Raw genomic sequence first — 56218 nt, 5'->3', positions numbered from 1 at the left:
CCTTAAGATTAAGTCTAGCAATATCACTAGACGCATCAAAGTCATCGTTAAAAGCAAATATCTCATTGTTGTCATTTTTATAATATTTCATTCTCTATCCTTATTTTAGTTCTAGCCATTGTGGACCCACAATGGCTGTTTTGTAAAAATATCCTGCTGGGATTATTATTTCGCATTCTCCTGCTGTTGATGCTGCTGGATGAGATACCCAGTTAATACCATCCTGAGATGTTTGGATAGGAACTGTATTAATATAACAGCTTATTTGTATTGAGCGACCAGTTTCGTTTTTATACGTAACGTTGTTTTGTCTATTAGGTTTTTCATTTATCCATCTCTGCCCTACACCTAGCTCTTTGCTGCTTGGATATATGTTTTCAAAATTAACTGATGTAATACTTTTTGATGTAACTATCACAGAATAAGGTAAGTAAGTTTGTGGCTGCAACCTTACGCCAGTTTTATCATACCAAGAGCCATCAAGGTAGTATTCAGCTGTTGTTGATTTGTGATGAAACTCTGGACGTATATCAACTAGCTCTAGTGAATTATCTTGCTTAACCTTTATGAAGTAAGTACCATTGGCTTTTTGTTGGGCTTTAGGTAATTGAGCTTCTATAGCCTTAGTAGTATTTAAATATCTACCTGGCACCGATGATTTGTCTGATAGATATACTGTGCCTTGTAATGCAAGTGTTGTACTTCCAGCACTGCTTGCTTCATTTTTTACGTTAAAGATTTCTCTGTCACTTAATGCTTTATTAAAAATACGGACTTGGTCAATGCCACCTTTGAAAGGCTGTGCACCTAAGCCTAATTCTATTGCATTAGTTGCTAATGAGCCGTCAGTTGTAAAATTGTCTATTTCGTCTATTTTTTCATCATTCATAAAGAACTCGACTTTAGCACCAGTCCTTTTTATAACTGCAAAGTTCCAATCATCTGTTTTATATTTTGCAAAGGTTGTAAAAGGTTTTTCAGCTCTAGCTACTGTCCACCTACCATTGTTACCTACTCCACAACCTATACCATTTACTATACTAGATATTGATAAGTCTATAAAGAACTGAATACTAAAAATCCTATGGTCTTTATGTACAGCAGCATTTGCTGTGTTATCATAATTAAACCAAAGTGTTACTGTAAAATCATTCTTAAATGCTATCTTATCTGAGTCTTTTAATTTTACAGTTTCACCAGCTACTTGATTAAATCTCAATGCTCTTGTACCAAACTTGGCTTGATTTGAATATTCAGCTTTAGTTAATACAGCTCCCTCTGAGTCATTTTCAAAGGTATATAAAGATACACAGCTATTGTCACCTAGTATATTCTTAGTATTCACAGTGCTACCTATACCTATAAAATCAAACACATCGACTTCAACCTTATTGTAAGGCTCAAATGAAAATGCATTGTTAGCAACTGCTTTTTCAGTTACCACCACATCACTTCTACTGCCAGTTATCTCATTAGTAACTTTAAAGATGCCAGCGCTATCTTCGGTGGCGATGTCTGTCTTTGCTACAAATTTATCATCACTTTCTTGCTTGGTGTATGCGTCGATCTTGTCTTTTAACTTAAGAAACATCTTTTCGCACCATTTTCTGGTTGCTAACACTATATTGTTATCAACCTTTAAAATGATGCTCTCGCTCGCATTTGCGATTTGGAGTTTAAAATTTAATGTGATGTCTTTACTTGACCCCTCATTTAAAAGCGGCTTATAAGTATCTGCTAACCTTGCTATCGCAAAGAGTGAGCCATCATCGCAGTATATGCCAGCCGTTTTTATATAAAATCCGCCAACTTCAGGCGGTATTATGGCATCGACGTCGAGAATGTTATTATCGTTTTCGTCTATCGTTACGGCGTTTATTGCGCCCCTATACTTTTCATTTGGTATTGATGTGGTCTGCTCGCTTAGTTCTCCTTCGTAATCGCTTACTACAACTTCTTTTAATGCGATCTTTGATCCATCGCTAGCGGTTTTTAAAAGCTTATTTATGCCATTAGCTGTTAAAAGTGTGTATTGCTTCATTTATCCGTCCTTTATCTTGTTAAAACTTTTATTGCATCGATTGGTATGCTTATGATCTCGTTTATCTGCGTAGTAGCTCCTACTTTAAAGCTTGCTCTTTGGCTTATATTTGATATTACGTAAGGATCTACGCTTATGTTTTCACCACTAAATGTGTAAGAGTAGGCTTTTAAATTTATGCTAGCTATCGCTTTTATGCTTGCTCCATCATATACGCTACGCACGTTTTTGTAGGTGTTTATGATCTCATCAGATCTCTTTAGCGTCTGTGGGCTTACTCCATTTTTACTTGCATCAAGCTCTAGTTTAAAGTGATAAGGTAGTCCTGCATAATCAAACCACTCTTTAACCTTGGCATCTGCATAAAGTGCGCTTAACGCCTTATTCAGACTGTAAAAAGTGCCTGAGTAGTAATGTATCTCAAAAGCATTTTTTATGAGCTCTCTGGCTTCATTCTCGTTTAGTCCATCAATATCTACATCAAAGCTGGCTGCAAGTACTGGCAGTAAATTTTTTGGAGCTTTGCTTGCAAGAGTATTTATGACGCCAATGTCTAAATCCTCAAACCTTACGCCAAAAAGCAAGTCAAATTTCTTATCAAATTTACTTTTGTGATTAGGTAGTAAGCTCATAATTCAGCCTTTTTGTAGCTTATCTCATAGCTTAAATTTACAAATTCTTTTACGCTTATCTTTTTATCATTAAGTGGTTCTTTAAGGCTTGCTCTATAAACGCCATTAATGTGCAAGTTTTTATAGATGTAGCTTAAATTTAGATCTTCTCCAAGGCTAAGGCTAGTTGGCAGAGCTGATATAGCTTTAGCAATTTCATCTTGAAAGAGCATATCTGTTAGCTCAAGAGTAGCTACTACCTTTATGTCTATTTTTGTGGCATTTAACACGCTTAGATTATCGGTTAGCGGACGCACCTTTTCGGCACTTAAAAAGCTCTCCACATCAGCTCTAGTCTCTTCACTCATGTCGGTAGTTTTTAGATAAATTTGAACTACTCCAGCACCGCCATTTAGCACACTACACTCCAGCACCTTTGCATTTGCGCTAAGTGTTTGATAAGTATATGCTTTAGCACTGCCTGCAGTTGAGAAACGCTCTAGGCTTAAAACTGCACGCTCTCTTAGCCTATCATCGCTTTCACGCTCAGTTCCGCCTTCAAACTCACTTAGCTGTTTTGCTTTTAATACGAAAGGAAGTGGTGTTTGGATATATTCGCACTTTGCTTTGCTGGTTTTTGTAAACTCATCCAAGATGATCACTCCAACAGCTTTTAGCTCGTTTGCTCTTATTACAACTTCACTTTTTAAACTAGCTATTTCACCATTTTCGCTGCGTAAAATTAGCCCTTTTGGCAAATATGTATCGCTGCTTCTTGGCATAGAGAGCGTAAATTCACTCTGCGCAGTTGGCTTCTCTCCTTTTAGTCTCTCTATGCCATAAATCGCTACTATGTTATCAAGGTCGTTTCCAGTAGAAAATGGCAGCAGCATCGCCTTAACGCTATCATTTATCCTGGCTCGCAAGAGCAACTCTCTATACGCTAGTGTTTCAAGTAAAGCCGAGTAGTTGTCGCTTTCAAGTAGTGAAATTTCATCATCAGTTAAATGTTCTTTAAAAAGGTTTTTAACATTATTTAAAATTTCATCATATTTAAGCACCTCAATAACGTTTGGATATGGAAGTTGTTTTAAATTCATGCTCTTACCTCTATCTCATCACCACTCATAAGCACTACTTTAAAGCTAAGCTTATGATCTTTTAAACCTATAAGACGAACTTCATCGATCTTGACTCTCTTTTCCCATTTTTCAACCGCCTCTATCACAAAGCACGCCAGATCAGCACGAAATTCATCATCCACCTTGCGATCTATTAGCTCATAAATTCTGCTGCCATACTCAGGCAGCATCACTCTACTGCCAAGCGGAGTTAGGAGTATGTCTTTGATAGAATTTTCTATATCAATTAGATATTTCATCACTAATCCCTCGCAAGTCCGTTATTTTTATGATCTGTTAGGCTGCCACGCGCATCACTTACGCTGCCGCCAAAGTTTGCATTACCACCTGTTGTGATTGAGCCAGTGATTTTTACATCTCCGTTTATCTCAAAACTACCGCTATCACCATCAACTCCAGCTGTATTTATCGCCCCTTGTATCAAAGTGTTGCCAAGTAGCTTGATGCTTGGACTTTTTATAGTGGTATCGCTAGCTTCTACCATCACATTTTTAGCCTTTACATTTGCGTTATCACAAGTTATGTTTATAAGCTTTGGAGATGAAATTTCAAGGCAAGAGCTAGAGCTGTCATAGCTCATCTTTATGCCATCTTCAAAACTTACATGCACCTTTTTATCAGTAGCGTCTGCCTTGTGAGAACTTTGATAAAGCCCACGAAGCACCACGCCTGAGTTTAACTCATCATGCACAGGTAGCACTAGCACTTGCTCTCCTACACGTATTGGTGAAAAGCTCACTGCATAAGAATTGGCATGTGCTTGAAATACCGGCAAAAAATCAGTTACCATCGAACCAATGGCAACTTTTGCACGGTCTGCTCTTACTTCACTGATAATTCCAACTTCAATCATTTATATGCTCGCTAAATTTTTTATTTCTTGGCATTCTTGTGTACTTTACGCTATGCTTGATCTCTTTTACATCATCATGTATTTCATTGAGCTTCTCTTTATTTATGGCAAAATTTGCTGCTAAAATATCGCTTAGTTTTTCAGTGGCGCTACTTTGTTTATTTATCGCTTCACTATTTTTATTCACCACATCGATCATCAAATCAGTGTTTTTGCTCGTGTATCTGCTAAGCAGCCAAAAGATCACCACGAAGCCTATAAAACCAAAAATCGCCATAAAAACGATAAATTCATTTAACCCCCATGATCCAGCTAAATTTATTAGTCCTGCTGTCTCTCTTATCTCGTCACTAAAATTTAAGCTACTATTTTCCATCCGCTATCCCTATGCATTGTTTTAATAGATCCTCGCACTTTAAAAAATAAATCATCTTCGCCTTGTGTGCTTCAAAGCTACCATCATTATTTGGCTTGTCTGGCATTACAGCATTGCAGCGCACTGGTGTTAGTTTTTCTTTGTAGATGATGGTTGGCTCTTTAAAAGCACAACCACAAAGAAGCACACCTAATGGCAATAAGCCTAATCGCATCAATTTCATCTCTCGCCCTCAAAAAATAACTCTTGGTAAGCCTTTAGCTTGGCCTCACAACTTTCATCTTTTAAGTAAATTTTTTCTACTCTCTTAACCTCTTTGATAGGCTTTTGCTCTACCTTTACACTCATCTTTGAAATAGCTTCATTTTGACTTTCAATGACGCTATTTGCAGCTTTTAAGTTTTGCTTTGACGTGTTAAGATCAAGAGCAATGCTTTTTATCTCAAGATTCTTTTTGTCGATGCTTGCATTTAAAAAATGTATTTTTAGCGCCAAACTACCAATACATAGCAAAAAAACGGCACTAAAAATGATGCAAATTTTGGTATTAAGCAAGTAACCCACTTAGCACCTTCTTTGCACGGTTTGGCGTTTGTTTTGCCCAAAGGCTATTTAGCCCATTTTTATAGGCTGCCTCATATTCGCCAGACTTTATAAAATTAAGAGTGGTAACAAATTTTTTAACTTTTGGCACTCCCATTTGATAGCACATTTCTATTACCACGTCTTGGACATTTTTTGGCTTGTCTTCTAGCCAAGGAAATGCCTCACAAACGCTAGAGGTAAGCTTAATTAGCTTCATCTCTAAAATCTGATCTGCTACCGCTTTACTCATAGGCTCAACCTTGCCACCATTTAAAAATAGTTCGTCTTTACTAAGAGATGAAACCTCAAAGCCATATCCGACAGTAGGATACCCACGAGTATCCTGATATATGTAGCTTTTAAAGCCTTCGTTCTCTTTTATGTTTTCTTTTAAGCTCATAAATCTTCGTTCCCCTCATCTCTATATATATCAACTTCTACTACAAAGCTATACTTAAAAAGGCTATCTTCAAAGCCATCAAATTTCATCTCACTTATGGCATCTTCACCAAAGATAGCAGACTTTGCAATAAATCTTTGCCTTAACTCATCAAGCCTAGATAGAGCGCTAAAATTATCATCAACTAGCGAATGCGATGCAAAAATGATCCTAAAACTTGCGCGATCCTTTTTCCACGCCACACTTTTTATGCCATCAAAAAGTAGATAAACTCCGCCCTGAGGGCTTGCCTTTGATATGCAAATAGCTTCAGGTGCTATCTGTTTTAAAGACTTGTAAATTTGGACTAGATCATTCATACGCACTCCAGCCTAATGAAACTGTTAAATGTTGGCTTGCTTTCAAGTGGGCTTGCTTTTATCTCGCTTATAGCTTTACTTAAAAGCAAACTATCCTCTTCGCTTAGAGCGATTTTTAGATACAGTTTTAAGCGGATGAGAGCAAAGTCCATCATCGCCCAGCTCTTTACTACTCGTCCATTGCACTCTTCGTAGGTCTCAAGAGTAGCTACATCAAGAGCCTCATCTGTGATCTCTTCTGGGTTGAAAAGTACCGATTTAGCTCTTTTTGAAAAAGCCTCTCTAAATTCAGCTTGCGCGATCATTTCTGTTTATTTTTCTTGTCTGGCTTTACAGATGAACCAAGCTCATCTTTGGAATCAGCTCCGTCAGTTGGATCCTGTACTAAAGACGTGTCTGACTTCGTAGACGATAGCTCAGGTTCTGCAGATGGCTCAGGCTTGTTTAGTGGCTCTATCATTAGAGCTTTTTCATAAGCCTCTGCTTTTTCTTGCTCTAAAGTTACGATCTCGCCAGTCCTTACAAAGCTGCCATCTATCGCACTATCTTTTAAAACTATAAATTCCATTAATTTTCCTTTTAAAGAGTTGCTATGCTGACCCATTTTTTGATTATGATCTCATAGTCCACACTTGCATCAAAGATGTATTTTAGTGCTCTCTCTTCTGGGTCATACCAACGGTTGCGATTTATATCAAGGCATACGCCAAGAACTAAATTTTTAAGCGGAGTAGCCATGTAAACGCCTTTTGGCATTAAAGGACTAACTTCAAGCTTTACACCAAGCACACGATCAGCATTGCCATTTATTAGGTAGGTTGGTGCATTTAATGCTGAAATTTCTTTGTTGTACTCCTGCATGTCAGCTGTACTTATTAAGATTACGCTATCGACTAAGGCGTCTGGGTTGATTGATTGGGCAAGTGCTGTTAAGCGTTTGCTTACACTATCATTTGCAACATAAGTAACTTTTGTGACGTCGTTACTATCTTTTGCTGTTTGGATCCAGCCTTTATGTAGCGTCTCAAAGCTATTTGCATAAGTATCACTTGTACCACTAAAGCCAAGGAGTGCAAGATCATTACCAAAAATTTTTCCAAAAGAGTTAAATGTTTCACTCTCAAAATTTGGATTATTTTGGTTGTCTGCTAGTGTATCTTGAAGTACCCTTGCAAAAAGTTGTACGCTTTTTGCTTCTAGCTTTACACCTGCTTTTTTAAGCTGCGTTCTTTGTGTATCGCTTGGTTTTTCGCCACTTGCTACACGTACCAAAACGCCCCTCATAGCATCCCAGCCATCAATCTCTTTAGTTAAGCGGCTCATCTTTTCAACATGAATTTTTTGCAAAAATTCACTATTGTCTTTAATCACATTTATAAGACTAGTTGCTTGCTCTGGAGTTAAGCTACCACTCAGTGTTGCACTAGTAGCATTCATGCTGCCTTTTGCAATATCTTTTAAACCAAGTCCCTCTAACATTAAAGTATTCCTCCTACTATTTTGTCATCTGTTTTCTCTATATTTTTGCTTTGTTTGCTATCTTTTGCGATATCCTCAAGCTCGCTTATACGCTTCTCAAAGCCAAGGAGCTTCTTGTTAAGCTCATCCATACCTTCAACAAGCGTCTTTTTTATCTCTTCTGCTTGTGAAATTTCTTTTGTCTCTTTTTCCACTTTGTCCTCTCCTTTTTTAGTTTTTTCAAATTTCTTTAGTAGCTCGTTAAAACCATTTGCTATGGCAGCAGCTATTGAAGTATCGTTTTTTTGTACCTCTTCACGCTTCGCAAATCCTGCCATTGAAAGCCCTGCGATCTCACCACTTTTTATAAGTTCTTTTAGCTCGTCGCTTTCTATCTTGATACCAACTGCCCAGCTTCCTACCTTCTCGCTCTTAAAGAGAGCATCGTTTTCTCTTACTATCCAGCTCTCAGCCACGTATGCTTTGCCGTCTGGCTTAAAGTCATGCTCCTTGTCTATGTTTTGGCCTTTTAGATCCTTCATAAAAGCATAGGCAGCCTTTTCAATCTCGGCCGCGTCCGTAAAATCCCCCTGAGTATCTACTTCATCTGGTGAATACACAATCCCATATACAACGCCTTTTTCTTCGTCAAATTTGGCGATGCTCACATCTTTTTCAAAGCTTGGCTCACTTGCGTCACTTTTATAAATGATGCTCTTTTTGTTTGCACCAGCTTTTACAAGAGATATGTGCGTGATACTTAGGTTAGTTAGTTTATTTGCCATCTTTTTACCTCTTTCATTTTTAAGCCAAAAGGCTCTTTGCTAGTGGGCATTTTATAAGAAAGGCTATTTTTAGAAATGCTAAATAATGGTCATTTGCTAATGTTTTAAAAAATTTTTCAGATAAATTTACCCCTAGCGTAGATTAAAGATTTATGGTCTTAGTCTTTGCTCAAATTTAGGTAATAAGAAGGAGTGAGTGTGGAGAACAAATTTATTTTTAAGTCAGATGCTCCGAGCTTACAGCTCTCGTCTGATGTGCAAAACGGTGATTATATAGAGCCTTTTATAAGTTTTAGTGATCTTTTAGAGCTTCACTATGCAAACGTATATCACCGCCGTGCCATAAAAATAAAAGCCAATATGCTCTCTCAGATAGAAATAGACGAGAGCGATCTAGCAAAGTTTTTACCTCAAAATGTAAGTGAAAAAGAGTTTTTATTTGAGTTTTGCTATAACCTAGAGCTTTTTGGCAATGCTCCTATTGAAAAAGCTGGAGCTAAGACAAACTATAAACTCTACAATATACCAGCTCATGAGTGGCGAACCAATAAAGACAAGCAAATGTTTCAGGTAGACAAATTTGGCAAAAAGATAAAACTTGATGGATACTATCTTAAATTTTATTCTCCAAGCTCAAGATACTACGGCGAGCCAGACTACCTTGCAGCTATGTGTCAGATTTTGACAAATAGGCAAGCAGACATGTATAACTACTCATTTTTCCAAAATGGAGCAAGACCTGATCTTGCTATCATTCATGAAAACTCAGAGCCTAGCGAAGAACAAATAGCAGCTTACAAAAAATTTTTTAGTGAAAACTATAAAGGAAGTGCCAACGCACACAAAACACTCCTTTGCTATACAAACTCGATTGGTGAAAAGGATGCAAAAATTCGTTTTGAAAAGCTATCAGAAGTACAAGACCTGAGCTTTAAAGCACTAAAGGAAGTAAGCCGTGATGAGATAGCAGTAGCTCATGGTATTCCGCCACGTCTGCTTGGTATTATTCAAAGTGCCCAGCTTGGCGGAAGTGGAGAGCTTATAGGCCAACTTCACCAGTTTAACGAGCTTGAGATAAAACCAAAAATAGAGCTAATAGAAGGCTTTTTTAGAAGCATCGGTATAAAAGTGGTATTAAGTGCTGTTGATGTAACGAATTTTAAAGATGATGGCGAGATAGTTACCCAGCTTGTTGAAAGAGGGATCATCTCAATTTCTGAGGCCAGAAGTATACTTGGCTGGCAAAAGAATATTGAGTAGGATAAAAATAGTGTTTAAAAACGTTTAAACCCCCTTTAAAAACGTTTAAATAATAAAAGGCAATACAAATGTATTCTAATAATATAAAAAGGCTTTAAATGGCTTATAAAGAAGAGTTCAAAAAAGAGTGTATAAATTTATTAAAAAGTGGCGTGAGCTCAGTGCTCGTTTCAAAGCAAATGAACGTATCTCGCCCAACATTACAAAAGTGGTTAGAGCAAGCAAATGATGAATTTAGTCTTGATGATGGCGTAAAGGCACTAAAAAAGCAGGTTGAGTGTTTAAGCAAAAAGAAAAAATTAGTCCCTGATGAGACAGCCCAGCTTGCTGATCTTATAGTGGCGCTAAATAAGATTGAGAGCAAAAACAAAGCAGCCAAAGAGCAAAAAGCCTATGTTTTGCCACCAGTAAGCTTAGACAAAAGTGCCAAAATTTTAAGAGATGAGATACTAAAAAATGGCGAACTTTTTGCTTATCAAAAAGAATTTTTGCAGAGCGATGCTCAGTTTCGTATCGTACTAAAATCGCGCCAGATAGGCTTTAGCTACGTGGCAGCTGCTGACGCACTTATAGGAGCAGTTGGCGGTAGGAACCAGCTATTTTTATCCGCTTCAGAAGAACAAGCGTTAATCCTAATGAGATATTTAAAACTATGGTCTGATAGGTTTGGAGTGGCTTTGGCAAAAGATAGTGAGACTGAGATAAAGCTAGAAAATGGCGCTATTATAAAAGCTCTCGCTCATAACTTTCGTACAGTTCAAGGTTTTACTGGCGATATTTGGATGGATGAGTTTGCATGGTACCCAAATCCTAAGAAAATTTGGCACGCTTTTGTGCCAAGTATCGGTGCTGTTAAAGGTCGCTTAACAATACTTTCAACACCATTTGAAGAAAAGAGCCTTTTTCATGAGCTATACTTTGACGAGCAAAAATATAAGATGTTTAAACGCTTTCATGTTGATATTTATAGAGCTATGGAAGATGGGCTAGAGTTTGACCTTGAGACCATGAAGGCACTCTTTGATGCTGATACATGGGCTAGTGCTTATGAATGCGTCTTTATAGATGATGAGAGCAGCCTACTGTCTATTACGCTTATCAAAAGCTGCATAGATGAAAAGCTAAGCTATTTTAGTCCAAGCTCAAACACTCCGCTTCTTTGTGGGTATGATATAGGAAGAGTTAGCGACCGTTCAACACTTGCAAGTGTGATCAATAGCGATGATACATATACTCTTGCTATGCTTAACGTGCTTGCAAAAGCTAGCTTTAAAGAGCAAGAAGACGTCTTAAGCTCTCACCTGCGCTCATATCCACTAGCAACCCTTGATATGGATAAAACCGGCATCGGTCTAAATTTAACAGAAACTATGCATGCTAAATTTAAAAGTAGGGTAAATGGAGTGTATTTTACAGCCGGCACAAAGGAGCAAATGGCTCTAAATTTAAAGAAACTCTTTGAGGACAAAAAGATAAGCATACCAAACGATCCACTTTTAATCAGTGATCTTCACGCCATAAAACGTACAGCAGGAACAAAAAGCTTTAAGTATGATGCTAAAAGAAACGAGTATGGTCACGCAGATAGGTTTTGGGCATTAGCTTTAGCTTGTCGTAAAATAGAGGCTGTTGTAAAAAGAAAAGGCGGCGGAGCGGTGATATTAAGATAAATTCTCTAATCGAATTTTTGACCAAATAGCCAAGTATTTTGATCTTCGCTAATTTGGAGTATTACTTTTGATTCTATGAATTTTTTATCTTCATTATTTAATATACCTGTATCGTCATTTAATATCTCATTAAATGAAGTATCTCCTATATTTACAAAATACTGCAAATTGTTATCTCTAACCTCGTCTAATATGATCTTGAATATGGTGGCTTTTTGCCTTTTGTCCATTTCTGAAAATAGCTCGCCATCATGTGCTAAAAAACCTAAGATATTAGTATTTAATGTATAAAGCAACATGTCATAGCAAAAGGTCTTCACATTTCCGATAGAAAAAGAACCGTCTTTGGGGATTTCCACATCTATATTAAACAAATTTTTTGCATTTTGAGCCATTGTGATTTTAAGAGAACCTCCGTTGTTGTTATAAAATTTTTTAACGATATCTCTAAATTTGTTTTCTATAGCATCAAGTTTGAGCTTATTGTCCTCTATATATTTAATTGTGTCCTTTTTGATCTCTGCTATTTTATAGTCGATATCGGTCTTATCTTTTTGAAAATTCTCCAAAGTTACGCTATAAATTTCTAAGTCTTTTTTTTCTTTTTCTAGCGTCAATATCCTATCTTTTAATGTATCTCGTTCCTCTAATGCACCACTATTTTTCAGGTCTTTTAAAAGCCCATCTCTTTGGCTTCCTATCAAATCTCTTTCATCTTCTAGTTCTTTGAGTTTTTGGCGTATCTCATCTATTTCTGCCGAGATTCTATCTTTTCTACTTTTAGCTAATTGATTGTGAAAGTTCTGAGCCTCATTAAGTCTTTTTAATACTTTATCCTCAAAAAATACTTTAGCCTCGTCATAGATATTTTTTATCTCTTCTAGGTCTATACTTATATTTTCGGATGTGAGTAAATTTTTTTCTTTTAGTGCTATATTTGTTTGGAGTTTATAAATTTCATTTCTAATATTATTTAAATTTTCAGTCAAAGAATTTGCACGCTCTTTTAATTCATTATAGTTTTTAGCCACAATAAAAAGGTTTAAATTTTCTTGTGTGCTTCGTATCTCATCCTCTATATCTTTAATATTCTTCTTTGGTACTTGTTTTTCATATTTTTCTAGCTCTTTTTTGGCTGTTTTTAGACTATCTAATGCCTCTTTTAGTTTATGGTTTTCCTCTTGTAGCTTTGTATCTATACCCAACAAAAAAAGATTAACAAGTCTTTGATTGTAATCATTTATATCCATGCCTTGCTGTCTTAACGTATCATAATATCCGCTTCTTCTAGCAAAGCAATTAAATACCTGTCTAAAAGAAATTTTATCAGAATTTATTGTGTTGCTAAAAATATTATTTAGTTCAGTTGCATAAGTTGCTTGATTGTATTCATTGTCATTTATAACCCACTTAGTCTCTTTGAATTTTTTTTCTACCGTATAACTTTTGTTATCATGTATAAAACTTAAACTAAATTTTCCGTAGTCTTTTAAAAAATCTTTCATTTTTTGCGGAATTTTTGCATTTAGCATATAGTGAAGCATTTCCAATGACAAGCTTTTGCCTATGCCATTTACTGTGTCTTTTTGGTCATGGTTTAGTTGTTTTCCTACTACTATATTTAGACCTTTATTAAATTTTAAAGCTTTAAATTTTGGGTTATCGCAAATTAAGCTCAATAATGTCATTATCACTCCTTATTTTGCCGATTATAAATAAAAAATCTAAACATAAAAGCATTTTCTCAATAGTAATTTCTTTAAAATAAACCGTATTTAGCTCTCTAAGTAAACTGTCTGTATTAATACTGCCATTTCTTAAAATTTTAAGTATATATGCCGATATGCTAATTATCGAATCAGCTGGTTTGATTATTTTAGTCGGCATTATCATTTTTTGCACCTATATCACAAATTTCAAAGAAATAACTAATAATTATCCAAGTTATGTTTGCTTCGTTAAAATCTTTTATATCAAAGTAACTTGTAATCTCATCATATAACTCGGAAAATATTTCGTTAAAGTCCAAAGATCTATAAAAATTGTAGTGTAGCTCATCAATGCTTTTTGTTTTTATGTCACTAATATCAGCATTTATCTCTTTGATATGTTTTAACAATATCTCTCTATATATTTTACGTACTATAAAATCCTGTAAATTAGACATTGTCGTATCGTCATTAAGCTCTTCTATGCTATCTCTATAATCTAACCCGCGCTTAATTTCAATACTTGTTCTTTCAATGAGGCTATTTATTTTTAGTTTTTCATCAACTTCTTTTGTATTATTAAAATCATCTAAATAATTAATTTTTATTTTTCTATATTGTCTTAAAATATGCTTGATTACTAAATTTAAAACCATCTCTGTTGTATAGGTTTTTAAAATTTTGATATCAAAAAAACTATAAATTTCTCCCAGTTTTGTTTGCTCTAAATTATTGATATCTTTTAATAGGTCTTTTGTATCTATTAGACATTTTTCAACATCTATGCTATATTTGTTTCTCCATTCGTCAAAACTACTATCACGCGGACTAGGCTTGTCTAACAAATATAAGATTTTGATTTTAAAATTCGGTTTTGTTTCTAAAATTTTAAGAGTATTATCTATTTTTGCTTTTGTTTTTGTCGAAGTGACTTGGATAAAAATTTTATTTTTATCATCTACTAGGTCAATATACTCTGCATTTTTATTGTCGGCATTGGCATTTTCAAGATCATATCCATATATAACGTTTAGCATATCTCTGTAGAGATTCTCTGAATATATATTTAAAGAATAGTCACTAAGACTTTGCTTGTGCTCTATCTCATATTTAAGTATAGCTATACTTTTAGTTATACTATCTATAATTTCTTTTCTACTCACACGATACTCCTAGTATATAGGATTATACATCATTTTATATAATTATGTGCTAAAAACATTACCCTTATATCTCTTACCACTTCCTCGCTCATATCGCTAGCTAATTGCTCTTTTGCCTTTACAAAACTAGCACTAGCTACATACTCGCTAAAAGCTTTCTCAAGATATGGGTTTGCCTTTGTGCCAGGGTGGTTTACGCTTTTGCCAAAAATTTGGCCGCTCTTTTTGTTTGCAAGAGCCTTCATCTTTTTTGGTTTTATAACATGTGGCTTTGTGCCAAAATATACAAATTTAGCATAAGGTGCAAGTTTTGTATTTCCCACACTTATGCTAAAACTATCTATTCTCTCATCAAAAACTTGTATGTCTTTTTTAAGGTTGCCAGTTTTATATGGTGCTACTTGCTTCGCTCTATATCTTACCCCTGATCCTATGCGAAATAAAAACCTTTTTAAAGCACTATTAAAATTCATTAAAACCTACTAAGTTCTCTTTTTGGCTACATACTCTAAGCACGAGCACAAATCTCCGCTAAATTTTTCACCATTATCAAAGAAAAAATCATGCTCGCTTCCATCATCTATTGCAGTCTTTACATACTCTATAAAGCTGGTAAGGTCGCCTACACATGAACATACATCAGCACTTTTATCCTTTAGGCTTTTATCGCTTGTTATAATAAGTTCTATGCCACTATCAAAAACAAAATATTTCATATCTGCCACCATCTCTTTATGACTTCGATTTTATCCTTTTTGGCATAATTTTCAAAGTATTTTTTTAATGCTTGATTGTCTTTTGTAGGAAATATAGTGTCTATTTTATCGCCATCAAAAATTATAATATAGCCATTTTGTGTTTTTGCTATTGATTTTTGCTCAACATTCGCATGTGGAGCTATATGTGTGATAGAGTTAAGCGCTGAAACTATCTTTGCTGCCGATGTACGTTGCAACAAATTTGCACTATGCTTTTTATCATTTGCGTTTGTAAAAGTCAGCACCCTCTCCACGCCCATTTTATCTATATGCCTTATGATCTCGTCTTTGCCCGGTGCTTCGCTGGCTCTCATTGTTACGCCATCATTTTCATATTCATCAACCCATGCTGGCACGATCTCAGTCCTACACCTAAAATGATATGGTGGCATGCCAAAGTTACTATCCATCTTATCGCTTCTGCCATTATATGGTGCTTTTGCCCATGTAGCTGCTGCCTTTTTGCTGGCCATATCCTTTGCATTCATGATATTATCGCACTGTCTTTCTATGTGCTCTGCTGGTATGAGCCTACCATTCATCGATCTACATATAGCGCTCGTTCTACTATCCATCACAGCTACTACTTTATAGTATTTTACACCGTATTTCCTAGCCTGATTTACTGTTGATATGTTTTGATTTTGGCTGATGATATGATCACTCACTCCCTCAAAGTATCTCACGCTTTGCTTTAGCTCACTTGCAAATTCGTCTTTTAGTCTCTGTGCTAGTTCGCTTCTTGCTACCTCGCCACGAAAAGCACTCTCAATGATATCTTTTAGCCTATCGCTAAAACCTTTGTTAAACTCTTTGCCAACCCAATAGAAGTTATTTCTCATAGCGTTTATAGCCCTTATGTCTATCTCATCAAAGACTACATTTACAGCTATATTTTTACCTGCAAGCACGGCGTAAATTTCTTCAAGATTATTTGGATTTATACTTAGCCCCATTGATGAAATTTTAGAATTTACAAGCTCTTTTAACACCTTTTTATCAATGTTATAATTCTCATTTATAAATATAAGTAAATTTGCAAGCTGTGCCTCTAGCTCCTTTTTAGCTAGCTTCGCATTTTGCTTTATAAACTCATCTACTAGCTCGCTAACGCTCTTGTTTTTGTCAAATTTAGCCTTTAAAAGTGTGCTTAGAAGTAGCTCGTTATTCATTTTTTATACCCTTAAGATCGCCAAGCTCTTTAGTAGCCTTAGCATACTCTTGCCAGTACGGATCACAAAAAAGTGCTTCGATACTCACAAAGCTTCTTTTACACTTATCACAAACCCTATAACGCTTGTTTTGCAAGCCTTTCATGGTATTTAAAACCTTTGTCTTTTCAAAACCGCAGTAAGGACAAAACATAAAAATCCTTTTTATATATTTTTAAAAAATATTAGCTTTTTTTGGGATTTTTTTCACATTTTATAACGGCACTTAGCCCAGTAATGATCTTTGTAGCTTGGCTTGAGTTTAGTAAGGCTATGTTTGTCACAAGTGCTCCGATCTGGCGGTAGTAAAATCTCCTAGCACTATTGTCATCCCAACCAAGAACATCTAGCAAAACCTCTATCTTTTTAAGCTGTTTTTGTGTGATAGCATCTTTTTTTAAAATGCGCCTACCTTTAATGTCTGGCTCAAAGCCTAACCTATCATCTACTCTCTCTTGCAATATATCAAGGGCCAAATTTAGCTCGCTTATGCTAAGCTCCTTGCTGCTCTCTACACCAAAGCGAAGCATTAGCCACTCTTGCCAAGCTCCATTTTCTACGATCTGCTTGTAAAGTGGGTTTATATGGATGAGTGTTAAAAGTTTCTTTCTATACTCACTTTGGTTCATATTAGCCCCCTTATATCAAGCTCACGTCTTGCAAATTTTTCGCTCACTCCAGCACATCTTGCAAGCTTAGCTACATTTAGTCTGCCATTTTTAAATTTATAAAAATCCTCATCGTAACCAAGTGCATTTTTCAGCCTAAAAAGTGCATTTTCGTGTCTTTTAATAGCTAAATTTCTTAGGTGTTCTCTTTGCTTAAAGCTCATCTCTTGCCCTTATTGCTTCTCTTAATTGGTCAAAGAGGTTGGCTAGATCTTTATCTATCTGCTTTTTAGGCTCCTTTTGTGCCAGCTTTGCGATTACATCGGTGAAGTAAATTCCACTTTGCTTTATCTCTTTGGCGTGTATCTTCCAAAACTCACGCAAATTTGCCTTTATAGGCTCTAAATTGTTGTTAAAATACGCTTGATCATTTGGTGAAACAAAGTAAAAGATCAATGTTTGATACTCTATGCTTGCCCCTTTTAGTGAGTATTTTAGGCAGCTATCTTTTAAAGCATATTCACTCATATCTTTTAAAAGTTCCATTTAATACCCCTTTGTATTTTAGGCTCTCTCATTTAGCTCAAAGCCTTTTAAAATTTGCAAAGCTAGTAGCTCTTTGCCTGCAAATTTCTCTTTTATTTCTGGCTCAAGCATACTAAGCCAATATGCATCGAGCTTTTGGTTAAACTCGGCTATCACTTCATCTCTAGGACGCAAGCATCTAAATTCTTTTGTCTGTGCCTCTTTGTTAGCTGTGTGAAAATTAGCTACCGCTTCTTCAAAAGTCAAAATAGTTCCTTTTTGTTTTTAAACCTTAATCAAGCCCTAAATTTTAGGGCTTTGTTAAAGCTTAGAGCACACTAACGGCTGGTGCTTTCTCCTTTATCTCTAAACACTCTTTTAAGCCATCATCATTTAGTGCAAGCTCCTTTAATTTCTTTTCAGGCTTATAGACGCACTCAGTTTTTACAAGTAGATCAAATTTGTCTGCAAGCAAATTTCTAAGCATCTCTTCATCACTCACTTTTACATCCCAGCCAAAACTAACTTTTACGCCGTTTTCTTCGCCTACAAAGCTTATGGTGGTAGCTTCATTCTCGCGTAGTGCATCCCTAGCAAAACAAACAATAACATCTTTATGCTCCTTTAGCTTCTCGTTAAGAGCATCTATTTGCATCTTTATCTCGCAAAAATCCTCTACTGCGCGAGTTAGTTTTTTGTCGCTTATCTCGTTCTCGCTTTTGCCTATTTTTACTCTCATTTTTTCTCTCCTTTCTTAGATTTTTTAGCCTTTTTAGGCTTTTGTGCTAGTTTTTTGTCTAAACTCGCCATCTTTTCTCCTTTAAATTTCTAACTCACTTATACCAAGCTCTCTTGCATATTCTCTTTCTGTATCCATACCTTTTGAAAACTCACTAGCTGGATGCTTTGAAAAATATACATAAGAGCAGTGGCTAAGCATTTCAAGTCCAGCCTTTAGCACCTCATCTCTTTGCTCCTCACTAAACACACCACTAAATGCAAGCACGGGGCTAAGCGGTATATATCCAGCTTCTTTTACCTTTCTGCACTCATCTCTAGCGACCATGCAAGCCATAAAATCAGCATTTACCTTACCGCTTTTAAAGGCAGCATAAGGGCTAGCAACATATACAAGTCTCATTGTCTCTTTCAAGCTCTTCTCCTTTCTTTTTGCCTGCTTGTCTGGCTTTGCATAGCTTCGTTGTGATTTCGCTTGCCGCACTGCGCCGGACAAAGCGTCCGTCTCATTTGCAAACTTATCACGCCTCGCTCTGCTTTGCCATACTTTGCGATAACATTTTTAGTCAAATTTTGACTTAAAAAAGCCCTCTATTAAGGGCTTTGTAAAATCAAATACTTAAAGTATCAACTACAAAATCACTATCTTTTACATAGATATATAAGCCTCTTACTTCGTAAAATTTCTTTGAGTAAGATGCAAACATTCCCTTTATCATGGCTCTCTCCTTATGCTTTTATGCCTTGATATATCTCATCGCTATCGCTTTTTGCCTTATGCTCTTCAAGCAAAGCCATAAGCTCTCTTATCTCTTGCCATTTTTTAAAATTTCTTGGGTGAGATAGCTTTAAAAGTGCGCCTTTTTCTATTCTGCGCACTTGCTCTACACTTAGATTTAGCACCAAAGCTATCTCTTTTAGTGTCATTTTCTATCCCAAGATAACCATATCAAGTGCCCTAGCAACGACACTCTCATCAACAAGGCATCCATTTAGCTCAGCTAGCCTCAAAGCCTTTTTATATAGCTTTGCACTGCTTCTAAAGTTACCTTTGCAGTAGGGAAATATCTCTTTTATATAGATCTTTTCACTCTCATCTTTGCTAAGTCCTTGCATGCACCATTTGCCACAAATTCTGCTAAAAAGCTGCCTTAGCTCCTTGTTTTTACCCATTAGATTTTTTAGTAGTATCTCTGTGCCGCAAAGTATCAGCGGAGTGCGTGAGAAGTCATAAATTCTTCTTAGATCTTCAAGCGCCTTTAGCGGTAGATGCTCCGCCTCATCTACCATTATCACCTTATCGCTACTCTTTAAAAACCTAGCCACCGCCTTTAGCTTTGTGCTTAGCCCACCAGTAGCATCTATCTTTAAAGCCTCGCATAGATCTTCAAGCAAAACCTTAGCGCTCGTGTGACAAGTCGCCTCTATCAAAACCACATTTGGATTAGTCCTAGCAAACTCTTTTAGAGCTGTTGTCTTGCCACTTCCAGCAAAGCCATATATTAGCCCTATCTCTTTTTCAGCTATCGCCTCACTTATGATGAAATTTGCCATCTTTACATCGCTAGTTACGTAAAACTCATTTTCTTTTGCGTTTGCGTGAAAATTCTTAGCTTTTTTGTTAAAATTATCGATGTAAGCATTGATTTTTGCATTTACTGCATCGCTATCACCATTGTATCTTCCAGCACGAAGTTGGCTTATTAGCGATGCGCTCACTCCTATTGCACGTGCAAGTGCTGATGCGGTTATGTTGTTGCTAGATAAAAATTCATCTAGCTTTTTTATACTTTCACTCATTACTACTCCTTTTAGTTAGTTTCATTGACTATTTCTTGCCAACTTTTTATCTTTTTCTCTTTTTTTACATCACTGCCAGCCACAGCCAAAAGCTCATCATCAAGAGCTCTATTTTTAGTCAGTGATCGGCTGCTTTTTTTGGCTGCTTCGATCTCTTTGCTCTCATTATTTGCGCCTTTTAGCTCAGGCTTTAGCGCTCTTTTGGCTTCAAGGCCAATAACCATTTGTTTAAACTCTTCTTGGCTCTTATCTCTTGCCTCGCTAGCATCAGCTTTTATATCACGCAAGCGTTTGCTAAAGAGCTTTCTAGCTGCTTTTGCTTCCTCAACACTTACGCCCTCATCCATATCAAGAACATTTGCCACGCCTATAAAATTCTTATCATCTTCATCCCAAACAAAGCACTCATTTATATTGTCTATGTTTTCTCGGATGGTAACTCGCTCATATCCAAACATCTGAGCGTTATAAAAATTCACGCCACCCACGCTTACACCCTTTTTATTCACATGCTTTAGCTCTTTTTTACTAAGTCTTGCACTAAGACTTATTGCATCCATAGCCACAGCGTCAGCGATCTTTTCGTTATATGCTTCGTTGCATGTTTTACCAAGGCGCTCTAGGTAGCGTGCGTTTAAGAATTTTTCAGCGTAAATATCCATAAGGTTTTGTACTTCGCTTAGCTCTTTTAGTTTTGCTATATTAGTTTTTACGCCCTTTTTAAGGCGTCTCTCTTTTTTAGAGTAGAAAAACTCTATCGCTTGTCTTTCAGTTATGTTATGTCCGATATATCCAGCTAAATTTTCACTAAAGCTATGTTGAAGCGCTCTAAAATTTCTCTCTACATAAGGTTTTAGCCAGCCACTATATGCTCTAACAGCCTCATAGCGTATCTCAAGCGAACCAAGAACCGAGCTCATATATTCACTCTTAAAGGCCTTGCCATTGTCGCCTTTTATCATTTTTGGTTTGCCATACCTTATTATGTATTTAGCCACAGCTCTTGCTATTGCTAGGCTATTTTCGCTATCGCTTATATGAAAGCTTGCCACCCTTGAGTAGGTGTCGATTAGTGCTATGATCGTATAGCGTTTTTGCCACTGCCTTACGTAGCTCTCAAACTCCTCTTTGCTTGAAAAGATATTATTTACAGCCTCATATCCTATTCTTTCGCATATATCACTAGCATTACATATCATGTCAAGTGGGCTAGCATCTATCTCAACGACTTCATTTATCGTTCTTGCTGCCCAGTTGCTCACTCCAAGTGCTGGCATTTGTCTGCCTATAACACCATCTTCGCCGTAAAGTATTAGATTTTTAAGAAATTTGTTTTTCTTTAGGTAGTTATTTACATACCTATTTACCACCTCATAGCTCACACACTCATCTTTTTTGGCTAAAAATTCATCAAAGCTTAGCTCACCGATCTGCGAAGCTACCAAAGCTTTTTGATCGCTCTTAGCGATCTTAGTCTTTAGTGCGGGATCCAACCGATGGGGTTGGTCGTAAGCATGAGCTTGGCTCATCTGCGAAGTTATATAATAGTAGTTAAGCATCTTATGGATGTTTGTTATATTTATCCTACCTTTGCCTACACTTGATTTTATTAGCTCGTCGCACTTGTCACTAAGCCCAAGCTCTTCTAGCTTTAAGCTCTTATTATTACTCCTACTATCCACAAGTGCATCTAGACCACCCCTTTTAAATTTTCTTTGCCAGTCATAGAGCTTATTTGAGCTTACTTTTATAGGGTATTTATTGCTTGTGTTTAAATACTCTATAAAACTACTCTCATCTATCTTCCCTTTTACCTTATCCCACTCCAAAACTATTGCATACTTACATAGCGCATTAGCTCTTTTTTTATCGCCACAAGTTGCTATTAGCGGCAAATTTGCTAAAGAGTTGCCGCTATTATTAGTGCTGCTACCATACATGGTTCTAGTAGCAGCGCAGCCATTGCCATCATCTATCTTCTCCAATACACCATTACCACAAGGCTCAACAAGTAAGCCATCATTGCTATCATTACCACATTGCTCATCTCTTTTTACCTCCTCTTGTATCCATATATTCCGTGTTTTGTTACTCTTATCACAAAGCCCATCTCTTGCATATTCATCACAAATTCTTCCAGCGCTCTCTTTGCTTTTATCTCTTGCATCCTCGCTCTCTCCTGCCTCTTTTGCTCCATTGCTTGCTCTTCTATCGCCCTTTGCATTAGCTCCATCTCTTCCGCCCAGCTCGTCTGCTCCCTCATCATACGCACCAGACCCTTTGCCTGACTTCGCTCCATTTGCTGCATCGTAAGGCACGTCATAGCTCTCTCCTTCTCTTGTTTTACTGATCCTCTCCACGATCTCTGGATAAATTCTCTCGTCTATATCTATTCGAAGGGTTTTGCCACTTGCTCCACCACGATTACCACCTATATAATCAAAGAGTAATATATTACTCTTTATAGAGCAAAATTTTTTGCCTGCTTTTTTGGCACGGCATGCTGCCTTTTCTACGCTTTTATTATTTATGCCAAAAAATTCAGCTGCAACCCTTGAATTTACCCACATTTAGGCTACCTTTATTCCATCTTTCTCTAGTATTTTTTTAGCCTTTTGGCTCACAAAACCTTTATAAAGGCTACTAAGACTAAGTCCTCTCATCTCACAATAGTCCTTGAGGTCGTGCTTTAGCTTCTGTTTTACCTCTCTTGTCACTTGCTTGACCCTATATGCTCTCATTTTTCACTCCTCAAATTTATTCAAAAAAGTTACAATCAAAAATCTTACTTGAAAGGAGGTGTTTACTATGACAAATGAAGACAAAGAAGCTCTTTATCGTATTCTCTACGCCAAAATACTTGAATTTAGCGTAGAGATAGAAGCTATAAAATCCGTGCTTACAGACAAACAAAAAGCAGAGATTGCAGCTAAAAAGAACGACTTGACCAATCAAATTCGCAATAACGGATCACTGGATTTGATACTTGATTATTTGAGATAAATCCTCTCAAATCTTCTGCGGGGATAAAAATTTTTATATTTAAATCCCCACCAAGGATAGGACAAGTTGGGAATACTTCGCACCCAAGTGGTATCCTAATCTCTCTAGTTTTGGTATCAAAGTATGCTTTTTTGATCTCATGCCCTAGCATATACACTCCTTAACAATAAAATTTTAAAAGAACCTTTTTAGAAACTTTTTACTTTTTTTAAAGTAATATGCTTCCAAACACATTTTGAATTATAGCGTAATATATTACACTTTGTCAAGCGTATTTGGTATCTTTAAAGGAGAATTATATGGACTTATCAACTAGGCTAAAAGAACTCAGGCTAGAAAAGCAATGGACGCAAGCGGATTTAGCAAAATTTTCAGGTGTTTCTATTCATAGTATAAAAGGATATGAGGCAGGAAAGACTAAAAATATTACAATAGAAAATTTAAACAAAATTGCTTTAGCCTTTAACTTAACGCCAACAAATTTTTACACAGGTAATATGTCTCCCAATATGTCTCCCAATATGTCTCCCAATATGTCTCCCAAAAACAATAATTCTGTCTCCCAATATGTCTCCCAAACTCAAAATTTGTCTTCTAATTTGTCCATAAGTCCTACAAACCTTAAAAACTCACAAATACAGCAGTTAAAAGAAGATCAGATCCTTATATGTGAGCTAAGCTCTAAAGTCGGAGCAGGCGAAAGTGTCGATATAAACGGCATTGAAGTCTATGACACAACCAAGCTCGTCCCATTTTCTCAGATGCTCTTTAAAACTCGCCTAAAAAACACAAACAACCTACGCTGCATGCAAGTAGAAGGCTACTCTATGGTTCCTATGCTATACCCTGATAGCTGGGTCATTGCTGACGTTACAGCCAGATTTGAAGGCGATGGACTATACATTATAAATTTTTGCGGAAATTTCATGGTTAAATTGCTCCAAAAAAGCCCTGACGGCGTGCTTCATATCATAAGCATCAACAAAGACTATCAAAGCTACGAGATAGATGAAGATAGTAACGTTGAGGTCTATATAGTAGGTAAAGTATTAAGATGTGTGATTTAAAGCCCTTTTAAACGGCTTTTAAAATAGTTTGTAAAAAGATGTAAAGCTTTTGTAAAGTGATGTAAAGAAATTTTTGCCACTTTGATTTTGACCAAAACTCACTCTAACTACGAATTAATCGCACTTTCCTATGCCTTTTTATAACTTTGATATCTAACATAACTTTACAGATGGATTTTAGCAGCACTCGCGGAATATTTTGTATCTCGTCTATGATGATGACGCTATCTCGCAGAGTTTCAAGCTTGAGATTGTCTCTATTGTGGTTTGAAAAAAAAGTAAAAAATAGCTGGTTAAAAGTCGTGACTATAAAATTTTCATGCCAGATGTCGATTAAAAATACCTTTTGCATAAACTGCTCTTGCTCATCGTCGTTTTTGCTTTTATAGCTTGTTAGGTGGTGATACTTTAAAACATCTTGGTCCGCTATGATCTTTTGATATTCGGCGTGTGTTTGATCTATGATAGAGGTAAAAGGTATAGCCGTTATGATACGCCTTTTATTGCCGTTTCTAGCTATTTCTAAGGCTCAATTTAATGCCAAAAACGTTTTGCCGATACCTGTTGGCGCTTTTATGAGAAATGTTTTCTTGTCTTTGTTGGCGTTAAAATTTTTAAATATAATCTCTCTTGCTTTGTCTTTATAATCATCTTGCTTTTTGGTGGCTATTAAGCTCTTTATTTGGTCTATGTAAAGATCTATCTTTTTGGCATTTAAAACGGCTAAATTTTGATAGCTTTCTGAAAAAATAGCTTCAAATTTATCAGCCAAAATGAGCCTTGAGTATCTTTTTTTTAAAATAAAAAAGCTCTCCAAACCATAATATTTTGATAGTTCATTTTCTAAGTCTAAAAAATAATCTACAAAATCGTAGAGATCTATATCTATATCCAAATTTGCTCTTTTGGCTACCTCATCTATCTTTTTGAGCTTGTCTGCTACTTTTGCTTTTGTTAATCCTGCATTTGAGAGAAAATAGTCTATGTCGGGCAAATCAGAGTGGTGCTTTAAGATGGTAAAGAAATTTGCTATGAAATTTATATCTTTGTTGGCTCTAGTAAAAAAATATATAAAAGCACTTTCTAGGGTATGCGTAGTTTTTAGTTTTTGCCGTGCCTTTTCAAATTCATCTGCCGAGCTAAAATTTTTAGGATCTAAATTTATATAGTCTTGAAATTTTTGTGAAATTTTGGCTAGATCATGAAAAGACGCGGCCTCTATATGCTCATCGTCATCGAAACTAACAGCTATATTTTTGACGTGCGAGTTGTATGATTTTTGCGGATGGGAGCTAAAAGTGTCGGAAATTTGCATCATACAAATATGCAGCGAAAAGTTTTTTGGGCGCAAATCACCTCATAAACCTCTATGTTTTTTGCTCTTATCTGATCGCTTGAAAATATCAAATTTATATGCGTTTTTGGAGATCTGCCGCTGTCTAGGCTTCCCGCAAAGCAGATGGGCGAGTATAAAACATTTTTGTCAAAGCATATATTTTGTGTCTTGTCTTGTGGCACAAACGAGTCAATACCTATCTCATCAAAATTTTTGTTTGCAAAATTCATTATTTCTACAAATTCAAAATTTCCAGCAAATTCGCTATTGCCAAGATAAAAAGGGAATTTAGAAATTCTATTTTTTAAACTATCTATCGCTTCGTTTTCAAATTTAAATTCATCGATAAAGATAGTATATTTTGGATCGATTAATAGTTCTCTGTTTATAGGTTTTTGCGGCGCAGATTTGTCTCTTAAGCCATTTGAGATCTTTTGCATATCTAAATTTTTAAGGCTATTTAGATGAGTTTTTGTCTTTTTTGTGTAGTCGTTTATGTAGTTTTGCGAAAAGGTTTTCTTTGAAATGGCACCGTCCAAAACGACGCTATATCTAAAATCCATAAAATCATCATCACTCAAATAATCATCCACGCCAAGCAGCGCGGCCAACATACCGCCTACGGCTGTTTTTGGTGGTAGTGGTAAAGTGATATTTTGGCTTATAGAAAGTGGATCTTTGAAACAAGCAAATTTACCCCAAATTTTAAATGCAAACATTATAGCTCTTTTGCCTCTATTTCTAGTCCTAGCTCTTTAAACTGATCTGTATATTCTCTAAGAGAGTCATCGTAAAAGATCACAACCTTTTCTATTTTTTGGCTCATGTTTTTTAGTGATCTAGCAAGGGCAGTAAAATTTAACTCGCACTCGTCGATGCCTCTAATCTGATCGGAGTCTTTGTTATCTAGCTTCACAAGCTCATCAAGTAGTCCTATCATATAAGTGTCTTTGTAGATCACTCTAATGAGCATTCTTGGCTTTTGACCGACCTTGCTTCTTGTGTTTAGTAGCTTTGTACCTTGCCACATCGAGTCAAGCATTTGTGCGACATCTTCTTCGCTAGTGTTTGATTTGGTGGCATTTAGTGAATTTATAGTGCCATACATGGCAAATAAGCCATACGGTATGTAGTTGTCGGTTCTAAATGTTTTATTGCCGCTGCCGTCTTTGCCAAACGCACCGGTTCCTTGAGACATTATAGTTTCTGTCTCGTTTAGTGATTTAGCCCAAGAAAATTGCACTGCGCCTATGATTTGGATATTGCTTTTTGGCGCCACGCCTCCAAAAAGTCTATTATCTATGCAGCTTAAAAATGCCTTTTTGTCGTCTGCTTCACCTAAAATTTTCTTTACCTCGGCAAATCTAGTTTCTGCTGACTGCACCTGTTCGGCGTTATTTACAAAGATTGTTTGAGACTTTCTGTATTGCAGATCATCCCTAATGGTTCGCTTTACTCTTACGTCACTCACGATAGCTTTTCTATCGCTCTCATCGTATCTTGGCGCATTGTCGTTTAGCATATCTCCGTTAGGATTTGTCATCTTTGCGTCCCATAAAAACAAAATTTCACTATGTTTTGCTATCTCACTCATTATTTTCTCCTGATTGTTGATTATCTTTTTTAAATTTAATGTAGTCGTTCATGCCTCGTATAAATGCAAATGAAATTTCATAGCGAGAAATGCTCTTGCTTTTTTCATTGCAAAAATGCGTAGTTATCAGCTGCGACAGATCGCTATTTGTTGCGCTGCCTAGCTTCAGTTTTCTTTCAAACTCATTTGCTTTATTAAAAATTTTCTTTAAATTTGGCGCTATTATTTTTTGATTTGAAAGCCACTTTTCAAATGTCTTATTTTCTTTAGAAACGTCTGAGGCAAAAGAGCTATTTATAATACTCTTTGAATAAGCACCTATCAAATAAGCACCTTTGATTAGATCATCTTTAAAATAATCTGACTGCTTTTCTAACAGCTCCTTAAAATAATCAGAAAAAAGCTTCATAATCACATCCTTATCGCGTTTATCTCTTGTAAAAACTCTAAAATTTTATTTTCATTTTTGACGATATTTTCAGGAAAGGCTATCCAGTCTTTGACGCCGTCCTTTATCTTTTTCTTGTTTTTGGCATCAAATTCTCTAAAATGTTCAAATCGTTTCAAAAGCTCGATATATTTTACCTTTGCATATCCAAGTAACAACTTTGCTAGAAAAATTTTCTCCTGCATGATTTTATTATCAAGTCCTTTGACTTTTGTAGCGGCAGCATATTTTTCAATAACTCCAAAATAATCTTTGAGATAGGCAAATTTGATATCATCATCTGTATCTTGAATTTGCTTTGAAGAGTCGGTGATATGCTGCTTTTGCATTAAATTTACGACCTTTGCTATCCTGCTTGGCAAAACGTCTTCAAGTGTAGAAAATATCTTAACGGATAAATTTGTCTGATCAACCTCGGTGAATAAAATATCAAGCGTAAAGCTATTTATTTGGTCGTAATTTTCGATTTGCTTTCGTAATCTTCTCATAAAGCTCTCTTCTCTTTCGGATTCTTCTTGCATATTTTTTGCATTTTTAAGAAAGCTTATTAATCCTTTGAAAATTTCAGCATCGAAATTTGCCATAGAAGGGATGATTATGTACTCTAAGCCTTTGTAGTAAAATTTTAAGTTATTTATCGCAAACATCCAGCCCTTTTTTATTGCCTTTGCGCTTTCTAGCGACATAGGTAATTTGTTTATCTGCTGTATGCCGTAGCTATCATCATAGTTATCCATGGTGAAAAATTTAATATCAGGATTGTATCCGCAGGCAATTTTTTCTTTTGTGACGACATCTGCTAGTTCTTTTAGAATTGGTTCGTTTTTGCTGTTTTTAATATGAGGGCGGACAAATTCATTAAGATAGTTTTGCAAAACTTCTGGCATAAGCTCATGAAAACTCTTGCCATTTACAAGCAAAACCAAAAAATAATCATCCTGTTTAAAATTTTTTAGCTCAAGCTCGTCATTTTCATAATTTTTAATATATTCAAATACCAAGGCAGCAATACACTTATTGTCGTCGTTTGCATAGACCATAACCGAATTTTGTAGTGTATGTGAGATGGCTTTAAATTTCTTATATATATCTTTTTCGCCTTGATACTCAAAATTTGGATATAGATAGTATGAATTGCTCGTGCCGCCTATCTTTTTGGTAAAAAGCGTCTTTATATTATCTAGCGAGGCTCTGGATATTTTTGGCTTATCGACAAGTTTTAAATTTTCTATTTTAAAATCAATAGTTAAAACAATATGTTCGCTATCTTTAAAATTTGAATTTTTTATCATAGCGATAGTGTCGTCATCGCTTATTAAATTTCCGATCACATGTAACTTATGAGTAAGTCCCATTTTAAATTGACCTTAAAAATTTTTATTAATGCTAAGACAATATACCTTAAATATTTATAAAATTTATTTATCTTCTACTACTTCTAAAAATCCGAGTCCGCAGTTCATACATCCACTACCAACTCCAACATCAAGGATCAAATTTATAAGCTCTGGCTTTGCTTTGATGTGCCATTTTGCAGGCCAAGCTTTGACTGGCATATTGTTGTTGCCGTAGTAAAAATATAATGGCTTTTGTAAATTTTGCCAAAGCAAATTTAGCTCAAACTCACCCTCATATTTATACCCCATAAGTGTTTCAAATCTTTGCAGCGCGTTTGTTTTCATCATTTCAAGATGCCTGGAGTCTTGCGGCTCAAGATGCACCTTGTATCCCAAAAGTCCAACGACCGAACACGCAACACATCCCTGAAAAGTAGCCTCATTTTGTGAAATCCTATGCTCTTTAACTGACACAGACGTATCAAGCAAACAAATATTGCCAAGCTTTAATCCGTCTTTTAGCACAGCAAAAGCGATCGTCTTTTCAAATTCTGGTACAAACGAGCTAAATCTTATCTCTAAACTTAAGCCATTTAATCTAAAATCAAAATTTGATCTTTTAAAATTTTTACCGCTCTCTTTATGTGTATATCCGTCATGTTCAGCCTTTGGCAAATAGCTATAAATATAGCCTTGTATGAGCTTGGATAAAGACTTTGCTATTTTTAAATTTTGAGTTGGAAGGCGTGAATTTATAATAACCATTCTTGCTCCTTATTGTTGATAAAATGGATTATAACTCAAAATTTTGTAAAAAATAGACAATTATATAAAATAAATTTTTTAGAATTTATTTTTTATTTTAAAATAATGTAGCTAAATAAAATCAAAGACTTATTTTAAAATTTAAATGATCTTTTCTTGACATATAATAATGTTTTTTGTATAATCTCAATTCTTTTTTAAATAATCATGTCTTGCTAGCTCAGTCGGTAGAGCATCTCACTTTTAATGAGGGGGCCGTTGGTTCGAATCCAACGCAGGACACCATTTTTTGGGTTTATGACCCTTTCGTCTAGTGGCTCAGGACTCTACTTTCTCTGTGTAGGAACAGAGGTTCAAATCCTCTAAGGGTCGCCAGATATTTTAAAATTTAGGTCGCTTAGCTCAGTTGGTAGAGCGCCACCCTTACAAGGTGGATGTCATAAGTTCGAGTCTTATAGCGACCACCATTACTTTTAGGTGCAGCGGTAGTTCAGTTGGTTAGAATGCCGCCCTGTCACGGCGGAGGTCGCGGGTTCGAGCCCCGTCCGCTGCGCCATCTACTTTTAAATTTTTCATTTTTTATTTTTGTCTTTATTTTTTAAGTTTAATGCATTTTTTTTATAAAATATTTTGTTAAATAATATGTAAAATAATACATAAAATATTGCCCTTAGAAAATTTAAAATATTTTTTCCTTTATTAAAAATTTTTAGTTTTTATAGCAAAAATAACTATGAAAGCCCAATTTTCACTCGATTTTCTAAACAAAGAATATTTAAATTTTAAAACTAAATTTAATATAAAATTTTAATTATCTTTATAGTGCTATTAACAAACCTAAAATAACAATTTATTGTTGCCTAAAGTTTAAGGCATGTTTTAAAATTTAAAGTCAAAATTTGTTTTATTGCGCAAATATACATATAAATTTTTATGCCTATATGGAATAAATTTATCCTGCCAAATGGCTAATATCAACCTCAAAAGCTTAAATTTTGGCGTAAATTCTATTTTTTTTCAAAAGTGATTACCGACAAAGAAAAAATATTATTTTTATCTCTTAGTTATCAAAATATCAATATAATCGTAAAAATTTATAAAAGGACAATTATGGCACTTGAAAATGTATTAAGAGCGATTGAGGATATAAAAAATGGCAAAATGGTCGTCATGGTCGATGACGAAGACCGCGAAAATGAGGGTGATCTAGTCTTTTCAGCAGATAGTAGCGACATGCAAAAGGTAAATTTTGCTATCACTCATGCAAAGGGCGTGCTCTGTCTTGCGATGGATGAGGCAAATGCAAAAAGGCTTGATCTACCGCTAATGGTAGCCAAAAATACATCTAGCCACGAGACAGCTTTTACGGTTACGATCGACGCAAAGGACGCAACAACGGGCGTTAGCGCATATGAGCGCGATATGACGATCAGACTTGCGGCTGATGCTAGCTCAAAGCCTGAAGACTTCGTGCGTCCAGGACACATTTTTCCGCTCATCGCCAAAAATGGCGGCGTACTTGTTCGCACAGGCCACACCGAAGGCTCAGTCGATCTTTGCAAACTTGCAGGTGTTGCTCCGATGGCTTCGATATGCGAGATCGTAAAAGAAGATGGCACCATGGCAAGACGCGATTATTTAGAGGAGTTTTGTAAGAAATTTGGGCTAAATATGATCAGCGTTTCTGACCTAGTCGAGTATAGGCTAAGCCATGAAAGCCTCATAAGAGTTGGCGAAAAAAGTGACGTCAAGATCGTAGACTGTGCTGCAGCAAGATACGATATCACAGATCACAAAGGCAAAATCCACTCAGCTTATCTTTTTGGTGAGCCAAAGAGCAAGGCAAATGTCAAATTTCAAAAGATCCTTGCCGATCACGAGCTTTTGAGCAGTCCAAAATACGAAGAGCTTTTAAAAACTATCAAATTTCTAAGCCAAAATGGTGGAATTTTGATCTTTTTAGATAGTGACAACTCAAACACAAGCAAAGACTACGGCATCGGAGCGCAAATTTTAAATCACTTTGGCATAAAAGATATCGAGCTTCTAAGCTCAAATAAAAATAAAGAATTTGTAAGCTTAGCTGGTTTTGGGCTAAATATAGTCGGTTATAAAGAAATTTAAATATCACCAAATTTAGCCAGTTCAGCTTGGCTCTGGCTAAATTTAATAATATTTTTTAGATCAAATTTTAGTAGGTCACTCACGAATTTAAACTCTCATTACATGTAAAATTTAAGAAGTTTCTCTTTTGTTTAAGTTTGGATAGCATTAATTTAGTTTATAAACCAGTTTTTATACTAAAAATTAACGATTTTACTTCAAATATATTTTATAAAATAAATCAAATTTAATTAAAAAATTTCTAATATATTGCTAATTTACGTTATTTTTATAGATTTAATCACTATTTAATATAAAATATTATTTAAAATAAAAGATTAAATTTATATTTTAAATTTTATAATTCTACTAATATTTCACAAGGAGGATGAAATGAGATCTATATCAAACAAGATCGCATTGACGCTTATTGTTCTTTTGAGTGTATGCTTTGCTGCGATGTCGGCTGTTAGCTATTTTAACGCAAAAGAGGAGGTGGTGAAGCTGATCAGCCAAAACCAAGATCAAATTCTATCTGACATAAAGTCTGTGACGCAAAGTTTTATTGATGACTACATGGAGGACTCGCAAAAGCTTGCAAACAAGCTAGCAGGTAGCATTGGTAGAGAAGATGAAATTCTTGCTCGTTTAAAATCTACAAAAGAAAATTTAAAATCAATAGTCATAGGTGCTTATTTTGCAGCAGAGAGCAATGGCTATACTTATGGCTCAAATAGTAAAACCTTAACCCCAGAAAAAGATAAATACGAACCAAGGGGTAGGGGCTGGTATATCGCCGCAAAGAGTAGTGGAAAAACTATCTTTACAAAGCCATATATAGACATGGTCGCTCCAGAGCACGACCTATGTATGACCTTTTCTACCCCGATAGTGGAGGGTGGCAAGCTCATGGGAGCTACATTTACTGATGTTAATATCAGGCTTTTAAGTAAAAAGCTTCTAAAGATGGGTAAAACTGAGTTTGGCTATGTCTATTTTATGGACAAAGATGGCGTTATTTTGCTACATGATGATGAAAGTCTTATAAATCAAGCCACAAACGCGACAAAGACGCTGGCTGCGAAATTTGCTAGCAAGGACTTTGACGAAAATGGTTTGATCTCATACCAAAACTCAAAAGGCGTAAATGTTTCGGCTAAAATTTTGCCACTAAATGATGATGGCTGGCTCGCAGTTGCTGCGATAAATGCCGATACTTTTAGCAGCCAGACTTTGCCCCTCCTAAAGATCCAGCTAATCCTAGCAGTGCTATTTATCGTTATCCTCTCAGCATTTGTCTATTTCTTACTTAAAAAGTCTCTTAACCCTATAAAAACCATCCAGTCTAAGCTTGATGATGTGTTTAAATTTGTAACTTACGAAGCAAAAGCACCAAGCAAGCTAGAGGTAAGATCAAATGACGAATTTGGCGAGATGAGTAAAGCGATAAATGAGAACATCGATAAAGTCGTAGCTGGCATCAAAAAAGATAGCACTATGATAGATGAGCTAAATAAGGTAGCAAATTTAATGATCAAAGGAAACCTTGGAGCAAAGATAAGCTCAACTCCAAACAACCCATCGCTAAATGAGCTAAAAGAGCTACTAAATAAATTCTTTACATCTATCTCGGCAAATTTAAAGGGCATAACAAATGTTCTTAGCTCATATACTAAAAATGACTTTACAGCAAAGGTTGAGATAAATGAAGAGCTAGAGGCTGACCTAAAGGCTATGATACTTGGAGTATCAAATATGGGTGAAGTAATTTGCACTATGCTAAACTCAAATTTAAATGATGCCAAGATGCTTGAAGAAAAAGCTACAACTTTGGCTTTGGCTATGAAAGAGCTTACACAAGGTGCTAGCACACAAGCAAGCTCACTTCAAGAATCAGCTGCTGCAGTTGAGCAAATGTCAAGCTCAATGAATGCCATCTCTCAAAAGACAGCTGATGTTATAAGACAAAGTGATGAAATTAAAAACATCATAACTATCATTAGAGATATAGCAGATCAAACAAATTTACTTGCTCTTAATGCTGCAATAGAAGCAGCACGTGCAGGAGAACACGGCAGAGGATTTGCAGTTGTGGCTGATGAAGTTAGAAAACTAGCTGAGAGAACTCAAAAATCACTTGGTGAGATAGAAGCAAATACAAATGTCCTAGCTCAATCAATAAATGAGATGAGTGAATCTATAAAAGAGCAAAGTGAAGGCATAAACATGATAAATCAATCAGTTGCTCAAATAGATAATCTAACAAAAGAGAATGTGGTAATTGCAAACCAAGCAAATGAAGTAACATCAGAAGTAGATGAGATGGCTAAAGCTATAGTTGAAGAGGTTAGGAAGAAGAGGTTTTAAAACAAACCAAATCACTACAATTAAATAACAAAGCATGGCTCTCTAAAGCATTAGAGGGCTATGCAAATTTAGACTAGATAATTAAATTTAATACACAAGAATATTCAAGCAAATTTTAAAATCAACATTCAAGAAATATCTATCAAATTTTAAAATTTCATGAACGAGTAATTTCGGCTCTAAAATTTGAGCTAAGCGATATGCGAAGCCAAATTTTAGTAGTCAATTCTTGCGAGTGAATGAAAGTTTAAAATTTGTAAAGACTGCTTGATTAAATCTTTAAATTTCTTTTTATTTAGAAGGGAGACAAGGGGACCTGAATTACGAGGCCGTCCCCTTATCCCCCTTTTTAAATCCCCCAAACCCCTCGCACGTTCAAGGTGCATGCAATGGTGCTAAAGCACTGCATGCGTTCTAAAAGCCATAATAAATTTTAGATACGCTCGCTCATAAATTTTAAAATTTAATGAAAACTTTTGAAGGTTAAATTTAAATTTATAGCTATTTATGCTTTGCTTCATGTTCTAGTAGCCAAATTTTAGTTGGCAGACCTTCGCCGCCTGAGTAGCCGCCAAGACCGCTGTGAGAGAGCACTCTGTGGCAAGGGATGATGATAAGCAGTGGGTTTTTGGCATTTGCAGATCCCGCTGCGCGGTAAGCGTTCTTGTGACCTGCAGCAAGTGCTAGAGCTGCGTATGTGGTCGTTTCGCCGTATGGCACTTTTTGCAAAGCCTCATAAATTTTGGCTCTAAATTTGGTCGTTTTTACATCAAGTCTAACGCTAAATTTTTTAAGCTCGCCCTTAAAATAAGCCTCTAGCTCATCCAAACAAAGCTTTAAATTTTCATCTTTTACCGCTACTTTTTCAAATTTATCTACAAAATTTATCTCACAAATTCCATTTTCACTAGCAACGATCTCTAAAATTCCAATGGGTGATTTTAGGTAGGCTTTTGACACATTTGCTCCTTGAAATTTGAAATTTTGGGCAAATTTTACTTTAGATTGTCTTGCTTTTTGATAAAATGCAAGCAAAATCAGCGATTTTGGACTAAAAACGAGCAAAATCACAAAGGAAATTTATGAGCTTTTTTACCGACTACGAAAAACACGTGAGTGAGCGAGAAAAAGAGGGCGTGCCGCCGCTTGCGCTAAATGCCAAGCAAACAAGCGAAATTTGCGAGCTGATAAAACTTGCTGGCAACTCTAGCGGCGATGAAAAGGCGCAAAATGAGCTAAAATTTCTTATAAATTTGCTTGCTAATCGCGTAAATCCAGGCGTTGATGACGCGGCAAAGATAAAGGCAGAATTTCTTGGCGAGGTGATAGAGGGTCTTAAAATAGACGGGCTTGACGCGGTTCGTGCCATTAAAATTTTAGGCAAGATGCTTGGCGGATATAACGTAGAAATTTTGGTGCGAGCGCTAAAAAATAGCGATGATGTTATCGCGCAAGCTGCCGCAAATGAGCTAAAAAACATCATTTTGGTGCATGAGCATTTTGACGAGATAGCAAAGCTAGCAAATAGCAATAAATTTGCAAAAGAGGTGCTTGTTTCTTGGGCAAACGCTGAGTGGTTTATGCACAAAAAGCCACTTGATGAGTGCATAAAGGCAGTGGTTTTTAAGGTGCCTGGCGAGACAAATACTGATGATCTAAGTCCTGCAAGCGAGGCCTACACAAGGGCTGACATACCGCTTCACGCAAAGGCGATGCTGGTTAAAAAGATGCCTGAGGGTTTAGAAATCCTAAAAGAGCTAAAAAGTCGCGGCAAGAGTGTGGCATACGTTGGCGATGTGGTCGGCACTGGCAGCAGCAGAAAGAGCGGTATAAACTCGATCCAGTGGCACCTTGGCGATGAGATAGAGGGCGTGCCAAACAAAAAAACTGGTGGCATCGTGATCGGCACGACCATAGCTCCGATATTTTTTAACACCGCCGAAGATAGCGGCGCACTGCCGATAGTCGCAAACGTAAATGAGCTAGAAATGGGCGATGAGATAGAGATTTATCCATTTAAAGGTGAAATTTATAAGCTCGCAGGCGATGAAAAAAAGCTCGTGGCAAACTTTAAACTTAGCCCAAACACCCTAAGCGACGAGATAAGAGCAGGCGGCAGGATACCTTTGATGATAGGTAGGCAAGTCACCAAAAAGGCTAGAGAGGTCTTGGGGCTTGGCGAGGAGCAAATTTTCATAAAGCCAGATCAGCCAAAAGAGCAGGGCGGTGGCTACACGCTTGCTCAAAAGATGGTCGGCAAGGCTTGTGGCAAGGCTGGCGTGAGGGCTGGAGCATACGTGGAGCCTGAAATTTTGACCGTTGGCTCGCAAGACACCACAGGGCCGATGACTAGAGATGAGATAAAAGAGCTTGCTAGCCTTAGTTTTGGGGCGGATTTTGTCTTGCAAAGCTTTTGCCACACAGCTGCTTATCCAAAGCCAAGCGACCTTGAGATGCAAAAGAGCTTGCCTAAATTTATGACGCTTCGTGGTGGCGTGAGCCTAAAACCAGGTGATGGCGTCATCCACTCGTGGCTAAACCGCATGGTCTTGCCTGACACGGTTGGCACTGGCGGCGATAGCCATACGAGATTTCCTATTGGCATTAGCTTCCCAGCGGGCAGTGGTCTAGTGGCGTTTGCGGCGGTGCTTGGTATGATGCCACTAAATATGCCAGAGTCAATTTTGATCAAATTTAAAGGTGAGCTAAAAGAGGGCGTGACACTTCGTGATCTTGTCAATGCGATACCTTATTTTGCTATTAAAAAAGGGCTTTTAAGCGTTGAAAAGAAAAATAAAAAGAACATTTTTGCGGGTAAAATTTTAGAGATCGAGGGGTTAGAGGGCCTAAAAGTGGAGCAGGCGTTTGAGCTAAGTGACGCTTCGGCTGAGCGCTCGGCGGCAGCTTGCGTGGTAAATTTAAGCGTTGATAGTGTCGTGGAGTACGTTCGATCAAACGTTGCGCTAATTGAAGCTATGATAAAAGCTGGATACGAGAGCCATGAAACGCTTGCTAGACGAAAAGAGAAGATGCAAAAATGGCTAGAAAACCCAACTCTTTTAAGAGCCGACAAGGACGCAAGATATGCTGAAATTTTAGAGATTGATTTATCGCAGATAGATGAGCCGATCCTTGCCTGTCCAAACGACCCAGACGACGTGGCAACGCTAAGTGAAATTTTAGCTGATAGCAAAAGAGCGCACGATATCGACGAGGTCTTTGTGGGTAGCTGTATGACAAATATCGGGCATTACAGGGCGCTTGCTAGGATTTTAGAGCGTGAGGGCAAGCTTACAACTAGGCTTTGGATCGCGCCACCAACAAAGATGGATAAAAAGACGCTTGAAGATGAGGGCATTTATGAGATATTTAGGAGGCTGGAGGCTAGGACTGAGGTGCCAGGCTGCTCGCTTTGCATGGGCAATCAGGCAAGAGTTAATGACAATGCCGTTGTCTTTTCGACCTCGACTAGAAATTTTGACAACAGAATGGGCATGGGCGCAAAGGTCTATCTAGGAAGTGCCGAGCTAGCCGCTGTGTGCACGCTACTAGGGCGTTTGCCAAGTGTTAGCGAGTATAAAAGGATAGTAAGAGATAGCCTTAGTTTAAACAAAGATCAAATTTATAAATACCTAAATTTTAATGAAATAAGCGAGTTTAGTATATAAATTTGTTACAATATCGCGAAATTTTAAGGAGCTTTGATGAAAAAAGTAGCTTTTTTTCTCTTTTTTAGCAGTTTTCTTTTTGTAAATTTACACGCATTAGAGTGCAGTGACCTTGCTAAAAAAGAGAGCTTTAAAACTACTCCAAATGAGCTTGCTTACGTGAACGAGGAGCTATTTTATTGCGATGGCTCGCTTTTAAATTTAAAAGAGGTAAAAGAGCTTTTTGATGCGAGTGTGGCTGTGAGAAGTGAGTCTCAAAGCTGTGTTGGCGAGGGCGTTTATAGAGAAAATTTAAATAAATTTAGATGGATCTTGCTAAAAGCTTCGTTTGCCCCTATTCTCTATCAAAAAGAGCTTGCAAAGCCAGAGGCTGCTGAGGCTCAAAAAGACGCTCAGATGGAGTACTTTAGATACTGGGCGAATGAGAGCTTGTTTAACTTCTTAAAATATAAAAAATTCAGCGAAGCTTATAAAAATGCTCAAACTCCGCTAGTTAAATTTTATGAGGCTTTAGGTGTTGATAGTGCAAGTGCCGCCTACTACGCAACTAGCGTGATAAATGAGTTTTTAAGCTTTAGTGTGGGCAAGAAGGTAAATAAGGCAAAAATTCTAACTTCTGAGCAAAAGATGATGGCTCAAAAGCTAAGCCAAGACGAGCTTGCAAATTTGCTTTATTCTAAAAATTTCACCACCGCAGAGCTTACAAATTTACTTGATATCGCACTGCTAAATGACAAAAGTAGCGACATGATAGAAGAGATCATAAGGCGCGGGGCTGACGTAAATTTAGGCGATGAGACGCCGCTATTTTTTGCTCTTAAAAATTTAGAAAATGTAAAAATTTTGCTTAAAAACAGAGCCGATGTAAATCACAAAAATTTCTTTGGCAAAAGTGCGCTTTTTTACGCTGTGCAGTTTGAGGATGCACCTCTTTGCGAGCTTTTGCTAAAAAGCGGGGCAAATGCAAACGAGAGCTACATCGACGAGCAGTCTAAGATGAATATGATAAATTTAGGCATGATGCAAGTAGAGGATACGTGTGGTTTGGAGCATACAAACAGAAGCGTTTTCATGCATGCAGCAGCTCACGCGACGCCTGAAATTTTAAAGCTTTTGATAGATAACGGCGCTGATATGAACGCCACTGATGATGCGGGATTTAACGCGCTTGATTATGCGATTAAAGACAAAAATGAAAAAAATATTAAATTTTTAGAAGAGCTTGGCTTAAAGCCAAATTTTAATTAGGAAGAGATATGAAAAAGACAGCTTTTGTGACAGGCGCGACATCTGGATTTGGCGAGGCGATCGCTAGAAGACTCTCAAAAGAGGGCTATAAGATAGTCGCTCTTGCAAGGCGCGAAGATAGGCTAAAAAAGCTTGCAAGCGAGCTTGGCGATACGCACATCATCGTAGCTGACATACGTGATAAAAAGGCTGTTTTTGACGCAGTTGATAGCCTGCCTGATAAATTTAAAGACATCGAAGTGCTTGTAAATAACGCTGGACTTGCCTTGGGACAAGAAAAGACGATAGAAGCAAAGGTAGAAGACTTTGAGACGATGATAGATACAAACGTAAAGGGTCTTATCTACTCTACAAAGGCTGTTTTGCCGCTACTTTACCAGCAAGAAAAGGGCTATATCTTTAATCTTGGCTCAACAGCTGGCTCGTGGCCATATCCTGGCAGCAACGTTTATGGCGCTACAAAGGCCTTTGTAAAGCAGTTTAGTCTAAATTTAAGAAACGATCTAGTTGGTACAAATATCAGGGTGACAAACATCGAGCCAGGTCTTTGTAAGACTGAATTTAGCGAAGTTAGATTTAAGGGCGATAAGGCAAAGGCTGATAGTATCTACGAGCATACAAATTTTATCACCGCTGAGGATATAGCGACTATTTTGCTTAACTGTCTAAATATGCCTGGGAGTGTAAATATAAACAGGGTCGAAGTCATGGCAAACACGCAGACTTGGGCTGGACTTGCGATAGAAAAATTTTAAGGAGTTTATGTGAGACAAATTTTATTGTTACTATTTTTTAGTGCCGTACTTTTTGGTGTTGATCCAGAAGTCGCCAAAAGAAACGCACAAATTTACGGCGTTTTCACGCTTATACCGCCAGTTGTGGCCATAGCGCTTGCTTTTATCACAAAAGATGTCATCTTGTCGCTATTTATCGGTGTTTTTAGCGGAACTTTTCTTATAAATATCGTTAATGAAAATGTCTTTATGGGCATCATCAAAGGCTTTACAGGCATCGTTTCAAGAGTAGTTGAGTCGATGGCTGATAGCACCGATGCTGGTATCTTGCTTCAAGTGCTTTGTATAGGCGGCGTGGTCGCACTTATCACAAAGATGGGTGGCACAAAGGCGGTTGCTCTTTGGCTTAGCAAAAAGGCAAAAACTGGCGTTTCAGCTCAAATTTCAACATGGCTTATGGGTATCTTTGTATTTTTCGATGACTACGCAAACGCTTTGATTGTCGGTCCTATCATGAGACCAATAAGCGATAAATTTAAAATCAGCCGCGAAAAGCTAGCCTTTATCATCGACGCTACTGCAGCACCGATTGCTGGTATCGCTATCATCTCTACATGGGTCGGACTTGAAGTTTCGCTCATCGAAAAGGGCTACGAGCTAATCGGCGAGACTGGCATAAACGCTTATTCTATATTTATCGAGACCATTCCATATAGATTTTACAACCTCTTTATCTTGTTTTTCATCGTCTGCACAGCCTTGATGCAACGCGAGTATGGTCCTATGCTAGCAGCTGAAAGACGCGCTAGAAGAGGCGAGCTTCACTCAGGCAAAACTCAAATTCAAGACCTTGAGGACAAGACTCTTGAGCCAAAAGAGGGTGTAAAACTAAGCGCTTCAAATGCGATCGTGCCACTTCTTGTGCTAGTTATCGGCGCATTTACTAGCTTTTATTTTAGCGGTCTTGCTGCACTTGAGGGTGATACTCTTAAAAATGCCCTTGCAAATCCACTTTCATTTTCAACATTTAAAGATACTTTTGGTGCAGCTGACTCTGCTACATCGCTATTTCAAGCAGCATTGCTCGCTAGTATAGTAGCTATCACGATGGGTGTTTGGCGCAAAATTTTTGATGTAAAAGAGGCTATTAGCACATGGGTAAAGGGCTGGAAAACTATGATCATCACGGTCGTCATCTTGCTTCTTGCTTGGAGCCTTAGCGCGGTTATAAAAGAGCTTGGCACTTCAAGATATTTGGTTGATTTGCTAAGTGATTCAACGCCTAAATTTATCTTGCCAGTGGCTGTTTTCATCCTTGGCTCATTTATCAGCTTCTCAACTGGCACCAGCTACGGCACAATGGGCATTTTGATGCCTCTTGCTATCCCGCTAGCTTATGCAGTGGGCAAAAACTACGGCTTAGATGGCGATGCGATGCACGCTTATATGATCGTAAATATCTCAAGCGTTCTAACTGGCGCTATCTTTGGTGATCACTGCTCGCCGATATCAGACACTACGATACTTTCATCAATGGGCGCAGGATGTAGCCACATCGATCACGTCTCAACACAGATGATCTACGCACTTAGCGTTTGTGCGGTTTGTGTGCTTGTTGGCTACTTGCCTGTCGCACTTGGTCTAAGCGTTTGGATCGCACTTCCTTGCGGATTTTTAGCGATCTGGGCTTTGGTTAGATTTGTCGGTAAAAAAGTCGAAGAGAAAGCGGCATAAATTTGGACTGCAAATACCTAAAAGAGTGCGGATCATGCACTCTTTTTACCCCTTATAGTGAGCAAATTTCATTTAAAACTGATCTTATCAAGCAAAATTTCTCCCACTTTTATGAGGGTAAATTTGATCTTTTTAGCTCAAGCCCAAAGCACTACCGCACGAGGGCTGAGTTTGGCATCTGGCACGAGGGTAGCAAGCTTAGCTATACGATGCACGCAAGCGAAAAAGGCAAAAAGGTCTTCATAGATGAGTGCCCAAAGGTTTGCGAGCAAATTTCATATCTTATGCCAAGGCTACTTGAGAGCTTGCAAGATGATGAAATTTTACGCACAAAGCTCTTTGGAGTGGAGTTTATCGCCTGTAAAAGCGGCACCTTAGTCACGCTTCTTTATCACAAAAAGCTTGATAGTGAGTTTGAAGCGGCGATGAAAATTCTAGCTAGCAAGCTTGATGTGATGATCCTAGCTAGATCACGTGGTCAAAAGCTGCTAAGTGGTGAGCTAAATTTAGTTGATGAGCTAAATGTTGATGAGCAAATTTATAAATTTAGCCTAAGTGAAAATGCCTTTATCCAGCCAAATAAAGCGGTAAATGAGAAGATGATAGCTTGGGCAAAAGAGTGTGTAGAGGGTGGCGCTGACCTGCTGGAGCTTTACTGCGGACATGGAAATTTTACGATCCCACTTTCGTTTAAATTTAAAAACGTCCTTGCCACTGAAATTTCAAAAAGTTCGATCGCAAATGCCCTTAAAAACTGCGAGCTAAATGGGGCAGAAAATATCAAATTTTTGCGAATGGACGCTGATGAGCTGATGAGCGCATTTGCTGGCGTTAGGGAGTTTAATAGGCTAAAAGAGATAAATTTAAGCGATTTTAACTTCTCGCACGTCCTTGTTGATCCGCCTCGCGCAGGACTTAGTGAAAGCGTCATAAATTTCATTAGAAATTTCAAAAACATCATCTACATCTCGTGCAACCCAGAGACATTAAAAGAAAATTTAAATGAGCTTACTAAAAGCCATAAAGTGATAAAATTTGCGCTCTTTGATCAGTTTGCCAACACTCATCACATCGAGTGTGGCGTGCTACTAGAGGCAAAAGATAAATTTTAAAAGGAAAGTTAAAAATGGTTTCATTAAACAAAATAATCCAAGCAAAGATAACGATCGGTCACTTTGTAAATAAAACCCCGTTTGCGCTAAGTGCAAAACTTAGCAAAATTTTAGGCGCAAATGTCTATCTGAAAGAGGAAAATTTACAACGAACTGGAGCTTACAAGATAAGAGGCGCTTACAATAAAATAGCTAGCCTAAGCGAGGAGGAGCGAAAACGTGGCGTCGTGGCTGCAAGCGCTGGCAATCACGCTCAAGGCGTGGCGATAAGCGCAAAAGAATTTGGCGTGCATGCTTGCATCGTCATGCCAGAATCAACCCCACTTCTAAAGGTAGCTGGCACGAAAGATCTTGGCGCTGAAGTGATCTTAAAAGGTGATAACTTTGATGAGGCGTATGAATTTGCAGTAAATTACGCCAAAGAAAAAGATATGACCTTTGTTCATCCATTTAACGATGAGTACGTCATGGCAGGGCAGGGCACTGTGGGTCTTGAGATGCTTGATGAGATAAGCGACCTTGATATGGTTGTAGTACCAGTTGGCGGCGGTGGCCTAGCTAGCGGCGTGGCAAGCTGTATAAAACAAGTCAATCCAAAAACTAAAGTCGTTTGCGTCGGCGCAAAGGGTGCTCCAGCGATGTTTAACAGCTACGGCGCTAAAAAGAGCATAAACTCAAAGTCGGTTCGCACCATAGCTGATGGCATCGCTGTGCGTGATGCGAGCGAGATAACACTTAAAAATATCGTTGAGTGCGTGGATGAGTTTGTGCAGGTCGATGATGAGGAGATCGCAACTGCGATTTTATTCTTGCTAGAGACGCAAAAGATCGTAGTTGAGGGAGCTGGCGCAGCTGGCGTGGCAGCACTTATGCATGATAAGATCAAATTTAAAAAAGGCGCAAAGATAGGCGTGGTGCTAAGTGGCGGAAATATCGATGTTCAAGTGCTTTCTATTATTATCGAAAAGGGTCTTATCAAGTCTCACCGCAAGATGACACTACAAATCACACTTGTAGATAAGCCAGGAGCGCTAATGAGCCTAACTGATAGTCTAAAATCAGCAAATGCAAACATCGTCAAGATCGACTACGACCGCTTCTCTACTAAGCTTGACTACGGCGATGCAAGCATCACTATCACGCTTGAGACAAAGGGTCTTGAGCATCAAGAAAAGATCAAAGATACGCTTAATAAAAACGGCTTTTCTTTCACTCAACTCTTCTAAATTTACAAGCTCGCTACCCTTTAAAGTAGCGAGCATTTAACCAACTAAAACAATATCTCAAATTTAGCATTTACGCTGTTTGATCTTACATCTTTAGCAAAAGCTCCAGTGTAAGAAAGGCCCAAATTTACATTTTTATAGACATTTGCTTTTATGCCAAGGCTAGCTGTGCCAAGGTTTTTAACCTCTTTGCCCTCTAGCTCTAGATATCCAGCATTTGCGACATTCACACCGATAGTTGGTTTTGTGTCGCCAACTAGTCTGTTGTATGCTAGATCAGCTTCAAATTTCATCTTGGTGCTACCTAGAGTAAATGGTACGCTAGGGTTTAGACCAAGGCTAAAAATGCCTAAATTTCTAGTTTTTTCATCAACATCCATTTTGAAAATTCCTACATTTTGGCTTGTGCTATCGGTTTTCATGCGTAGATAGCTTGCACCCACATAAGGATTTAGCGAGAAATTTTCTGTATTAAAGCTAGTTAGGGCTAAATTTGTATAAACATTAAGTGCTTTTTCTTTGCTTTTTATATGATCGTTTGAGTAAAAGCTTGCGATTGTTGCACCATTTTGAGTTTTGCGCTTAGCATCTGTGTATAGGACGCCAAGGTCTAGTTTCGTGCTAGCGATCTCGCTTTTGCCGTAGATGCCGATGCTTTTGCCTTTTGTTTTATAGGCATCATCGCCGTCTTCTTTTACTTTTTCTGTGCTAGCACCAAGAACACCGCCAAGTACAAATGCGTCATTTACACTGCCGTCAAATCCAAAAAGCTGTGTCATAGAGTTTGCTTTTATGTCATTAAATTTCATAGCGTCAAACATAGTATTTGACCAAAATTTCATGCCATTTGAGTCGCTTGCTCTTATGCCAAATGGGTCAGATTCGTGGTTGATAACTGCATTTTTAAGCATGATGCTTTCTAGTAAAAATGCATTGTGCTGAGCTAAATTTGCCTCATTTGCAAATGTTTTTAGAGTTTGTTTTGCCTCTTTTGGTGTAGTGTAGATGAAGTATCTATAAAGATCGCTTGTGATAACTGCTGGCCTGCTTCTAAATGGCGAAGGAAGTAGTGCTGGCCTGCTAGCTGTGCTTTCTATGAGCTGTGCAACTTTCTTTTGGTTGTCATTAGCTGCGATGCTTGTCATTGTATTTTTTGATTTTTTAAGAGTAAGCTCTAGCTTGTCATCACTATAGTTTTTGCCAAGATCAAAAAACGCATACTCTCTTGAAAGGGTATCTTCATAGCCTTTGAAATTTCCAGTTGCAGTAAATGTCTTTGATTTTGTGCTGTCGTTATAGAGTCTTTGCATGATCTCTAAATTTGGCTCACTTATGTTTATAAATGAGTTTTTCTCAAAGTTTAGATCTAAATTTGAAGCGCCGTTTGAGACGATGTAGCTACCGCCTGATTTGATAGTGGCTTTTACTACGTCATTTGAGCTTTTTTTGGTCACTTCTCCTAAAGATAGTTGCAAGGTAAATTTATTTCTACTAACCTTTGGCACGCTCATTTCTCTTACGATTTCTAGTGCGCCGCCATTTTCTACTATCACGTCGCTTGATTTTAGAGATTGATTAAGAGCTGTGATCTTGCCGCCTTTTATTATGGTCTTGCCAGTATAAGAGTTGTCTCCTGCTAGGCTTAGTGTGCCTTGACCTCTTTTTATAAGAGTACCTTCGTAGCCCTCACTTGCCCTTAGCTCTCTTGCTCTTTCTCTAGCGTTACCTATCTCAAGTTCGGCTTTTTGCTCTGGTGTTAAATTTGCTATTTTTTCTAGCTCAGCCTTGCGCTCGGTCCAAATTTTAGCCTCTGCATCATCTTCTGTTTTTCTAAATTTGATAGCTACATCGCTTATGTTGTTTGAGTAGATATCATCGCTATTTAAATTTACATCAAACACGCCTAGAAGCTGACCTGGTCCAAACATCGCCTTATATAGATCCACTACGCCCCAGCCCCAGCGCTCATCAGGTACTCCAAGCGCAGCAGTAAAGCCTGAAATTTTTCTAGTATCGGCTGGCTCTTTGAAATCATCATGAACTTGCCTTGCAGTAGTTAGTAGCACCTCTCTTATCTGAGCGTTATTCATATATGGGTATCTTTGCATGATGACACCAAGTGCGCCAGTGACGTGTGGAGCTGCCATTGATGTGCCGCCTTTTGTGTCGTAGCCTGCTTTGCCAGTTTTTAGATCAACGACGGTTGAGTATATAGGTTTTGCAGGTGCTGCCACGCTCCACCATTTTGAGTGGCCAGGTGTGTTGTAACGCTGCGTGTCGCCCTCTAGCTGGCCAGTGACGTTTAGCCAGTACTTCTCAGCATCAGGTCTAAAGTATGGAAGCATCGCTCTTGTATATGACTCTTTCATCCCGTCTCTGTTGCCAGCAGTAAAAATTTGGATGACACCATATCTTGTAGCAACCTCATAGGCTGCATCTAAGAAATTTTTGCCATTTACTACAAATGGATAGTAGCTTTTATATGCAGCATCAAGATCTTTGATATCTAGGTTATTGCCGCCATCATACCCAGTAGCACCTTCGTAGGCTTTGTAAAATTTACGGTTTGAACCCCAGCTGTTATTTATCGCTCTAGCTCCACTCTTTGCTAGTCCTTCGTATGAATTTAAAAAGAAGTTGTAGTCTTGATTTGGACCATATGTCATGCCGTCAGTGCCGCTGGTATTGCCCATTATAAGTCTTGCATCAAATGCTACGCCGTGCATGCCCACGCCATCTCTTGACGCAGCTATGGTGCCAGCTACGTGAGTGCCGTGAGAGTCGTTTACTCCAGCTATCCAGTCACCATCTATGCTAAATTTTTCACCTTTTTTAAAGTCACCAAAGTCTTTTTTATTTTTATCTACGCTGCCTTTTCCGACTAATGGTGAGTTGCCATACTCGGTATCTGGGTATCTTTGACCATCTTTATAGTAGCTACCAGAAACCTTTAGCGCGCTTACTCTGCCATCACTAAATTCTGGATGGCTAAGTAGCACACCAGAGTCCATAACGCCAAGCGTTACGCCTTTGCCAGTTGCTCCAAGAGCATATGCAACGGCTGCGTTCATGCTCACTAAACCCCAGTCGGCTTTGTACTCATCGCTCTGCCAGCTTTTTATATCGCCAAATTTACCTCTGTTTTGCTCGCTAGCACTTAGCTGATTAGCAAGTAAAAGAGTGCAGCAAGCAACACTTAAAAGGATGCACTTTTTGCTTGAAACGGATCTTTTCATATCTCGTCCTTTACATAAAATTTAAACCAATTCTAAAATTCTTAAAATAAATTATTAATTAAAATAATAATAATTTAATGAAAAATCGTAGGCTAAATTTACGAAAATATACGCTTTTTACGCTATTTTTACATTTAAAGAGATATTTCATAAAAGACTTAATCTAAAATTAGTTATTTAAATATAATTTTTTTTATCTCTATTTTTAAAACTATTATTTATATATTTTTTTAAAGGATTATTATTTTTCATTAAATTTACAGGACTAAAATTTCGCAAATTTATTCAAGGATGGGATATGAAAAAGAGTTTATTAAGTCTTGCATTGTTTTGCACTTTGGCTTTTTGTGCCGATGATGAGGTGGTTAGCAAGCAAAACGATCAAGTATGGATAGGAGCTATGGGCGGATGCAAGCTTTATGTATTTTCACTAAAGACGACTGACGCGCCAGTAGATAAGCTAATAGCCAAAGATGAGGCGCAAAAAGAGCTTGTGGCAAATACTAAAAATTTACCAAACAAACACAACGTAATGTTTGCAAAGTGCGATGACTACACAGCGCTCATAGATAGCGGCTATGAAGATAGCTTGGAGGTTTTAAAGTATGATCTGCAAACTTTTGGCAAAATAAAGCCAGAGGATCTAACCTACGTCATCATCACGCACGCTCATCCTGATCACATAGGTGGGCTCATAGATGGGGGCAAAAAGACATTTAAAAACGCCAAGCTTTTTATAGATGAAAAGGAGTGGGACTACTGGATGAAGGGCAAAGATGAGAGGACAAAAGAAATTTTATCGCTTTATAAAGATGATAAGAGCTTTTTTGACCATAAAAAGCCTCTATTTGACGGGGCGCTAAAGATCATGGCTATCCCAGCCTACGGCCACACTCCAGGGCACAACATGATAAGCTTTGAGTCAGATAACGACAAGATCATCTTTATAGCCGACCTTCTTCACGTCCTAGCAGTGCAAGAGGTCGAGCCAAGCATATCTATCACTTATGATATAGATCCAGCCCAAGCTGCCAAAACAAGAGAAAAGGTGCTTGATGGCTTGGAGGACGAGACTACAAAGATAGTAGGCGCTCACATGCCTTATAATAGCCCCATCACCTTGCCAGAGTGAGTAAATTTCTTTTGCTTTACAAATTTAGGATAAAATGCGGGCTTTAAAGGAGAAAATATGAGCGAATACGCAAATTTGATATTAGCTATCTTGCTAGCTATTTTGGCATTTGCATTTTATAGGTCAAACAAGGCGCTAAAAAAGGCAAAAGACGATAGCGAAAATGTCTCAGTCAGCACTGAAATTTCGCAGCTTAAAAGCATCGGTGAGCTATCTGTCTTTCAGGTCTATAGCAAAGAGATCGTCACAAAGACAGATCATGCGTTTGGAAATTTCGGCAAAGAGTATCTAAGGTGGCTAGTAAGCGAGAAGAAGCTTTCGATGATATTTGAGTTTGAGATAAATTTCATCTACGACCTAACTAGTCCTAGACTTGAGATCATGCAGATCGCAAACTCTAGTTACAAGATAAAAATGCCCCCATGTAAGTATAAATTTTCAATCGCCGATATGAAATTTTACGATGAGAAAAACGGCAAATTTATACCATTTTTACTGCCTGACTCGCTAAATGGCTTTTTTGGTAGCACATTTACAGAAGAAGATAAAAATAGACTAATCGAAGAGGCTAGAAACGAAGTCAAAAAGATGAGCGTTCGCCTTATCTCGCAGCTTCAAAGCAAAATCCACAAATCAGCTCGCGATACGCTTGAGGCGATAGCTAAGAGCTTTGGCGCAAACAAGGTCGAGTTTGTATTTGACGATAGCGACGATCAGATCAACGAGCAACTAAATTTAGAAAACATAGCATAAAAACAAAATTTAAAGGAGAAAAAATGAGTGTAAATTCACAAGAGGTCACACAAGCACCTGGCAACAACACAGTCTTTCAAACATGGGTTTTAAAAGGCGACAAAAAGGCATGTAAAGAGGGCTTTGCTAAGCTTTGTGCTTTGGTTGTAAATTTAAACAAAACTGCCAAAGTTAGATTTGGTGCAAACGAAAATGTAAACTGCGTCCTTGGCGTGGGTCATGATGCTTGGAAAAAGCTTGAAATTTCAAAAGATCTGCCAAAAGAGCTTGTAAATTTTAAAGCGATCAAAGGCGACAAACACGAGGCCGTTAGCACAAAAGGCGATATCCACATCCACATCCGCGCGCTAAATGCGGCTGACTGCTTTGACATGGCGCAAAATATCAAAGAAGTTTTGTTTAAATTTGCAGAGCTTACAGATGAGACTCAAGGCTTTAAGTATCACGACGGCAGGGCGATCATCGGCTTTGTCGATGGCACTGAAAACCCTGATGGCGAAGATAGAGACCACTTTGCAAAAGTCGGCAAAGAGGATGCTAAATTTAAAGGCGGTAGCTACGTTTTTGTTCAAAAATACTTCCACAAAATGAAAGAGTGGAACGCCACAAGCATAAGTGAGCAAGAAAAGGTTATAGGCCGCTCAAAAGAGTATGACATCGAGATGGATGAGAGCGTAAAACCTAGTAATTCACACTCAGCTGCTGCAAATGTAGGCGACGATAAAAAGGTCGTGCGTGGCAATATGCCATTTACTGAAGGTAGCAAAACAGGCACTTACTTTATCGCTTATGCTAGCACCTTTTCAACGGTTGAACTTATGCTTAAAAAGATGTTTATCGGCGAGCCAAAAGGCAACTCAGATAGGCTACTTGACTTTAGCACGCCAGTAACTGGGGCGCTATTTTTTGCTCCTACGCTTGATATGCTTGGCGACTACGAGGGATAAATTTAGCTTGGGGCGAAGCAAATTTGCCCCTTTAAATTTATAAGGATAAAGATGCCAGAGTGGTTTATCTACGCAGCTCTTTCGGCTGTTTTTGCTGCACTTACTGCGATCTTTGCAAAGCTAGGCGTAAAAGATATCGACAGCGATTTTGCGACATTTGTGCGAACGGTCGTTGTCATTTTGATGCTTGTTTTGCTTTTAAGCGTAGCTAAAAAATGGCAACCGCTAAGCTCACTAAGCCCTAAAAACTGGCTCTTTCTCATACTAAGCGGCATAGCTACTGGGCTATCGTGGCTTATGTATTTTAAAGCGATGCAAGCGGGCAAGGTCTATCAAGTGGCACTGGTTGATAAATTTAGCGTTGTGCTAGCTATCATTTTGGCTGTTATATTTCTTGGTGAGAGGCTAAATTTAAAAGAAATTTTAGCCGTCTGCCTTATCGTATCTGGCGTGTTTCTACTCATTTTTAAATAAATTTTTCTACATTATTCTTAAATTATACTTTTAATTTTAATTTGTAATTAATCAAAAAGCCTCTAGAATTTGAACAATTTCATTTTGAAGGGAGAAATATGAAAAAAATTATTCTATCAGCCATCGTAGCTTGTGCTGCATTTGGTGCAGGTATGAACTACACAGATGTCGTAAAGGACGTATATGCTGACGCTAGCTCAGCTAAGAGCATAGGCAGGCTGCTACCAACCAACGCAGTTGAAATTTTGCAAACAAGTGGCGACAGAGCGCAGATCAAAGTAAAAGGCTATCAAAACCCAGCCGTTAGCAACGTAGTTTATTTTGCTGATGGAGCGAGGATTATCTCAGTAGCGTTTGCTAAAACTGCACCTTTTGATATCAAAGTGATAAAAGAGGGCAAAAACGGCAAATGGAACGAGGTAGAGACAACAGTTTTTGTGCAAAAAGATGGCTTTAGCACTGACGTAAATGCGATGTTTGCAAAAGCTGATAAGATGTATAAAGAGAGCTGTGGTGTTTGCCATGCGCTGCCTCAAACTACGCACTTTAACGCAAATCAGTGGCCGTCACTACTAAAATCAATGATCGGCAGAACCGCAATAGAGAAAAAAGACGAGTGGCTAGTTATCGAATATCTACAAAAACACTCATCTGATGTGAATTTAGGCAAATAAACGGCACTTTTGCAAGCGGAATTTAACCAGTTTTGCGAGCTAAAGGGGCTTAAATTTAAAGGTTTTACTTAAGAAAAACCAAAATTTGGATCGCTAAAAAATGCGATCTTGGTCTTTAGAGTTATCCGTGCGGGAGAGAGTGAGCGAAGCATATCGCTAGCGATACGAGCGATGGGTGGCTGCTCGTAGCCTTGGCTTTGCCTAGGCGAGAAGTAAAACAAAAATTTAGGATCAAAAACTAGGTCTTAAATTTAATGGTTTTACTTAGAGAGAAAACCAAATTTAGTCCGCGTAGTCGGACAAGTAACTTTAGGTGGGTGCAGGGAGTGCTTGCACTTCCGCTCGCAGCCTTGGCTTTGCCTAGGCGAGAAGTAAAAAAGGTATTTATTAATGCAAAGACGAAAATTTTTAAAAGGTAGCTTGGCTTTAGCTGCTACACCATTTCTAGGCGGTTGCGCTTTTAGTGGAAATGGCAGTGTAAAACCAAGCTTAGTACAAAATGGCAGCGTTAAAACCTCGGCGTATTGGGGTATGATGGATGTTAGTGTAAAAGACGGCGTTGTGACTGGCTCAAAGCCACTTAGCGTTTTAAGCAGCATACCAAACCCATTAAGGGGCTACACAGCTGACATGATATACAAGTGCCGCATCAAGCATCCTATGGTGAGAAAGAGCTATCTTGAAAACCCAGATAGCCCAAAGCCAGAGCTTCGCGGTCAAGATGAGTGGGTGCAGGTAAAGTATGAAGACGCGATCAAGCTAGTTGCAAGAGAGCTAAAAAAGACAAGAGCTCAAAGAGGCCTTGCTAGCGTTTATGCGAAGTCTCCAGCGTGGAAATCAAGCGGAAATTTCAACAGCTCAACTACGCTTTTGGCTAGATTTATGAACCTAACTGGCGGTTTTGTCGGCGGTCTTGGCGACTACTCGACAGGTGCAGGGCAGGTGATCATGCCTCACGTTATGGGCGGCATAGAGGTCTATGAGCAGCAAACTACATGGCCAGTGGTGCTTGAAAACTCAAAAGTGGTGGTTATCTGGGGAAGTGACCCAGTAGCTACGCTAAGAGTTGGCTGGACGGCGACTGATGAGCTAGCGTACAAATACCTAGAAGATCTAAAAAATAGCGATAAAGAGATCATTATAATTGACCCTATCAAGAGCCTAACGGGTAATTTCTTTGACGGCAAGGCAAAATGGATCGCTCCAGTGCCAAACACCGATACAGCGATGATGCTTGGCATGGCGTATCATCTATATAAGACCAAAAACTACGACAAAGAGTTTTTAGAGAGCTACACAGTTGGCTTTGATAAATTCTTGCCGTATCTACTTGGTAAAAAAGATGGCAAGCCAAAAACACCAAAATGGGCGAGCAAAATTTGTGGCGTCAGCGAAAAGGTGATAAAAGAGTTTGCTGTTAAAATGTATAAAAACCGCACGATGATAATGGGTGGCTGGGCTATGCAGCGTGCTCACCACGGCGAGCAGCCTTACTGGATGCTAGTCACTTTAGCTGCGATGCTAGGTCAGATAGGCCTACCAGGCGGAGGCTTTGGCTTTAGCTATCACTACAGCGGTGGCGGCGTGCCAACTAGCACAGCAACGGTCGTTGGCGGTATCAACCCAGCAGATATCGGTGTCATCAAAGATGGTAAATTTAAAGGATATGCAAAAGATGTGGCTGATGAGAGGTTGAAAGCGGAGATAGAAGAGATGCAAGCAGCCTCTTTCCCAGTAGCTCGCATCGCTGACGTGCTTTTAAACCCTGGCAAGACGATAGATCATAATGGCAAGAAGATCACCTATCCAGACATCGACTTTATCTACTGGGCAGGGGGCAATCCTTTTGGTCACCAGCAAAATTTAAATAAGCTAAAACGTGCATGGCAAAAGCCAAGAACGGTTGTGGTAAATGAAATTTACTGGACGCCAACAGCGAAGATGGCTGATATTGTATTTCCAGTGACGACGCTTTATGAAAGAGATGATATCACTATGGTTGGAGACTACTCTAACCAATACATCATGCCGATGAAGCAAGTCGTAGCCAAACAAAACGAGGCAAAAGACGACTATCAAATTTTCTCTGATCTAAGCAAGGCTTATGCTGACGGCGTAGCTGAAATTTACACTGATGGGGCAAAAGAGCCGCTTGATTTCATCAAGTCATACTACGATAGCGCCGCTAAAGTCATCAATGAGAACAAAGCTCTTGGCGTAAAAATGCCTAAATTTAGTGAGTGGTGGGAGAAAAACGAGCCTACTAAATTTGATTCAACCGCAGAGAACGAGGCTTGGGTAAGACACGCTGAGTTTAGAGAAGATCCTATCCTAAACGCTCTTGGTACGCCAAGTGGTCTTATAGAAATTTACTCAGAGACTATAGCAAATATGAACTACGACGACTGCAAGGGTCATGCTATGTGGATGGAGCCTACTGAGTGGCTGGGTGCGAAGAAAAAATCAGCCAGCATTCACCTGCTAAACCCACACCCAAGCGTGCGCTTGCACTCTCAGCTAGGTATAACGTCGCTTAGAGATACGTACGCGGTGGCTGATCGTGAGCCGATCTTGATAAACACTAAAAATGCTAAAAAACTTGGCATCAAAACGGGCGACATCGTGCGTGTTTATAACAAGAGAGGTGAAATTTTAGCAGGCGCTGTGGTGAGCGATGATGTGAGCTACAACGTGGCAAGACTTTGCGAGGGCGCATGGTACGACCCAGATGAGAAGGGTGTTTGTAAAAATGGCTGCATAAACGTTTTAACAAATGATATCCCAGCTAGCAAGCTCTCAAATGCAAATATCTCGCATACGACGCTTGTTAATATCAAAAAATTTAAAGGCGAAGCACCAGAGCTTAGCGCCTTTAAAGAGCCAAAATTTTCAGTGTGATCGGACTGTAAATTTGTAAGAGTGAGCGGAATTTAATAGCGCTTGCTTCTGGCTCAACGGAGAAAACCAAAACTTAGATCGCAGACTTGCGATCTTAGGCTTTAGAGTTGGTGAGCGACCGCCTTTAGAGGATACCAACTACTTGGTATCCGTGCGGGAGAGAATGAGCGAAGCATATCGCTAGCGATGCGAGCGATGGGTGGCTGCTCAGTGAGAAAAACAAAAATTTAGATCGCTGGATTGCGATCTTAATCTTTAGTGCGGGATCAAACCGATGGGGTTTGTCGGAGCCTTGGCTTTGCCTAGGCGAGAAGTTAAAGATAATAAAAGGAGAAACAATGAACGAGAACAGACGAGATTTTCTAAAAAAAGGTGCAACAGCAATCGCAGCTACACCTTTGCTTTCAGGCGTAACAGCTTCAAATTTGTTTGCTGATGAGGTTAAAAAGGGTGTTGTAAAAAATGGCGAAACTCTTACAGCTGCTCACTGGGGCATGCTAAAAGTGACAACCAAAAACGGCATCGCTGTAAAGTCAGAGCCTATCCAAAAGACAAGTGAAATTTACAACCCACTTCAGCACTACACGCCAGATATGATCTATAAAAGTCGTATCAAGTACACAATGGTAAGAAAGAGCTACCTAGAAAACCCAGACAGCCCAAAACCAGAGCTTCGCGGCATCGATGAGTGGGTCGAGGTGCCTTACGAAGAGGCCATCAAACTAGTTGCTAAAGAGCTTAAAAAAACAAGAGCGCAAAAAGGCTTACAAAGCGTTTTTGCAGGTAGTTACGGCTGGAAATCAAGCGGCAATGTGCATAACTCAAGAATTTTACTTCATAGATTTATGAACCTTAGTGGCGGCTTTGTTGGCTCGCTAGGCGACTACTCAACAGGCGCTAGCCAGATCATCATGCCTCACGTTGTAGGTAGTATCGAGGTCTATGAGCAGCAAACTAGCTGGCCAGTAGTGCTAGAAAACTCAAAAGTCGTAGTCATCTGGGGCGCAAACCCACTTGCGACACTTCGCATAGCTTGGACAGCGACTGATGAGCAAGGCTTTAAATACTTTGAAGAGCTAAAAAACAAAAAAGATATCAAAGTGATCGTGATCGATCCTATCAGATCTGAAACAGCACAATACTTCGACAAAGCTCAGTGGATCGCTCCAGTGCCAAACACCGACACAGCGATGATGCTAGGCATGATGCACTACCTATATGAAAGCGGCAAATACGATAAAGAATTTATCGAAAACTACACTTATGGCTTTGATAAATTCCTCCCATATCTACTTGGTAAGACAGACAACACTCCTAAAAATTTAGAGTGGGCGAGCAAAATTTGTGGTATCGACAAAGATACCTTAAAAGAGCTAGCTAATACATTTGTAAGCAACCGCACAATGCTAATGAGTGGCTGGGGTATGCAGCGCGCTCACCACGGTGAGCAACCACACTGGGCGATGGTAACGCTAGCTGCGATGATCGGTCAGATAGGCCTACCAGGTGGAGGCTTTGGCTTAAGCTACCACTACTCAAACGGCGGCGCACCAACATGCAAAGGCGCAGTCATCGGCGGTGTAAATAGCGCGAGTGTGGGTAAATTTAACGAAAAAGGCGAGTTTATCGGCACTGATACAGGTGAGTTTGACAAACACGGTCGCTTCGTCGCAAAAGCAGCCGCAGTAGCAGGCACAGGTCAAAGCTGGCTACAAAAAGCAACCAACTACGCTTTCCCAGTAGCTCGTATCGCTGATGCGTTGCTTCACCCTGGCAAAGTGATAGATCACGACGGCAAAAAGATCACCTACCCAGACATCGACTTCATCTACTGGGTCGGCGGCAACCCACTTGTGCATCACCAAGATACTAATACAAATTTAAAAGCGTGGAGAAAGCCAAGAACGGTTGTCGTTCACGAAGCATACTGGACACCGACAGCAAAGATGGCTGATATCGTCTTCCCAGTCACTACAGAGTATGAGAGAAACGACATCACGATGACAGGGGACTACTCAAACATGAACATAGTGCCGATGAAACAAGTCGTTGAAAAATACCGCGAGGCGAAAGATGACTATCAAATTTTCACTGACCTTTGCAAGGCTTATGCTAAAAATTTAGCCATCGCCTACACAGATAACGGCAAAGACGAGTTTGACTGGATCAAAGAGTACTACGACGCAGCCTACGCTCAAGTAAAAGCGATCCCTGAGCTTGCAAGCGACATGAAGCCATTTGAAGAGTTTTGGAATGAAAACAAACCAGTCACATTTGCCTCATCTCAAGATAGTGATAACTGGGTAAGAC

At 38.3% G+C, this 56218-nt stretch carries 60 protein-coding genes, 4 tRNA genes and 2 pseudogenes (2 of these 66 running past the window's edge); 25 read left to right on the top strand and 41 right to left on the bottom strand.

Annotated elements, in window-relative coordinates:
• The 15 genes in view from MTT09_RS06655 to MTT09_RS06585 are tightly spaced (at most 52 nt apart) and all read right to left on the bottom strand, a layout consistent with a single transcriptional unit that may run on beyond the window.
• Positions 1-91, bottom strand: the 5' portion of a protein-coding gene (locus tag MTT09_RS06655) for a hypothetical protein (protein ID WP_429802939.1). The gene continues 200 nt to the left of window position 1, outside the view; only the first 91 of its 291 coding nucleotides appear in the window; the start codon lies at positions 89-91; its stop codon lies beyond the left edge, outside the window.
• Positions 92-100: 9 nt separating this feature from the next.
• Positions 101-2041 carry a phage tail protein gene (locus MTT09_RS06650; RefSeq protein ID WP_429802937.1) on the bottom strand — a complete coding sequence of 647 codons (1941 nt, stop codon included), beginning with the start codon at positions 2039-2041 and terminating at the stop codon, positions 101-103.
• A gap of 11 nt (positions 2042-2052) precedes the next feature.
• Positions 2053-2673 carry a phage tail protein I gene (locus MTT09_RS06645; protein ID WP_429802935.1) on the bottom strand — a complete coding sequence of 207 codons (621 nt, stop codon included), beginning with the start codon at positions 2671-2673 and terminating at the stop codon, positions 2053-2055.
• Positions 2670-3752 carry a baseplate assembly protein gene (locus MTT09_RS06640; RefSeq protein WP_429802933.1) on the bottom strand — a complete coding sequence of 361 codons (1083 nt, stop codon included), beginning with the start codon at positions 3750-3752 and terminating at the stop codon, positions 2670-2672. The genes MTT09_RS06645 and MTT09_RS06640 overlap by 4 nt, the downstream gene beginning before the upstream one ends.
• Entirely contained in the window at positions 3749-4033 is a 285-nt protein-coding gene (locus MTT09_RS06635) for a GPW/gp25 family protein (protein ID WP_021090248.1), read from the bottom strand. Before MTT09_RS06635 ends, MTT09_RS06640 begins: the two co-directional genes overlap by 4 nt.
• Positions 4034-4035: 2 nt before the next feature.
• Complete coding sequence (locus tag MTT09_RS06630; protein WP_429802931.1) at positions 4036-4647, bottom strand: phage baseplate assembly protein V; 612 nt, start codon at positions 4645-4647, stop codon at positions 4036-4038.
• A complete protein-coding gene (locus MTT09_RS06625) occupies positions 4640-5023 on the bottom strand; it encodes a hypothetical protein (protein ID WP_429802929.1) in 384 nt (127 codons plus the stop codon). The genes MTT09_RS06630 and MTT09_RS06625 overlap by 8 nt, the downstream gene beginning before the upstream one ends.
• The gene (locus MTT09_RS06620; RefSeq protein WP_429802927.1) at positions 5013-5246 is read right to left on the bottom strand and encodes a hypothetical protein; all 234 of its coding nucleotides are present in this window, start codon (positions 5244-5246) and stop codon (positions 5013-5015) included. Before MTT09_RS06620 ends, MTT09_RS06625 begins: the two co-directional genes overlap by 11 nt.
• The gene (locus MTT09_RS06615) at positions 5243-5518 is read right to left on the bottom strand and encodes a hypothetical protein (RefSeq protein WP_429802925.1); all 276 of its coding nucleotides are present in this window, start codon (positions 5516-5518) and stop codon (positions 5243-5245) included. The genes MTT09_RS06620 and MTT09_RS06615 overlap by 4 nt, the downstream gene beginning before the upstream one ends.
• Before the next feature lie 52 nt (positions 5519-5570).
• A complete protein-coding gene (locus MTT09_RS06610; RefSeq protein WP_429802923.1) occupies positions 5571-6008 on the bottom strand; it encodes a glycoside hydrolase family protein in 438 nt (145 codons plus the stop codon).
• On the bottom strand, positions 6005-6367 hold the full coding sequence (locus MTT09_RS06605; RefSeq protein WP_429802921.1) for a hypothetical protein: 363 nt from the start codon (positions 6365-6367) through the stop codon (positions 6005-6007). The genes MTT09_RS06610 and MTT09_RS06605 overlap by 4 nt, the downstream gene beginning before the upstream one ends.
• Positions 6364-6672, bottom strand: a complete 309-nt coding sequence (locus MTT09_RS06600) for a hypothetical protein (RefSeq protein WP_429802919.1) — start codon at positions 6670-6672, stop codon at positions 6364-6366. Before MTT09_RS06600 ends, MTT09_RS06605 begins: the two co-directional genes overlap by 4 nt.
• Complete coding sequence (locus MTT09_RS06595) at positions 6669-6935, bottom strand: hypothetical protein (RefSeq protein ID WP_429802917.1); 267 nt, start codon at positions 6933-6935, stop codon at positions 6669-6671. Before MTT09_RS06595 ends, MTT09_RS06600 begins: the two co-directional genes overlap by 4 nt.
• Positions 6936-6946: 11 nt before the next feature.
• A complete protein-coding gene (locus MTT09_RS06590; protein ID WP_429802915.1) occupies positions 6947-7846 on the bottom strand; it encodes a phage capsid protein in 900 nt (299 codons plus the stop codon).
• Complete coding sequence (locus tag MTT09_RS06585) at positions 7846-8610, bottom strand: XkdF-like putative serine protease domain-containing protein (RefSeq protein ID WP_429802913.1); 765 nt, start codon at positions 8608-8610, stop codon at positions 7846-7848. The genes MTT09_RS06590 and MTT09_RS06585 overlap by 1 nt, the downstream gene beginning before the upstream one ends.
• Positions 8611-8808: 198 nt before the next feature.
• Between MTT09_RS06585 and MTT09_RS06580 the strand changes: the two genes are divergently transcribed.
• Positions 8809-9870, top strand: coding sequence for a phage portal protein (locus MTT09_RS06580; RefSeq protein WP_429802911.1), 1062 nt, complete (start codon positions 8809-8811; stop codon positions 9868-9870).
• 98 nt (positions 9871-9968) lie between these two features.
• Positions 9969-11540 carry a terminase large subunit domain-containing protein gene (locus tag MTT09_RS06575; protein WP_429802909.1) on the top strand — a complete coding sequence of 524 codons (1572 nt, stop codon included), beginning with the start codon at positions 9969-9971 and terminating at the stop codon, positions 11538-11540.
• A gap of 5 nt (positions 11541-11545) precedes the next feature.
• Here the strand turns inward: MTT09_RS06575 and MTT09_RS06570 are convergent, their stop codons facing one another.
• The 17 genes from MTT09_RS06570 to MTT09_RS06490 form a co-directional block, all read right to left on the bottom strand.
• Positions 11546-13228: a DUF2326 domain-containing protein gene (locus tag MTT09_RS06570; RefSeq protein WP_429802907.1), complete on the bottom strand. Its 1683-nt coding sequence runs from the start codon at positions 13226-13228 to the stop codon at positions 11546-11548.
• On the bottom strand, positions 13200-13427 hold the full coding sequence (locus tag MTT09_RS06565) for an ABC-three component system middle component 6 (protein WP_413784266.1): 228 nt from the start codon (positions 13425-13427) through the stop codon (positions 13200-13202). Before MTT09_RS06565 ends, MTT09_RS06570 begins: the two co-directional genes overlap by 29 nt.
• Complete coding sequence (locus MTT09_RS06560; protein ID WP_429802905.1) at positions 13417-14412, bottom strand: SMEK domain-containing protein; 996 nt, start codon at positions 14410-14412, stop codon at positions 13417-13419. Before MTT09_RS06560 ends, MTT09_RS06565 begins: the two co-directional genes overlap by 11 nt.
• Positions 14413-14441: 29 nt before the next feature.
• Positions 14442-14885 (bottom strand): HK97 gp10 family phage protein, encoded by a 444-nt coding sequence (locus MTT09_RS06555; protein ID WP_429802903.1) that lies wholly within the window; start codon positions 14883-14885, stop codon positions 14442-14444.
• Positions 14886-14894: 9 nt separating this feature from the next.
• Positions 14895-15128 (bottom strand): hypothetical protein, encoded by a 234-nt coding sequence (locus MTT09_RS06550; RefSeq protein ID WP_429802901.1) that lies wholly within the window; start codon positions 15126-15128, stop codon positions 14895-14897.
• A complete protein-coding gene (locus MTT09_RS06545; protein ID WP_429802899.1) occupies positions 15125-16342 on the bottom strand; it encodes a hypothetical protein in 1218 nt (405 codons plus the stop codon). The genes MTT09_RS06550 and MTT09_RS06545 overlap by 4 nt, the downstream gene beginning before the upstream one ends.
• Complete coding sequence (locus MTT09_RS06540) at positions 16335-16535, bottom strand: hypothetical protein (RefSeq protein ID WP_054196762.1); 201 nt, start codon at positions 16533-16535, stop codon at positions 16335-16337. The genes MTT09_RS06545 and MTT09_RS06540 overlap by 8 nt, the downstream gene beginning before the upstream one ends.
• 31 nt (positions 16536-16566) lie before the next feature.
• The gene (locus MTT09_RS06535) at positions 16567-17010 is read right to left on the bottom strand and encodes a phage protein GemA/Gp16 family protein (RefSeq protein ID WP_429802897.1); all 444 of its coding nucleotides are present in this window, start codon (positions 17008-17010) and stop codon (positions 16567-16569) included.
• Positions 17007-17213, bottom strand: a complete 207-nt coding sequence (locus tag MTT09_RS06530; RefSeq protein ID WP_054196764.1) for a hypothetical protein — start codon at positions 17211-17213, stop codon at positions 17007-17009. The genes MTT09_RS06535 and MTT09_RS06530 overlap by 4 nt, the downstream gene beginning before the upstream one ends.
• Positions 17203-17535: a hypothetical protein gene (locus tag MTT09_RS06525; protein ID WP_429802895.1), complete on the bottom strand. Its 333-nt coding sequence runs from the start codon at positions 17533-17535 to the stop codon at positions 17203-17205. The genes MTT09_RS06530 and MTT09_RS06525 overlap by 11 nt, the downstream gene beginning before the upstream one ends.
• A gap of 18 nt (positions 17536-17553) precedes the next feature.
• The gene (locus MTT09_RS06520; protein WP_429802894.1) at positions 17554-17781 is read right to left on the bottom strand and encodes a hypothetical protein; all 228 of its coding nucleotides are present in this window, start codon (positions 17779-17781) and stop codon (positions 17554-17556) included.
• A gap of 61 nt (positions 17782-17842) precedes the next feature.
• Positions 17843-18253, bottom strand: coding sequence for a hypothetical protein (locus MTT09_RS06515; protein WP_429802892.1), 411 nt, complete (start codon positions 18251-18253; stop codon positions 17843-17845).
• An 81-nt stretch (positions 18254-18334) separates the two neighbouring features.
• Positions 18335-18736, bottom strand: coding sequence for a hypothetical protein (locus MTT09_RS06510; protein ID WP_429802890.1), 402 nt, complete (start codon positions 18734-18736; stop codon positions 18335-18337).
• Between the two features lie 245 nt (positions 18737-18981).
• Complete coding sequence (locus tag MTT09_RS06505; RefSeq protein WP_054196768.1) at positions 18982-19179, bottom strand: sigma factor-like helix-turn-helix DNA-binding protein; 198 nt, start codon at positions 19177-19179, stop codon at positions 18982-18984.
• Between the two features lie 3 nt (positions 19180-19182).
• Positions 19183-20052, bottom strand: coding sequence for an AAA family ATPase (locus tag MTT09_RS06500; RefSeq protein ID WP_429802888.1), 870 nt, complete (start codon positions 20050-20052; stop codon positions 19183-19185).
• Between the two features lie 11 nt (positions 20053-20063).
• Entirely contained in the window at positions 20064-22622 is a 2559-nt protein-coding gene (locus MTT09_RS06495) for a Mu transposase C-terminal domain-containing protein (RefSeq protein WP_429803253.1), read from the bottom strand.
• Positions 22623-22793, bottom strand: a complete 171-nt coding sequence (locus MTT09_RS06490) for a hypothetical protein (RefSeq protein ID WP_180371744.1) — start codon at positions 22791-22793, stop codon at positions 22623-22625.
• Between the two features lie 67 nt (positions 22794-22860).
• Here MTT09_RS06490 and MTT09_RS06485 point away from each other — a divergent pair, with 67 nt between their 5' ends.
• From MTT09_RS06485 to MTT09_RS06475, 3 genes and pseudogenes are all read left to right on the top strand, one after another.
• A complete protein-coding gene (locus tag MTT09_RS06485; RefSeq protein ID WP_107805081.1) occupies positions 22861-23055 on the top strand; it encodes a hypothetical protein in 195 nt (64 codons plus the stop codon).
• A 299-nt stretch (positions 23056-23354) separates the two neighbouring features.
• A pseudogene (locus MTT09_RS06480) lies at positions 23355-23540 on the top strand (helix-turn-helix domain-containing protein); the annotation flags it as partial.
• A 114-nt stretch (positions 23541-23654) separates the two neighbouring features.
• Positions 23655-24122 carry a S24 family peptidase gene (locus MTT09_RS06475; RefSeq protein WP_429803722.1) on the top strand — a complete coding sequence of 156 codons (468 nt, stop codon included), beginning with the start codon at positions 23655-23657 and terminating at the stop codon, positions 24120-24122.
• Between the two features lie 529 nt (positions 24123-24651).
• Here MTT09_RS06475 and MTT09_RS06470 read toward each other — a convergent pair.
• The 6 genes from MTT09_RS06470 to MTT09_RS06445 all read right to left on the bottom strand — a co-directional run bounded on the left by MTT09_RS06470 (position 24652) and on the right by MTT09_RS06445 (position 29602).
• Positions 24652-25440, bottom strand: coding sequence for a CRISPR-associated endonuclease Cas3'' (locus MTT09_RS06470; protein ID WP_429803251.1), 789 nt, complete (start codon positions 25438-25440; stop codon positions 24652-24654).
• A complete protein-coding gene (gene cas5, locus MTT09_RS06465) occupies positions 25437-26177 on the bottom strand; it encodes a CRISPR-associated protein Cas5 (protein WP_429803249.1) in 741 nt (246 codons plus the stop codon). The genes MTT09_RS06470 and cas5 overlap by 4 nt, the downstream gene beginning before the upstream one ends.
• A complete protein-coding gene (cas7b, locus tag MTT09_RS06460; protein WP_429803247.1) occupies positions 26177-27052 on the bottom strand; it encodes a type I-B CRISPR-associated protein Cas7/Csh2 in 876 nt (291 codons plus the stop codon). Before cas7b ends, cas5 begins: the two co-directional genes overlap by 1 nt.
• Positions 27045-27461: a hypothetical protein gene (locus tag MTT09_RS06455; protein WP_429803245.1), complete on the bottom strand. Its 417-nt coding sequence runs from the start codon at positions 27459-27461 to the stop codon at positions 27045-27047. Before MTT09_RS06455 ends, cas7b begins: the two co-directional genes overlap by 8 nt.
• A gap of 2 nt (positions 27462-27463) precedes the next feature.
• Positions 27464-28855: a TM1802 family CRISPR-associated protein gene (locus MTT09_RS06450; RefSeq protein WP_429803243.1), complete on the bottom strand. Its 1392-nt coding sequence runs from the start codon at positions 28853-28855 to the stop codon at positions 27464-27466.
• A gap of 63 nt (positions 28856-28918) precedes the next feature.
• Positions 28919-29602, bottom strand: coding sequence for a CRISPR-associated endoribonuclease Cas6 (locus MTT09_RS06445; protein ID WP_429803241.1), 684 nt, complete (start codon positions 29600-29602; stop codon positions 28919-28921).
• Between the two features lie 209 nt (positions 29603-29811).
• Here MTT09_RS06445 and MTT09_RS06440 point away from each other — a divergent pair.
• The 7 genes and pseudogenes from MTT09_RS06440 to MTT09_RS06410 all read left to right on the top strand — a co-directional run bounded on the left by MTT09_RS06440 (position 29812) and on the right by MTT09_RS06410 (position 34072).
• A tRNA-Lys gene (locus MTT09_RS06440) sits at positions 29812-29887 on the top strand.
• 14 nt (positions 29888-29901) lie between these two features.
• Positions 29902-29977, top strand: a tRNA-Glu gene (locus tag MTT09_RS06435).
• Between the two features lie 16 nt (positions 29978-29993).
• Positions 29994-30069: transfer RNA gene (locus MTT09_RS06430), tRNA-Val, on the top strand.
• Positions 30070-30081: 12 nt separating this feature from the next.
• Positions 30082-30158 (top strand) — tRNA-Asp (locus MTT09_RS06425).
• A 554-nt stretch (positions 30159-30712) separates the two neighbouring features.
• Entirely contained in the window at positions 30713-31726 is a 1014-nt protein-coding gene (locus MTT09_RS06420; RefSeq protein WP_429803239.1) for a bifunctional 3,4-dihydroxy-2-butanone 4-phosphate synthase/GTP cyclohydrolase II, read from the top strand.
• A 372-nt stretch (positions 31727-32098) separates the two neighbouring features.
• Positions 32099-32833, top strand: a pseudogene (locus MTT09_RS06415) (PDC sensor domain-containing protein); the annotation flags it as partial.
• Between the two features lie 306 nt (positions 32834-33139).
• Positions 33140-34072 (top strand): methyl-accepting chemotaxis protein, encoded by a 933-nt coding sequence (locus MTT09_RS06410; protein ID WP_429803721.1) that lies wholly within the window; start codon positions 33140-33142, stop codon positions 34070-34072.
• A 501-nt stretch (positions 34073-34573) separates the two neighbouring features.
• On the opposite strand, the gene MTT09_RS06405 is transcribed toward MTT09_RS06410, so the two are convergent.
• On the bottom strand, positions 34574-35032 hold the full coding sequence (locus MTT09_RS06405) for a methylated-DNA--[protein]-cysteine S-methyltransferase (protein WP_429803237.1): 459 nt from the start codon (positions 35030-35032) through the stop codon (positions 34574-34576).
• A gap of 122 nt (positions 35033-35154) precedes the next feature.
• On the opposite strand from MTT09_RS06405, the gene MTT09_RS06400 reads away from it, so the two are divergent.
• Genes MTT09_RS06400 through ilvA form a run of 6 tightly spaced genes read left to right on the top strand, consistent with a single transcriptional unit; the run spans position 35155 to position 43794 of the window.
• Entirely contained in the window at positions 35155-37740 is a 2586-nt protein-coding gene (locus MTT09_RS06400; protein ID WP_429803235.1) for a bifunctional aconitate hydratase 2/2-methylisocitrate dehydratase, read from the top strand.
• 36 nt (positions 37741-37776) lie between these two features.
• Entirely contained in the window at positions 37777-38988 is a 1212-nt protein-coding gene (locus MTT09_RS06395; RefSeq protein ID WP_429803233.1) for an ankyrin repeat domain-containing protein, read from the top strand.
• Between the two features lie 8 nt (positions 38989-38996).
• Positions 38997-39743 carry an SDR family NAD(P)-dependent oxidoreductase gene (locus tag MTT09_RS06390; protein WP_429803231.1) on the top strand — a complete coding sequence of 249 codons (747 nt, stop codon included), beginning with the start codon at positions 38997-38999 and terminating at the stop codon, positions 39741-39743.
• A 9-nt stretch (positions 39744-39752) separates the two neighbouring features.
• Positions 39753-41456, top strand: coding sequence for a Na+/H+ antiporter NhaC family protein (locus tag MTT09_RS06385; RefSeq protein WP_002942805.1), 1704 nt, complete (start codon positions 39753-39755; stop codon positions 41454-41456).
• A 2-nt stretch (positions 41457-41458) separates the two neighbouring features.
• Entirely contained in the window at positions 41459-42568 is a 1110-nt protein-coding gene (gene trmA, locus MTT09_RS06380) for a tRNA (uridine(54)-C5)-methyltransferase TrmA (RefSeq protein WP_429803229.1), read from the top strand.
• 14 nt (positions 42569-42582) lie between these two features.
• Positions 42583-43794: a threonine ammonia-lyase gene (gene ilvA, locus MTT09_RS06375; protein WP_009293964.1), complete on the top strand. Its 1212-nt coding sequence runs from the start codon at positions 42583-42585 to the stop codon at positions 43792-43794.
• 44 nt (positions 43795-43838) lie between these two features.
• Here ilvA and MTT09_RS06370 read toward each other — a convergent pair whose 3' ends face one another.
• The gene (locus MTT09_RS06370; RefSeq protein WP_103638700.1) at positions 43839-47030 is read right to left on the bottom strand and encodes a S8 family peptidase; all 3192 of its coding nucleotides are present in this window, start codon (positions 47028-47030) and stop codon (positions 43839-43841) included.
• A gap of 298 nt (positions 47031-47328) precedes the next feature.
• On the opposite strand from MTT09_RS06370, the gene MTT09_RS06365 reads away from it, so the two are divergent.
• The 5 genes from MTT09_RS06365 to MTT09_RS06345 all read left to right on the top strand — a co-directional run bounded on the left by MTT09_RS06365 (position 47329) and on the right by MTT09_RS06345 (position 51010).
• The gene (locus tag MTT09_RS06365) at positions 47329-48162 is read left to right on the top strand and encodes an MBL fold metallo-hydrolase (RefSeq protein ID WP_429803226.1); all 834 of its coding nucleotides are present in this window, start codon (positions 47329-47331) and stop codon (positions 48160-48162) included.
• A 57-nt stretch (positions 48163-48219) separates the two neighbouring features.
• Positions 48220-48915 carry a DUF4230 domain-containing protein gene (locus MTT09_RS06360; protein ID WP_103615569.1) on the top strand — a complete coding sequence of 232 codons (696 nt, stop codon included), beginning with the start codon at positions 48220-48222 and terminating at the stop codon, positions 48913-48915.
• Between the two features lie 23 nt (positions 48916-48938).
• The gene (locus MTT09_RS06355; RefSeq protein WP_429803224.1) at positions 48939-49862 is read left to right on the top strand and encodes a Dyp-type peroxidase; all 924 of its coding nucleotides are present in this window, start codon (positions 48939-48941) and stop codon (positions 49860-49862) included.
• A 51-nt stretch (positions 49863-49913) separates the two neighbouring features.
• A complete protein-coding gene (locus MTT09_RS06350) occupies positions 49914-50336 on the top strand; it encodes an EamA family transporter (protein WP_429803222.1) in 423 nt (140 codons plus the stop codon).
• 98 nt (positions 50337-50434) lie between these two features.
• Positions 50435-51010, top strand: coding sequence for a cytochrome C (locus tag MTT09_RS06345; protein ID WP_103597729.1), 576 nt, complete (start codon positions 50435-50437; stop codon positions 51008-51010).
• A gap of 68 nt (positions 51011-51078) precedes the next feature.
• On the opposite strand, the gene MTT09_RS06340 is transcribed toward MTT09_RS06345, so the two are convergent.
• Positions 51079-51231, bottom strand: coding sequence for a hypothetical protein (locus tag MTT09_RS06340; RefSeq protein ID WP_429803220.1), 153 nt, complete (start codon positions 51229-51231; stop codon positions 51079-51081).
• 169 nt (positions 51232-51400) lie between these two features.
• Here MTT09_RS06340 and MTT09_RS06335 point away from each other — a divergent pair, with 169 nt between their 5' ends.
• Complete coding sequence (locus tag MTT09_RS06335; RefSeq protein WP_012139887.1) at positions 51401-53908, top strand: molybdopterin-dependent oxidoreductase; 2508 nt, start codon at positions 51401-51403, stop codon at positions 53906-53908.
• Between the two features lie 338 nt (positions 53909-54246).
• Positions 54247-56218 carry the 5' portion of a molybdopterin-dependent oxidoreductase gene (locus MTT09_RS06330; RefSeq protein WP_429803218.1) on the top strand. It continues 596 nt past the right edge of the window, so 1972 of the gene's 2568 nt are visible here — the first part of the coding sequence; its start codon is at positions 54247-54249; its stop codon lies beyond the right edge, outside the window.

It is taken from the genome of Campylobacter concisus (assembly GCF_050447505.1).
GTDB lineage: Bacteria > Campylobacterota > Campylobacteria > Campylobacterales > Campylobacteraceae > Campylobacter_A > Campylobacter_A concisus_BP.
The sequence above is the reverse complement of the archived record's forward strand: the minus strand, read 5'-3'. Positions and strand labels throughout refer to the sequence as shown.

Bases quoted from the DNA above. Each gene is read 5' to 3' on its own strand.
- MTT09_RS06470 (WP_429803251.1), bottom strand. From the start codon at position 25,440: ATGATGCAAATTTCCGACACTTTTAGCTCCCATCCGCAAAAATCATAC.
- MTT09_RS06545 (WP_429802899.1), bottom strand. From the start codon at position 16,342: ATGAATAACGAGCTACTTCTAAGCACACTTTTAAAGGCTAAATTTGAC.
- MTT09_RS06400 (WP_429803235.1), top strand. From the start codon at position 35,155: ATGAGCTTTTTTACCGACTACGAAAAACACGTGAGTGAGCGAGAAAAA.
- MTT09_RS06365 (WP_429803226.1), top strand. From the start codon at position 47,329: ATGAAAAAGAGTTTATTAAGTCTTGCATTGTTTTGCACTTTGGCTTTT.
- MTT09_RS06555 (WP_429802903.1), bottom strand. From the start codon at position 14,885: ATGAATTTTAATAGTGCTTTAAAAAGGTTTTTATTTCGCATAGGATCA.
- MTT09_RS06630 (WP_429802931.1), bottom strand. From the start codon at position 4,647: ATGATTGAAGTTGGAATTATCAGTGAAGTAAGAGCAGACCGTGCAAAA.
- MTT09_RS06590 (WP_429802915.1), bottom strand. From the start codon at position 7,846: ATGTTAGAGGGACTTGGTTTAAAAGATATTGCAAAAGGCAGCATGAAT.
- MTT09_RS06445 (WP_429803241.1), bottom strand. From the start codon at position 29,602: ATGGTTATTATAAATTCACGCCTTCCAACTCAAAATTTAAAAATAGCA.
- MTT09_RS06625 (WP_429802929.1), bottom strand. From the start codon at position 5,023: ATGGAAAATAGTAGCTTAAATTTTAGTGACGAGATAAGAGAGACAGCA.
- MTT09_RS06500 (WP_429802888.1), bottom strand. From the start codon at position 20,052: ATGAGTGAAAGTATAAAAAAGCTAGATGAATTTTTATCTAGCAACAAC.
- MTT09_RS06595 (WP_429802917.1), bottom strand. From the start codon at position 6,935: ATGGAATTTATAGTTTTAAAAGATAGTGCGATAGATGGCAGCTTTGTA.
- ilvA (WP_009293964.1), top strand. From the start codon at position 42,583: ATGGTTTCATTAAACAAAATAATCCAAGCAAAGATAACGATCGGTCAC.
- MTT09_RS06390 (WP_429803231.1), top strand. From the start codon at position 38,997: ATGAAAAAGACAGCTTTTGTGACAGGCGCGACATCTGGATTTGGCGAG.
- MTT09_RS06600 (WP_429802919.1), bottom strand. From the start codon at position 6,672: ATGATCGCGCAAGCTGAATTTAGAGAGGCTTTTTCAAAAAGAGCTAAA.
- MTT09_RS06335 (WP_012139887.1), top strand. From the start codon at position 51,401: ATGCAAAGACGAAAATTTTTAAAAGGTAGCTTGGCTTTAGCTGCTACA.
- MTT09_RS06515 (WP_429802892.1), bottom strand. From the start codon at position 18,253: ATGAGAGTAAAAATAGGCAAAAGCGAGAACGAGATAAGCGACAAAAAA.
- MTT09_RS06360 (WP_103615569.1), top strand. From the start codon at position 48,220: ATGAGCGAATACGCAAATTTGATATTAGCTATCTTGCTAGCTATTTTG.
- MTT09_RS06565 (WP_413784266.1), bottom strand. From the start codon at position 13,427: ATGCCGACTAAAATAATCAAACCAGCTGATTCGATAATTAGCATATCG.
- MTT09_RS06530 (WP_054196764.1), bottom strand. From the start codon at position 17,213: ATGAGCTTTAAGCAAAGAGAACACCTAAGAAATTTAGCTATTAAAAGA.
- MTT09_RS06395 (WP_429803233.1), top strand. From the start codon at position 37,777: ATGAAAAAAGTAGCTTTTTTTCTCTTTTTTAGCAGTTTTCTTTTTGTA.
- MTT09_RS06490 (WP_180371744.1), bottom strand. From the start codon at position 22,793: ATGAGAGCATATAGGGTCAAGCAAGTGACAAGAGAGGTAAAACAGAAG.
- cas5 (WP_429803249.1), bottom strand. From the start codon at position 26,177: ATGTTTGCATTTAAAATTTGGGGTAAATTTGCTTGTTTCAAAGATCCA.
- MTT09_RS06540 (WP_054196762.1), bottom strand. From the start codon at position 16,535: ATGTTTTGTCCTTACTGCGGTTTTGAAAAGACAAAGGTTTTAAATACC.
- MTT09_RS06610 (WP_429802923.1), bottom strand. From the start codon at position 6,008: ATGAGCTTAAAAGAAAACATAAAAGAGAACGAAGGCTTTAAAAGCTAC.
- MTT09_RS06635 (WP_021090248.1), bottom strand. From the start codon at position 4,033: ATGAAATATCTAATTGATATAGAAAATTCTATCAAAGACATACTCCTA.
- MTT09_RS06485 (WP_107805081.1), top strand. From the start codon at position 22,861: ATGACAAATGAAGACAAAGAAGCTCTTTATCGTATTCTCTACGCCAAA.
- MTT09_RS06605 (WP_429802921.1), bottom strand. From the start codon at position 6,367: ATGAATGATCTAGTCCAAATTTACAAGTCTTTAAAACAGATAGCACCT.
- MTT09_RS06455 (WP_429803245.1), bottom strand. From the start codon at position 27,461: ATGAAGCTTTTTTCTGATTATTTTAAGGAGCTGTTAGAAAAGCAGTCA.
- MTT09_RS06575 (WP_429802909.1), top strand. From the start codon at position 9,969: ATGGCTTATAAAGAAGAGTTCAAAAAAGAGTGTATAAATTTATTAAAA.
- MTT09_RS06505 (WP_054196768.1), bottom strand. From the start codon at position 19,179: ATGACACTAAAAGAGATAGCTTTGGTGCTAAATCTAAGTGTAGAGCAA.
- MTT09_RS06525 (WP_429802895.1), bottom strand. From the start codon at position 17,535: ATGGAACTTTTAAAAGATATGAGTGAATATGCTTTAAAAGATAGCTGC.
- MTT09_RS06640 (WP_429802933.1), bottom strand. From the start codon at position 3,752: ATGAATTTAAAACAACTTCCATATCCAAACGTTATTGAGGTGCTTAAA.
- MTT09_RS06410 (WP_429803721.1), top strand. From the start codon at position 33,140: ATGAGTAAAGCGATAAATGAGAACATCGATAAAGTCGTAGCTGGCATC.
- cas7b (WP_429803247.1), bottom strand. From the start codon at position 27,052: ATGAGTGAGATAGCAAAACATAGTGAAATTTTGTTTTTATGGGACGCA.
- MTT09_RS06585 (WP_429802913.1), bottom strand. From the start codon at position 8,610: ATGGCAAATAAACTAACTAACCTAAGTATCACGCACATATCTCTTGTA.
- MTT09_RS06345 (WP_103597729.1), top strand. From the start codon at position 50,435: ATGAAAAAAATTATTCTATCAGCCATCGTAGCTTGTGCTGCATTTGGT.
- MTT09_RS06650 (WP_429802937.1), bottom strand. From the start codon at position 2,041: ATGAAGCAATACACACTTTTAACAGCTAATGGCATAAATAAGCTTTTA.
- MTT09_RS06620 (WP_429802927.1), bottom strand. From the start codon at position 5,246: ATGAAATTGATGCGATTAGGCTTATTGCCATTAGGTGTGCTTCTTTGT.
- MTT09_RS06370 (WP_103638700.1), bottom strand. From the start codon at position 47,030: ATGAAAAGATCCGTTTCAAGCAAAAAGTGCATCCTTTTAAGTGTTGCT.
- MTT09_RS06570 (WP_429802907.1), bottom strand. From the start codon at position 13,228: ATGACATTATTGAGCTTAATTTGCGATAACCCAAAATTTAAAGCTTTA.
- MTT09_RS06550 (WP_429802901.1), bottom strand. From the start codon at position 15,128: ATGAAATATTTTGTTTTTGATAGTGGCATAGAACTTATTATAACAAGC.
- MTT09_RS06450 (WP_429803243.1), bottom strand. From the start codon at position 28,855: ATGGGACTTACTCATAAGTTACATGTGATCGGAAATTTAATAAGCGAT.
- MTT09_RS06350 (WP_429803222.1), top strand. From the start codon at position 49,914: ATGCCAGAGTGGTTTATCTACGCAGCTCTTTCGGCTGTTTTTGCTGCA.
- MTT09_RS06420 (WP_429803239.1), top strand. From the start codon at position 30,713: ATGGCACTTGAAAATGTATTAAGAGCGATTGAGGATATAAAAAATGGC.
- MTT09_RS06495 (WP_429803253.1), bottom strand. From the start codon at position 22,622: ATGTGGGTAAATTCAAGGGTTGCAGCTGAATTTTTTGGCATAAATAAT.
- MTT09_RS06535 (WP_429802897.1), bottom strand. From the start codon at position 17,010: ATGAACCAAAGTGAGTATAGAAAGAAACTTTTAACACTCATCCATATA.
- MTT09_RS06355 (WP_429803224.1), top strand. From the start codon at position 48,939: ATGAGTGTAAATTCACAAGAGGTCACACAAGCACCTGGCAACAACACA.
- MTT09_RS06645 (WP_429802935.1), bottom strand. From the start codon at position 2,673: ATGAGCTTACTACCTAATCACAAAAGTAAATTTGATAAGAAATTTGAC.